The sequence below is a fragment of the Streptomyces sp. NPDC030222 genome (assembly GCF_055573115.1).
Window position 1 is genome coordinate 48,579 of sequence record NZ_JBVICA010000001.1, and the last position, 57,671, is coordinate 106,249.

General features: G+C 71.1%; 39 protein-coding genes, 1 pseudogene and 1 riboswitch (1 of these 41 only partly in view). Of the genes and pseudogenes, 17 read left to right on the forward strand and 23 right to left on the reverse strand.

Translation table 11 applies throughout. The features are described from left to right. Window positions 1–96: 96 nt before the first annotated feature. From ACZ4Z5_RS00205 to ACZ4Z5_RS00255, 11 genes are all read right to left on the reverse strand, one after another. Complete coding sequence (locus ACZ4Z5_RS00205; RefSeq protein WP_468254173.1) at window positions 97–1,260, reverse strand: cysteine desulfurase family protein; 1,164 nt, start codon at window positions 1,258–1,260, stop codon at window positions 97–99. A 467-nt stretch (window positions 1,261–1,727) separates the two neighbouring features. Next, on the reverse strand, window positions 1,728–2,591 hold the full coding sequence (locus ACZ4Z5_RS00210) for a thioesterase family protein (protein ID WP_468254177.1): 864 nt from the start codon (window positions 2,589–2,591) through the stop codon (window positions 1,728–1,730). Window positions 2,592–2,638: 47 nt separating this feature from the next. Further along, complete coding sequence (locus ACZ4Z5_RS00215; protein WP_468254181.1) at window positions 2,639–3,295, reverse strand: trimeric intracellular cation channel family protein; 657 nt, start codon at window positions 3,293–3,295, stop codon at window positions 2,639–2,641. An 18-nt stretch (window positions 3,296–3,313) separates the two neighbouring features. Further along, window positions 3,314–4,663 (reverse strand): ABC transporter ATP-binding protein, encoded by a 1,350-nt coding sequence (locus tag ACZ4Z5_RS00220; protein ID WP_468254185.1) that lies wholly within the window; start codon window positions 4,661–4,663, stop codon window positions 3,314–3,316. After that, window positions 4,660–5,757, reverse strand: coding sequence for an ABC transporter ATP-binding protein (locus ACZ4Z5_RS00225; RefSeq protein WP_468254189.1), 1,098 nt, complete (start codon window positions 5,755–5,757; stop codon window positions 4,660–4,662). The genes ACZ4Z5_RS00220 and ACZ4Z5_RS00225 overlap by 4 nt, the downstream gene beginning before the upstream one ends. Next, a complete protein-coding gene (locus tag ACZ4Z5_RS00230) occupies window positions 5,754–6,752 on the reverse strand; it encodes an ABC transporter permease (protein ID WP_468254192.1) in 999 nt (332 codons plus the stop codon). The genes ACZ4Z5_RS00225 and ACZ4Z5_RS00230 overlap by 4 nt, the downstream gene beginning before the upstream one ends. A gap of 114 nt (window positions 6,753–6,866) precedes the next feature. After that, entirely contained in the window at window positions 6,867–8,633 is a 1,767-nt protein-coding gene (locus ACZ4Z5_RS00235; protein ID WP_468254195.1) for an ABC transporter substrate-binding protein, read from the reverse strand. 116 nt (window positions 8,634–8,749) lie between these two features. Continuing rightward, entirely contained in the window at window positions 8,750–9,748 is a 999-nt protein-coding gene (locus ACZ4Z5_RS00240; RefSeq protein ID WP_468254198.1) for an ABC transporter permease, read from the reverse strand. Between the two features lie 664 nt (window positions 9,749–10,412). Further along, window positions 10,413–11,204, reverse strand: a complete 792-nt coding sequence (locus tag ACZ4Z5_RS00245) for an enhanced serine sensitivity protein SseB C-terminal domain-containing protein (RefSeq protein ID WP_468254201.1) — start codon at window positions 11,202–11,204, stop codon at window positions 10,413–10,415. Window positions 11,205–11,355: 151 nt separating this feature from the next. Next, the gene (locus ACZ4Z5_RS00250) at window positions 11,356–12,153 is read right to left on the reverse strand and encodes an enhanced serine sensitivity protein SseB (protein WP_468254205.1); all 798 of its coding nucleotides are present in this window, start codon (window positions 12,151–12,153) and stop codon (window positions 11,356–11,358) included. Between the two features lie 267 nt (window positions 12,154–12,420). Beyond that, a complete protein-coding gene (locus tag ACZ4Z5_RS00255; protein WP_468254209.1) occupies window positions 12,421–13,113 on the reverse strand; it encodes an AAA family ATPase in 693 nt (230 codons plus the stop codon). 183 nt (window positions 13,114–13,296) lie between these two features. Then, a riboswitch (glycine riboswitch) is annotated at window positions 13,297–13,392 on the forward strand. A gap of 140 nt (window positions 13,393–13,532) precedes the next feature. Between ACZ4Z5_RS00255 and gcvT the strand changes: the two genes are divergently transcribed. The 4 genes from gcvT (at window position 13,533) to ACZ4Z5_RS00275 (ending at window position 18,179) form a co-directional block, all read left to right on the forward strand. Beyond that, entirely contained in the window at window positions 13,533–14,657 is a 1,125-nt protein-coding gene (gene gcvT / locus ACZ4Z5_RS00260) for a glycine cleavage system aminomethyltransferase GcvT (RefSeq protein WP_468254212.1), read from the forward strand. Between the two features lie 289 nt (window positions 14,658–14,946). Then, a complete protein-coding gene (gcvH, locus tag ACZ4Z5_RS00265) occupies window positions 14,947–15,321 on the forward strand; it encodes a glycine cleavage system protein GcvH (RefSeq protein ID WP_468254216.1) in 375 nt (124 codons plus the stop codon). 37 nt (window positions 15,322–15,358) lie between these two features. After that, complete coding sequence (gene glyA / locus ACZ4Z5_RS00270; RefSeq protein ID WP_468254220.1) at window positions 15,359–16,621, forward strand: serine hydroxymethyltransferase; 1,263 nt, start codon at window positions 15,359–15,361, stop codon at window positions 16,619–16,621. Window positions 16,622–16,796: 175 nt separating this feature from the next. Further along, complete coding sequence (locus ACZ4Z5_RS00275) at window positions 16,797–18,179, forward strand: L-serine ammonia-lyase (protein WP_468254224.1); 1,383 nt, start codon at window positions 16,797–16,799, stop codon at window positions 18,177–18,179. Window positions 18,180–18,281: 102 nt separating this feature from the next. On the opposite strand, the gene ACZ4Z5_RS00280 is transcribed toward ACZ4Z5_RS00275, so the two are convergent. From ACZ4Z5_RS00280 to ACZ4Z5_RS00305, 6 genes are all read right to left on the reverse strand, one after another. Beyond that, window positions 18,282–18,497 carry an EF-hand domain-containing protein gene (locus tag ACZ4Z5_RS00280; RefSeq protein WP_468255484.1) on the reverse strand — a complete coding sequence of 72 codons (216 nt, stop codon included), beginning with the start codon at window positions 18,495–18,497 and terminating at the stop codon, window positions 18,282–18,284. Window positions 18,498–18,714: 217 nt separating this feature from the next. After that, entirely contained in the window at window positions 18,715–19,908 is a 1,194-nt protein-coding gene (locus tag ACZ4Z5_RS00285; protein ID WP_468254228.1) for a YncE family protein, read from the reverse strand. A 352-nt stretch (window positions 19,909–20,260) separates the two neighbouring features. Continuing rightward, a complete protein-coding gene (locus ACZ4Z5_RS00290; protein ID WP_468254232.1) occupies window positions 20,261–20,764 on the reverse strand; it encodes an ATP-binding protein in 504 nt (167 codons plus the stop codon). A 265-nt stretch (window positions 20,765–21,029) separates the two neighbouring features. Further along, on the reverse strand, window positions 21,030–21,797 hold the full coding sequence (locus ACZ4Z5_RS00295; RefSeq protein WP_468254235.1) for an enoyl-CoA hydratase/isomerase family protein: 768 nt from the start codon (window positions 21,795–21,797) through the stop codon (window positions 21,030–21,032). A 119-nt stretch (window positions 21,798–21,916) separates the two neighbouring features. Further along, window positions 21,917–23,158: a L,D-transpeptidase gene (locus ACZ4Z5_RS00300; protein WP_468254238.1), complete on the reverse strand. Its 1,242-nt coding sequence runs from the start codon at window positions 23,156–23,158 to the stop codon at window positions 21,917–21,919. A 211-nt stretch (window positions 23,159–23,369) separates the two neighbouring features. Further along, window positions 23,370–24,578 carry a L,D-transpeptidase gene (locus tag ACZ4Z5_RS00305; protein WP_468254241.1) on the reverse strand — a complete coding sequence of 403 codons (1,209 nt, stop codon included), beginning with the start codon at window positions 24,576–24,578 and terminating at the stop codon, window positions 23,370–23,372. 156 nt (window positions 24,579–24,734) lie between these two features. On the opposite strand from ACZ4Z5_RS00305, the gene glgX reads away from it, so the two are divergent. From glgX to ACZ4Z5_RS00325, 4 genes are all read left to right on the forward strand, one after another. Continuing rightward, the gene (glgX, locus tag ACZ4Z5_RS00310; protein ID WP_468254244.1) at window positions 24,735–27,047 is read left to right on the forward strand and encodes a glycogen debranching protein GlgX; all 2,313 of its coding nucleotides are present in this window, start codon (window positions 24,735–24,737) and stop codon (window positions 27,045–27,047) included. A gap of 91 nt (window positions 27,048–27,138) precedes the next feature. Continuing rightward, window positions 27,139–29,016, forward strand: a complete 1,878-nt coding sequence (locus ACZ4Z5_RS00315; RefSeq protein WP_468254249.1) for an ABC transporter ATP-binding protein — start codon at window positions 27,139–27,141, stop codon at window positions 29,014–29,016. Further along, entirely contained in the window at window positions 29,013–30,866 is a 1,854-nt protein-coding gene (locus ACZ4Z5_RS00320; RefSeq protein WP_468254253.1) for an ABC transporter ATP-binding protein, read from the forward strand. The genes ACZ4Z5_RS00315 and ACZ4Z5_RS00320 overlap by 4 nt, the downstream gene beginning before the upstream one ends. Window positions 30,867–31,843: 977 nt before the next feature. Further along, a complete protein-coding gene (locus tag ACZ4Z5_RS00325) occupies window positions 31,844–33,877 on the forward strand; it encodes a M4 family metallopeptidase (RefSeq protein ID WP_468254257.1) in 2,034 nt (677 codons plus the stop codon). Between the two features lie 95 nt (window positions 33,878–33,972). Here the strand turns inward: ACZ4Z5_RS00325 and glgP are convergent, their stop codons facing one another. Further along, window positions 33,973–36,612, reverse strand: coding sequence for an alpha-glucan family phosphorylase (gene glgP, locus ACZ4Z5_RS00330; RefSeq protein WP_468254261.1), 2,640 nt, complete (start codon window positions 36,610–36,612; stop codon window positions 33,973–33,975). 497 nt (window positions 36,613–37,109) lie between these two features. Here glgP and ACZ4Z5_RS00335 point away from each other — a divergent pair, with 497 nt between their 5' ends. From ACZ4Z5_RS00335 to glgB, 4 genes are all read left to right on the forward strand, one after another. Next, complete coding sequence (locus ACZ4Z5_RS00335) at window positions 37,110–39,098, forward strand: alpha-1,4-glucan--maltose-1-phosphate maltosyltransferase (protein ID WP_468254264.1); 1,989 nt, start codon at window positions 37,110–37,112, stop codon at window positions 39,096–39,098. Next, window positions 39,095–40,858 carry a maltose alpha-D-glucosyltransferase gene (gene treS, locus ACZ4Z5_RS00340; RefSeq protein WP_468254269.1) on the forward strand — a complete coding sequence of 588 codons (1,764 nt, stop codon included), beginning with the start codon at window positions 39,095–39,097 and terminating at the stop codon, window positions 40,856–40,858. The genes ACZ4Z5_RS00335 and treS overlap by 4 nt, the downstream gene beginning before the upstream one ends. Before the next feature lie 246 nt (window positions 40,859–41,104). Next, on the forward strand, window positions 41,105–42,550 hold the full coding sequence (locus ACZ4Z5_RS00345) for a maltokinase N-terminal cap-like domain-containing protein (protein WP_468254276.1): 1,446 nt from the start codon (window positions 41,105–41,107) through the stop codon (window positions 42,548–42,550). Window positions 42,551–42,912: 362 nt separating this feature from the next. Next, a complete protein-coding gene (glgB, locus tag ACZ4Z5_RS00350) occupies window positions 42,913–45,231 on the forward strand; it encodes a 1,4-alpha-glucan branching enzyme (protein ID WP_468255487.1) in 2,319 nt (772 codons plus the stop codon). Window positions 45,232–45,524: 293 nt separating this feature from the next. Here the strand turns inward: glgB and ACZ4Z5_RS00355 are convergent, their stop codons facing one another. Continuing rightward, entirely contained in the window at window positions 45,525–46,058 is a 534-nt protein-coding gene (locus ACZ4Z5_RS00355) for an Lrp/AsnC family transcriptional regulator (RefSeq protein ID WP_468254280.1), read from the reverse strand. An 86-nt stretch (window positions 46,059–46,144) separates the two neighbouring features. On the opposite strand from ACZ4Z5_RS00355, the gene ACZ4Z5_RS00360 reads away from it, so the two are divergent. Together ACZ4Z5_RS00360 and ACZ4Z5_RS00365 are read left to right on the forward strand one after the other, a co-directional pair. Further along, window positions 46,145–47,077 carry an NAD-dependent epimerase/dehydratase family protein gene (locus tag ACZ4Z5_RS00360; protein ID WP_468254286.1) on the forward strand — a complete coding sequence of 311 codons (933 nt, stop codon included), beginning with the start codon at window positions 46,145–46,147 and terminating at the stop codon, window positions 47,075–47,077. Between the two features lies 1 nt (window position 47,078). Further along, a pseudogene (locus ACZ4Z5_RS00365) lies at window positions 47,079–47,954 on the forward strand (aldo/keto reductase); the annotation flags it as partial. Window positions 47,955–48,384: 430 nt separating this feature from the next. On the opposite strand, the gene ACZ4Z5_RS00370 reads toward ACZ4Z5_RS00365, so the two are convergent. The 3 genes from ACZ4Z5_RS00370 to ACZ4Z5_RS00380 all read right to left on the reverse strand — a co-directional run bounded on the left by ACZ4Z5_RS00370 (window position 48,385) and on the right by ACZ4Z5_RS00380 (window position 51,695). Continuing rightward, window positions 48,385–49,572, reverse strand: coding sequence for a YncE family protein (locus ACZ4Z5_RS00370; protein WP_468254292.1), 1,188 nt, complete (start codon window positions 49,570–49,572; stop codon window positions 48,385–48,387). 223 nt (window positions 49,573–49,795) lie between these two features. Further along, window positions 49,796–50,116, reverse strand: a complete 321-nt coding sequence (locus ACZ4Z5_RS00375) for a GYD domain-containing protein (RefSeq protein WP_468254298.1) — start codon at window positions 50,114–50,116, stop codon at window positions 49,796–49,798. 223 nt (window positions 50,117–50,339) lie between these two features. Then, a complete protein-coding gene (locus tag ACZ4Z5_RS00380; protein ID WP_468254304.1) occupies window positions 50,340–51,695 on the reverse strand; it encodes a cation:dicarboxylate symporter family transporter in 1,356 nt (451 codons plus the stop codon). Window positions 51,696–51,843: 148 nt separating this feature from the next. Here ACZ4Z5_RS00380 and ACZ4Z5_RS00385 point away from each other — a divergent pair, with 148 nt between their 5' ends. Continuing rightward, on the forward strand, window positions 51,844–53,514 hold the full coding sequence (locus tag ACZ4Z5_RS00385; protein WP_468254310.1) for a sensor histidine kinase: 1,671 nt from the start codon (window positions 51,844–51,846) through the stop codon (window positions 53,512–53,514). After that, the gene (locus ACZ4Z5_RS00390) at window positions 53,511–54,278 is read left to right on the forward strand and encodes a response regulator (RefSeq protein WP_468254318.1); all 768 of its coding nucleotides are present in this window, start codon (window positions 53,511–53,513) and stop codon (window positions 54,276–54,278) included. The genes ACZ4Z5_RS00385 and ACZ4Z5_RS00390 overlap by 4 nt, the downstream gene beginning before the upstream one ends. A 190-nt stretch (window positions 54,279–54,468) precedes the next feature. On the opposite strand, the gene ACZ4Z5_RS00395 is transcribed toward ACZ4Z5_RS00390, so the two are convergent. Continuing rightward, window positions 54,469–55,494, reverse strand: coding sequence for a 6-phosphofructokinase (locus ACZ4Z5_RS00395; RefSeq protein ID WP_468254323.1), 1,026 nt, complete (start codon window positions 55,492–55,494; stop codon window positions 54,469–54,471). A gap of 209 nt (window positions 55,495–55,703) precedes the next feature. Here ACZ4Z5_RS00395 and pta point away from each other — a divergent pair, with 209 nt between their 5' ends. Continuing rightward, window positions 55,704–57,671, forward strand: the 5' portion of a protein-coding gene (gene pta, locus ACZ4Z5_RS00400) for a phosphate acetyltransferase (protein ID WP_468254328.1). It continues 114 nt past the right edge of the window; only the first 1,968 of its 2,082 coding nucleotides appear in the window; the start codon lies at window positions 55,704–55,706; its stop codon lies off the right edge, out of view.

Here is a 57,671-nt window from a genome sequence, read left to right on the forward strand (position 1 = left end):
CCCTCCCCCCCCCCCCCCCCTCCCCCCCCCACCCCCCCCCCCCCCCCCCCCACCCCCCCCCCCCCCCCCCCCCCCCCCCCCCCCCCCCGCCCCGGGTCAGGTGAGGCCCGCCGTGCGGGCACGCTCCACCGCCGGGCCGATCGCGGCGGCGACCGCCGCCACGTCCTGCTCGGTGGAGGTGTGGCCGAGCGAGAAGCGCAGGGTGCCGCGCGCGAGTTCGGGGTCCGTACCGGTGGCGAGCAGCACATGGCTGGGCTGCGCGACGCCCGCGGTGCAGGCCGAGCCGGTGGAGCACTCGATCCCCTGGGCGTCGAGCAGCAGCAGCAGCGAATCGCCCTCGCAGCCGGGGAAGGCGAAGTGCGCGTTGGCGGGAAGCCGGTCGGCGGGGTCACCGCCGAGCACCGCGTCCGGTACCGCGGCACGCACTGCCGCGACCAGTTCGTCGCGCAGTCCGCCGATCTCCCGGGCGAAGTCCTCGCGGCGTTCCGCGGCGAGCCGCCCCGCCACCGCGAAGGCCGCGATGGCGGGCACGTCGAGGGTGCCGGACCGGACGTGGCGCTCCTGGCCGCCGCCGTGCAGCACCGGCACGGGGCTGTACTCACGGCCCAGGAGCAGCGCGCCGATACCGTACGGGCCACCGATCTTGTGGCCGCTGACCGTCATGGCGGCGAGCCCGGAGGCGGCGAAGTCCACATCGAGCTGGCCCACGGCCTGGACGGCGTCGGCGTGCAGCGGAACGCCGAACCCGGCTGCCACGTCGGCGAGCTGACGGACCGGCATGACCGTGCCGATCTCGTTGTTCGCCCACATCACGGTGACGAGCGCGACGTCGTCGGGGTCGCGGCTCAGTGCCTGGCGCAGTGCCTCCGGGTGCACCCGTCCGTAGGAGTCCACGGGGAGGTACTCCACCGTGGCGCCCTCGTGGTCGCCGAGCCAGTGCACGGCGTCCAGGACCGCGTGGTGCTCGACCGGACTGGCCAGGATCCGGGTACGGCGCGGGTCGGCGTCACGGCGGGCCCAGTAGAGGCCCTTGACGGCGAGGTTGTCGGCTTCGGTGCCGCCCGCGGTGAACACGACTTCACTGGGCCGTGCGCCGAGTGCCTCCGCGAGCGTCTCGCGGGCCTCCTCGACGGTGCGCCGCGCCCGCCGCCCGGCGGCGTGGAGCGAGGACGCGTTGCCGGTGACGGCCAGGTGGGCGGTCATCGCCTCGACCGCCTCGGGAAGCATCGGAGTGGTCGCGGCGTGGTCGAGGTATGCCATGGTGGCCCCGATTCTACGAGCCCCGGGGGGCGACGTTCCCGCTGCCCGCCGTGTACGGCGGCGTACGGGGAGGGTCCGGGCCGGGGCGTACGGGCGGGTGTTCGCGCAGGGGCCACGGACGCCGGCGGCACGAACCCGCACCGGCCGCCACCCGACGGTCGGTGCTCTCCGCCCGGGCCGGGGTCCCGGCAACCCCGGCCCGGGTGAGGAGCACCGACCGTCGGGCGAGGTGCATCGCGCGGCAGGGCCTGCACACCGACGTCGGATGAGGAACACACCGTCGGGCGTGGTGCACGCCGTCGGGCGTGGTGCACACCGTCGGGCACGGACGCCGACATCGGGCGTGTCGGCCACCAGACGCGGACGCGGCCGCCAGGCGTGCACCCAACCGCCAGGCGTGCACCCGACCGCCAGGCGTGCACCCGACCGCCAGGCGTGCACCCGGCCGTCAGATGTGCACCCGGCCGTCAGATGTGGAGCGCTCGGGCCAGCTGGCGGGACTGTGCGACCAGGCGGTCCGCGCTGTCCCAGACCTCGGCGTCCTCCTCCAGGAAGCCGCCGGCGAGGTTGCGGGTGGTGATGGAGACTCGGAGCGGTCCCGGCGCGGGGCGGCAACGGATGTGCGTGGTCAGTTCGACCGTCGGGGTCCACCCCTTGATGCCCAGTTCGAAGGCGGTGGGGGGCAGTGCGTCCACGGTGAGCAGCAGGGAGAGCGGGTCGGCGTCGCGGCCGTCCGCCAGGCCGAACCAGGCGCGCATCTCGCCCTTGCCCGAGGGCGCCCCGAGCACCCAGCCCACGCACGCCGGATCCAGCTTGAGCATCAGCCGCTCGGTGATCGCCGAGCTTCCGGGGATCTGCGGAGTGGGGCCGTCGGCCGGGCCCAGGCACTGGTCCAGCGGAGGGATGGCCGGCGGCCGCGCGGTCGTCCGGACGTCGTCGGGCAGCGCGTCCAGGTCGCCGTACGAGGCGAGCACCCGGATGCGCTCCACTTCGGCGCCGTTCTCGTCGTACTGGAACAGCGAGGCCTGGCCGGTCGAGAGGGTGCGCCCGGTGCGGACCACGTGTGTCCGGATGACCGCCGGCCCCGGGACCGACGGCGTCAGATAGTGCGCCGAGACGCTGAACGGGTCCCGGTGCGGCAGCGCCTCACCGAGCGCCCGGCCGAGCAGGGCGAGCAGGTAGCCGCCGTTGACGGCTTGGATGATCGTCCATCCTGCGGAGAGTTCGGCGTCGTAGACGCCCGGTTCCTGCGCCCGGGGGGTCACCGCCGTGTCGCGGTCGAACTCGCTGTCGCCGATGGTTGCGGATACGGATGCCGGTGCCAGTGCCATGCTTCGCACGGTACAACAAGAAATTACTGAGCGGTAGCTTTTCTGGTTCAGGCTTCTTCGGCCGCCGCGGAACGGCGGTTCCAGGCGCGCGGGGCCCGCCAGTGGAACTTCATGGCCGCCAGCCGGATGAGGAAGGCCGTGACCACGGCCAGGCCGCTGGTCGCCGCGTTGAGCACGCCGAAGCGGATACACAGGACGACGATGGTGGACCCCACGATCGCGGGCACCGCGTACAGGTCGCGGTCCCAGCGCAGCAGGGACGGGACCTCGTTGGCCAGGACGTCCCGCAGCACACCGCCGCCGACGGCGGTCGCCAGCCCCAGCACGGCCGAAGAGGTAAGCCCCAGGCCGTATTCGTACGCCTTGGTGGTGCCCGTGACGCAGAACAGGCCCAGGCCGGCCGCGTCGAAGACGTAGACGGCGCCCTGGATGCGCTCGACCTCGGGGTGCAGGAAGAACACCAGGGCGGCCGCGACCAGCGGCATGAGGAAGTAGCCGAGATCGGTGAAGGCGGCCGGAACCGCCCCGATCACCAGGTCGCGGAAGAGCCCTCCGCCCAGCGCGGTCGCCTCTGCGAGCACTGCGATGCCGAAGACGTCGAAGTTCTTGCGTACGGCGAGCAGGGCGCCGGAGATCGCGAAGACGAAGATTCCGGCGAGGTCGAGCACATGCTGGACGGAGGGCGTGAACAGTTCGTGGAGCACCGGCCAATTGTGCCGGTTCTACTCCTTGTGGGTGCTCTTGGCCCCCCCGTCGGTGCCACCGGCCGCCTCCGCGGGGGCCGTGGACGCCTCGGCCGCACCGGACTCCGTGGCCTCCTCCGTCGCACCGGGGCCCTCGAACGCCTCGGACTCCTCGGACGTCCCGGACGCTTCCGACTCCTCCGTCGTCCCGGACTCCGCGGCCTCCTCAGAAACCGAGGCCTCCTGGGACGCCGAGGCTTCCGCCTCCGCCTCAGCCGCCTTGGGCGTCACGTCGACGATCTCGATCGCCTCGCGCGCCGACGGCAGTGCCACCTCGTCCGGCGCCTGGTCGGCGGCGTTCTCCGGGTGGTGGCAAGCCACCTGGTGCCCTGTCTTCAGCGCCAGCAGCGGCGGGTCCTGCGTCTTGCAGATCTCCGTCGCCTTCCAGCAGCGCGTGTGGAAGCGGCAGCCGCTCGGCGGCGAGATCGGCGACGGCACATCGCCCTTGAGCAGGATCCGCTCGCTCTTCACACCCCGCCGCTTCGGGTCCGGGACCGGCACCGCCGACAGCAGCGCCTTGGTGTACGGGTGCATCGGCGAGGTGTACAGCGAGGAGCGGTCCGCCAGCTCGACGATCTTGCCGAGGTACATCACCGCGATCCGGTCCGAGACGTGCCGGATGACCGACAGGTCGTGCGCGATGATCACGTACGTGAGGCCCAGCTCCTCCTGGAGGTCGTCCAGGAGGTTGACGACCTGGGCCTGGATCGACACGTCCAGCGCCGACACCGGCTCGTCCGCGACCACCAGCTTCGGCTTCAGCGCGAGCGCCCGGGCGATACCGATGCGCTGGCGCTGGCCGCCGGAGAACTCGTGCGGGTAGCGGTTGTAGTGCTCGGGGTTCAGACCCACGAGTCCGAGCAGCCGCTGCACCTCCTTCTTCACTCCGCCCTCGGGCGTGACGCCCTGGAGCTTGAAGGGGGCCGAGACGATCGAGCCGACGGTGTGCCGCGGGTTCAGCGAACCGTAGGGGTCCTGGAAGATCATCTGCACATCGCGGCGCATCGGACGCATGCCCGCGACACCGAGGTGCGTGATGTCCTTGCCCTCGAACTCGATCTTCCCGCCGGTGGGTTCGAGCAGCCGGGTGATGAGCCGGCCCATGGTCGACTTGCCGCAGCCCGACTCGCCCACGACGCCCAGGGTCTCCCCCGGACGCACGTCGAACGAGATGCCGTCGACCGCCTTGACCGCGCCGACCTGCCGCTGCAGCAGCCCCTTCTTGATCGGGAAGTGTTTGACCAGGCCCTCGACCTTGAGAAGCGGCTCGGGCGACGCCGTGGCCTGCGCGGGGACTACGGAGGCATCCGCCTTCTTCGATTCACTCACAGCTTCGGCGCAATCTCTTCGGTCCAGATCCGGGCACGTTCCTCCTGCGTCATGTGGCACGCGGAGAAGTGGCCGCTGTCGGCTTCGCGCAGTTCGGGGCGCTCGGTACGGGTGATGCCGTCCTTGGGCACGTCCGCGTAGGGGCAGCGCGGGTTGAAGGCGCAGCCGCTGGGGACGTTGATGAGGCTGGGCGGCGAGCCCTTGACGGGGATGAGCCGATCGGTCTGGTCGCGGTCGATGCGCGGCATCGAGCCGAGGAGGCCCCAGGTGTAGGGGTGCTGCGGCTGGTAGAAGACCTGTTCCGCGGGGCCGCGCTCGACGCAGCGGCCGCCGTACATCACCAGGATGTCGTCGGCGAGTTCGGCGACGACGCCCAGGTCGTGGGTGATCACGATGACGGCGGAACCGAACTCCTTCTGGAGGTCGCGGATGAGGTCGAGGATCTGCGCCTGGACGGTCACGTCGAGGGCGGTCGTCGGCTCGTCGGCGATCAGCAGCTCGGGGTTGTTCACCAGCGCCATCGCGATCATCGCGCGCTGGCGCATGCCGCCGGAGAACTCGTGCGGGTAGTTGTCGACCCGCTTGCCCGGCTCGGGGATGCCCACCCGGTCGAGGAGTTCGATCGCGCGCCGGCGAGCCGTCTTCTTGTCGACGTCGTTGTGGACCCGGTAGGCCTCCACGATCTGGTGGCCGACCGTGTAGTACGGGTGCATCGCGGACAGCGGGTCCTGGAAGATCATCGCCATGTCGCGTCCGCGCAACCGGCGCACCTTGTCCTGGTCGGCCGACAGCAGTTCCGTACCGTTGAGCCAGATCTCACCGGATATCCGTGCCCGCTGGCGGCCGTACTGGCCGACCGTGTGCAGACCCATGATGCCCAGCGAGGTGACCGACTTGCCGGAGCCGGACTCGCCGACGATGCCGAGGGTCTTGCCCTTCTCCAGCCGGAAGGTGAGCCCGTCCACGGACTTGACCAGTCCGTCGTCGGTCGGGAAGTGGATCCTGAGGTCGCGCACGTCGAGGAAGGCGTCCGACGGCGGTGCGCCGACGGTCTCCGGTTCGCCCACGACGGCTGTGTTCTTGAGCTCGGTCATGCCAGCCTCACTCGGGGGTCGATCACGGCGTACAAGAGGTCCACGACGAGGTTGGCGATCACCACCGCCGAAGCGGTGATCAGGGTGACGCCGACGATGATGGGCAGGTCCCGGTCGCTGACGGACTTGATCGCGAGATGGCCCAGACCATGCAGGGAGAACGTGGTCTCGGTCAGGATCGCGCCGCCCACGAGGGCACCGAGGTCCATGCCGAGAATGGTCAGGATCGGCGTCATGGTGGAACGCATCGCGTGCTTGCCGAGGACGACCGGTTCACGCAGGCCCTTGGCACGCGCGGTACGGATGTAGTCCTCACCGAGCACTTCGAGCAGGGTGGCCCGGGTCAGCCGGGCGTACATGGCGGCGTAGAGGAACGCGAGGGTGACCCAGGGCAGGATCAGCCCGCCGAACCAGCCTCCGAAGCTCTCCGTGATGGGCACGTACTCGGCGTTCGTCCAGCCCAGTTGGGTCCGGAAGACCAGCAGGGCCAGCATGCCGGTGAAGTAGATCGGCAGCGAGACGCCGGCGAGGGCGGTGATCATCGCGACCCGGTCGACCGCGGTGCCCCGCTTGAGCGCCGACAGCACACCGGTGGAGATGCCGACGAGCAGCCACAGCACCACCGCTCCGATGATCATCGACAGGGTCACCGGGAAGGCGCCCACGAGCATCGGCCATACTTCCTGCTCGCTGCGGAACGAGTAGCCGAAGCACGGCGCGCTGCAGTGAATGGTCTCGCCACCGCCGGTGTAGTCGCGGCCGGCGACGACACCCGTGACGAAGTGCCAGAACTGCACCAGGATCGGCTCGTCCAGGCCCAGCTTCTGGCGAATGCCCTCGATCGAGGCCGGGTCCGCCTGCTTGCCGACGAACATCGCGGCAGGGTCACTGCCGGTCAGTGTGGGAATGAGGAAGAAGATGCCGAACGTCACCAGCGTGACGACCATCAGCATCACAACGACGGCGGTCAGCCGCCTGATGAGGTATGCAAGCATGCAGTCGGCCCGGCGGCGGCCGGGGCACCCTCAGAGGGTTCCCCGGCCGCCGCGCACGGCCATCACCTGCCCTTCGAGCCTAGCGGCGGGTGCGCCGGTGGAGCGGTCGGACGGTCACTTGACGCCGAGCGAGGCGTAGTCGTAGCGGCCGTTGTAGGCGTCGGCCGTGTAGACGTTGGTCAGCCGGGAGCTGCGCCAGATGATGTTCTTCTCGTGGGTGAAGGGCAGGTAGACCGCGGCCTCCGAGACCTTCGTGTTGATCTGCTTGTAGAGCTCGCCGGCCTTGGTCGGGTCGGTCTCCTGCAGCGCCTGGTCGAACAGACCGTTGACGGTCTTGTCGTTCAGCTCCGAGAAGTTGTTGTTGCCGCTCTGCAGGATGAAGCGACCGTCGACCAGCGGCTGCAGGAAGCCCTGACCGGTCGGGAAGTCGGCGCCCCAGCCCATGATGATGATGCCGTAGCCCTTTTCCTTGACGACCTTGGGCGAGCCGATGATGCCGGAGGTCTGGGCACCGTCGAACTGGTCGATCTGGGCGGTGATACCGACCTTGGCGAGCGCCTGCTGCAGGGACTCGGCCGTGGCGATCTCGATCGGCTTGTTGTTGCGGACCGCGATGGTCGTCTTGAAGCCGTTCGGCTGGCCGCACTTGGTCAGTGCTTCCTTGGCCTTCGCGACGTCCGGCGTGCCGGCGAGCTTGCCGTACGGGTCGGCCTTCGGGTCGGCGCCCTTGATGGCCGGCGGCAGCATGTTGGTGGCGATGTCACCACCGGCCTGCGGGCCGCCACGGGCGGTCTGCAGGGACTTGGAGTCGGCCGCGTAGATGAGCGCCTTGCGGCACTCGACGTTGTCGAGCGGCTTGACCGTCTGCGGGAACACCGCGTAGCGGATGAAGCCGGTCTGCGGGTTGTCCGCGTTGGCCTTGTGCTGCTGGAGCACCTTGGCGCGGGCGGCCTGGCCGATACCGGTGGCGTTGAGGTCGAGGTCGTACTCGCCCTCGATCAGCCGGTTGTCCATGTCGTCGGCGTTGGTGGTCAGCTTGACGGTGATCTTGTCCGGCAGTGCCTTGCGGACGGTGTCCGTCTTCGCGTCCCACTTCTCGTTGCGGACGAGGGTGATGGACTTGTTCGGCGTGTACTCCTGCCACTTGTACGGGCCGTTGGAGAACGGCTTCAGGCCGTACTTCGCCTTGGTGTCCGTGTCCTGGCGGACCGGGGTGGCGGAGGGCATCGCCAGCATCTGCAGGAAATCGCCGTTGGGCGTCGGCAGCTTGAAGACGATGGTCTTGTCGTCCGGGGTCTCGATGGCCTTCAGGCCGAGCTTGTCCGCGGAGGTGTCCTTGTACGGGCCCTTGTACTCGCCCTTGGGGTCGAGCACCTGCTGGAGGTAGATCGGACCGCCGGAGATGACGTCCTGCGCCCAGATGCGCTCGATGCCGTACTTGATGTCCTTGGAGGTGATCGGCTTGCCGTCCTCCCAGGCCAGACCGTCCTTCAGCTTGAAGGTGTAGGTCTTCCCGTCGGCCGAGACCTGGCCGGTGTCGGTGGCCATGTCCGGGACCAGCTCGGTGCTCGCCGCACCCGGCTCGGCCTTGAAGGTGACCAGCTGACGCGTGTAGTAGCGGGCGAAGTCCCACATGAAGCCGTAGTAGCCGCGCTGCGGGTCCCACGAGTCGGCGTCCTGCGAGCCGATGAACTTCAGCTCGCCGCCCTTCTTGTCGGAGGCGTTGGCGATCTTGTTGACTGCGGCGTTGAAGCCGGGGGCGCCGTCCTTGCCACCGTCACTGTCCTTGCCACCGCCACAGGCCGCGGTGCCGAGCAGGGCAGCGACGACAAGCGCGGAGCCCGCGGCCAGTCTGCGCCTCGATGAGCTGTTGAGTGTCACGTTCTCGCAACCTCCGTGGTGATGGTGGCCCGGACGACGGACCACACGTATGTGGGGGCCTCCTGACTGATCGGCAGGGGCGGGTCTTGCTGGTCTGCGGGCGGCTCAGGCGGAGATCAGCGAGCGCCCTTCGGGTCGAGCGCGTCCCGCACGCCGTCGCCGAAGAGGTTGAAGGCCAGCACCGTGACGAAGATGGCCAGACCCGGGATCACCATGAACAGCGGGTCGGACTCGTACGTGGTCACGGCCTTCGAGAGCATCTGGCCCCACGAGGCGGTGGGCGGCTTCACGCCCGCACCCAGGAAGCTGAGCGCGGCCTCGGTGAGGATGTTCGTGGGGATCATCAGGGTGGCGTAGACGGTGATGGGCGCCACCAGGTTGGGCAGCAGCTCCCGGCGGAGGATGTAGAGCCGGCCGGCGCCGAGGCTGCGGGCCGCCTCCACGTACTCCCGCTCCCGCAGCGAGAGGGTCTGGCCTCGCACGATCCGGCCGACGTAGGGCCAGCCGAAGAAGCCGATGACGACCACCAGGGCGCCGATCCGGACACCCGAACCCTCGATGCCGAAGAGCTCGTTGGGGAGGACGGACACCAGGGCGATGGTGAAGAGCAGCTGCGGGAAGGCCAGCATGACGTCCATGACCCGGCTGATCGCCGCGTCGACCCAGCCGCCGAAGTAACCGGCGATGATGCCGATGACGGTGCCGAGCACCACCGCGACAACGGCGGCGAGGAAGGCGACCAGCAGCGAGATACGGGCGCCGTAGATGATGCGGCTGAACACGTCACGGCCGTTGACGGGCTCGACCCCCAGCAGGAATTCCGAACTGATGCCGCCCCAGGATCCGATCGGCGTACCGAAGAGGGGGTCGATCTGGTCTTCGTGGAACTGGTTCGGCGGGTGGCCGAAGGCACTCACGATGGCCGGCGCGAAGATCGCGACGCCGATCAGGAAAAGGACGACGAAACCACCGGTCAGCGCAATCCTGTCGCGCTTGAGGCGCACCCAGGCGATCTTCCAGGGGGAGCGGCCCTCGATCGCCTTCTGGGGGACGTCCGCGGCGACATCGGCTGCCGCGGTCCCGGCCGCGGTCGTGTCGTGCAGTGGTGCCGTCATCGTGGTGGGGACCCCTCTCGGCCGTCTGTGGTCGGCCAGCGCCCGCCGCTGTAGCGGCATCGTTCCATCAGTTGGTGCAGGGTGATGCATACCTACGGGGCCTGCGGGCAGGGCCCGCGAACAGGCCTGACTCGGACCGAAGGTGCGTGTTTCCGGGGAGTCTTCAACGCTCTCGCGATCACCCGCCAGACCTGTCGGGGAATGTTTGCGCAACCGTGATGCAGTACGTGACCTTCCGTTATACGGACGTCGATTGATACTGAGCGGTAGTGCGACCGCTATTCACTCAGAACGGACATGACGCTCAACTCGCGTTATTGCCCCAGGAATTCGGATGAGTGTCGGTCTCGTGGCCTACGGGTGTTTCCTGTACTACGGGTGGTGTGCGCGCTTTTTGGGGGTGATTCCCCCTCCTCAGGGGGGTTCCGGGTTTCCGGTGTTTTCTGCGCTTCCGGGGCTTCCGTCGCTTCCGGGGCTTCCGGGGCTTCCGGTGTTCGCCTGGTCTACCGGTGTCTCCCGTACTCCGGGTGCCGACCGCATGCCGGGTGACCGACCGCACGCCGGGTGACCGAGCGCATGCCGGGCACGCGGGACCGACCCCGCGCACGTCTGCCGGCCTGCCCGCAGGCCGGGCAGGCCGGGCGCCCCGGACTACTCCGGCGCGTCAGTACCCGAGAGGAGCCGCCGGGGGGTAGCCGTAGCCGGGCGCGGGCGGGGCCGCGGGTGCCGCGTGGGCCTCGCGGGCATAGAAGGGGCGGGCGTTGGCGCGCAGCCACATGCCCACGGGGTCGTACTCGTCGGAGAGGGCGACCGTGGAGACGGGCAGTCCGTCGGGGACCGCCACGAGGGACTGGCGCATCATGACGCGGACCGATTCGACCGCTGCCGACGCGTTGTCGTACAGGTCGAGGCCGATCGCCAGATAGGGCGCACCGAGGGCCGGCTGCACCCAGGCGCGGCGCAGGGAGCGGACGGCCGGGGTGCGGTGGGCGTTCTGTGTCAGCAGCGCGTAGAACTGCGGGAGTTCGATGGCCGGCTCGGACAACCTGAGCGGTCCCGCGGGCATCCGGTCGAGGCCGGTGGCGATCCGGCGCAGATCGGGCCACGGAATGCCGACGCCGCCGCCCTGGGCGTGCGGATTGAGCCAGATACCCGAACGGTCGGGATAGAGGGCCTGGGCGATGTCGAGGCCCGGGACGACCTCGTGGGCGCGGTTCCAGCCGCTGGCGGCGAACTCCTCGGCGGAGGTCACGCACGGGGCGTAGCGCAGGCCGTCGACCTCCATGCTGCCGTACTGGGCGTCGGGCGAGCCGGCGAGGCCCTGCCAGAGCAGCATCCAGACCCGGCCCTCGGCGAGGGACCACAACAGGTTCTCGTACGCGTCGTAGCGCCCGGGCGTCACCTGGCGCAGCATGTGCTCGACCTGCCCGACCGCAGCGGTGCCTGACGCGCTCACCTGGGTCCCGCCCCTCTTCGATCCACCCGTTTGCGCACCAGCTTAGGGGGTGGCGCCGGATCCGGCCGATGCGAGCCGGCCCCGGGAAGGGTCCCGGAGCCGCCGCCCCCTCCCAAGCGGCACGGCGGCCGGCGGCAGCCGTGCCCGGCGGTCACCCGGGCAGCCGGTGTTCCCGCTGATAGAAGGGGCGGACCCGCTCGCGGAGGTAGTCGCCGACGGGGTCCTGGGCGACGTCCAGGAGGACCAGATTGACCGGCCAGGGAACCGGGATCAGGCCAAGGACCCGGCCCAGGGCGTCGAGCGGGACCTCCCGGTCGGCGGCGTGCACGGAGAGCATCTCCACACCGATGAAGAGCGTCGGCGCCTGCCCCTCGATGCTCGCCAGCGCGCGGCGGGCCGAGAGGACCACCCCGGTCGCCTCGAACTCGGCGGAGGCGGCGGACAGGAAGTCGACGGGGTCGTCCTGCCAGTCCGGCTCGAACAGCCGCACGCGTCCTCCGGCGGCGGAGCCCTCCAGGGGGGTGCGGCCGGCCCGGCACAGTTCGGCGACGGCGGGCGGCGGCAGCGGGACCCCGACCACGCCCTCGGGGTTCACGGCGATGCCGAGCTGCGGGGGCAGACCCCGGGCGAACTCGACAGCGGGCGCGACGGCGTACGGCATGCCCTCGCCCGCGCACTGCAGGAACTGCTGCTCCGAGCTGTAGACGGGGACGTACGCCTCGCCGTTGATGTCCATGGTGGGCAGATCGAGGTTCGGGCTGTCGGGGCTGCCGCCCTTGGGGAGGGGCACCCAGACGTGGCTGCGCCCCAGCACCTCGACGATGCGGGCGCCGGCCGAGGGGTTGCCGACGGATGCGGCGAGCACCTGCTCCAGCTCATTGGCGGGCCATGCGCCGCCCTGCCCGTACGCATGCGCGTGCGTCTGCCCCGGAACGCCAGGATTCTCCACGGCTCCCCTCCGTCACCCTTGCCTGTGCGGTCGACCCTATTACGCGGGAAGGACGGACCCGGGACGCGGGATGTCCGGACCTCGACCCGCGCGCCGGCCACCGGCCCCGCCGACCCCGCGCGCACCCGGTACGGTTCGCCGCGCCCAGGCGCTACCCGTCCCCGGCACACCGACGTCCGCCACGGCGCCGCACCTCCCCCGGTACGCGCCTCAGGGACCCGTACCTCGCGGACCACACGCGGCTGCGCCTCCGCGTGCCGCCGCCCCCTATGCCTCTGCGAACGCGATCCGGTGGACCGCGGTCGCGGCGTCCCGGTCGAGGAGCACCGCGGACGTACAGCCGCCCGGGAGCACTCCGCGTTCGGCGTCGCGCACCAGCCGGGCGACCGCTCGGCGGTGCCGGCCGAAGGCGTAGCCGGTGACGCCGCGGCCCCGCTCGCGCTGGCCGTCGAGCGCGGTCTCCGGCGGCACGTCGAGGAGGACGAGCCGGAGCGCCCGGCCGCGGCGCCGGGCCTCCCGGCCCAGCCAGCGGCGCACCCACGCCTGGGTGCCGCAGTCGTGGACGACCACGCTGTCGCCGGAGCGCAGGGCGCCCCGCAGTCCGGCGTAGTGGGCGATCCTGACGAGGGGGCGGTAGACGCCGTACGGGAGGAAGCGGGGCAACCGCTGTTCCCAGCGCTCCCGCACGTCCTGGGAGTCGATACGGCGTGCGCCGTAGCCGTCGGGCACGGCCCGCCGGATGAGGGTGGACTTGCCGCTGCCCGGCAGTCCGGAGACGACGACCACGTCGCCTGCGGGGAAATGGAGTCCGGCGGCGCCGAGCCCGGCGCGTCCGCGCAGGTCGCGGACGGTGCGGGTGGCACGTCCTGATGCCCGCCGTGCCGTGGCGGGCACGGGCAGGGCCGGCTGGGCCGGTACCGCGGCGGCGTATCCGCCCGGTCTTTGCGTGTGCGATGTCATCGAGCCTCCCCCGAGGTCGGGTCTCCCGACTATGCCCATGAAGTGTAAAGAATCAGTAATGCCAGACAAGCAGATTTGCCGGTGCGGCGCGCGTACGCCCCGGTAGGGATTGTTTCCGGCCCTGGGGCTCCGTTTCCCCGTCCCGCGTGCAATGATGTCCGCGCCAACTGCATATCGGCCGTTTGAATCCGCGCGGGAGAGTCCCGGCCACCTGGTGCCGGGCGCCGAAGGAGCAAGTTCCTCCCTTGAATCTCTCAGGCCCCGTACCGCCCGGATGAGGCAGATCTGAAAAGCGAGCCGCTGCGCGGCTCCACCCAAGGTGCAAGTCGTGGTCCGTTCCGGGCTCTCGGCGAACCTCTCAGGTTCCGATGACAGATGGGGAGGACCGTCCTCGTCGGCACGCCCTGGGAGTCATATCCATGAGCACCACCCCTCGTCTGACCGCACTCGACGCCCTGCATCGTGCGCTGGGCGCGACCATGACCGATTTCGCGGGCTGGGACATGCCGCTGCGCTACGCCAGTGAGCGGGACGAGCACCACGCGGTCCGCACCAAGGCCGGCCTGTTCGACCTGTCGCACATGGGCGAGATCACCGTGACGGGTGCCGGTGCCGCGGACCTGCTGGACTTCGCGCTGGTCGGCAACATCGGCGGGGTCGGCGTCGGCCGCGCCCGCTACACCATGATCTGCCAGGAGGACGGCGGGATCCTCGACGACCTGATCGTCTACCGCCTCGGCGAGACGGAGTACATGGTCGTCGCCAACGCCTCCAACGCCCAGGTGGTGCTGGACGCGCTGACCGCCCGCGCGGAGGGCTTCGACGCGGAGGTCCGGGACGACCGCGACGCCTACGCGCTGATCGCGGTCCAGGGCCCCGAGTCCCCGGGCATCCTGAAGTCCGTCACGGACGCCGACCTCGACGGTCTGAAGTACTACGCGGGCCTGCCCGGCACGGTCGCCGGCGTCCCGGCGCTGATCGCCCGTACCGGCTACACCGGCGAGGACGGCTTCGAGCTCTTCGTGGCTCCCGAGCACGCGGAGAAGCTGTGGAAGGCGCTGACGGAGGCCGGCGAGGGCGTCGGTCTGGTCCCCTGCGGCCTGTCCTGCCGCGACACGCTGCGCCTGGAGGCGGGCATGCCGCTGTACGGGCACGAGCTGACGACCGCGCTGACCCCGTTCGACGCGGGCCTCGGCCGGGTCGTGAAGTTCGAGAAGACCACCAACGAGGGCCGTTTCGTCGGCCGTGAGGCCCTGGAGGCGGCGGCCGAGCGCGCCGCCGCGAACCCTCCGCGCAAGCTGGTCGGCCTGGTAGCCGAGGGCCGCCGGGTTCCGCGCGCCGGTTTCCAGGTCGTCGCGGGCGGCGAGGTCATCGGTGAGGTCACCTCGGGCGCTCCGTCCCCGACCCTCGGCAAGCCGATCGCGATGGCGTACGTCGACGCCGCGCACGCCGCCCCGGGCACGGAGGGCGTCGGCGTGGACATCCGCGGCACGCACGAGCCGTACGAGGTCGTGGCGCTGCCGTTCTACAAGCGCCAGAAGTGACGACGGCGCCCCGGGCGTCGAGCAGTGTCAATTGTCCGTGAGCACCGGTCGGTGCAGTGTCCATCAGTGTCCGTGAGCACCGATCGGTGACGATCGGTACCGACAGGTGACGGTGGCGTCCGCCGCCCCCGACGGGACGGGCCGAGGGCGGTCCGGCACCGGACGTAACCGGCGCCGGGGACAATCCGCGCCGGGAGCGCCCCGGACGTGACCCAGGGCACGCCTCCCGTCCCACATCCCAAGACCCAAAGTTCACCACCACTTCCCCGCGTACAGGAGAATTCAGGTCATGAGCAACCCCCAGCAGCTGCGCTACAGCAAGGAGCACGAGTGGCTGTCGCCCGCCGAGGACGGCGTGGCGACGGTCGGCATCACCGAGCACGCGGCGAACGCCCTCGGCGATGTGGTGTACGTCCAGCTCCCCGAGGTCGGTGACACGGTCAGCGCCGGTGAGACCTGCGGTGAGCTGGAGTCGACGAAGTCCGTGAGCGATCTGTACTCCCCCGTCACGGGTGAGGTCGTCGAGGCCAACCAGGACGTGGTGGACGACCCGTCCCTGGTGAACTCGGCGCCGTTCGAGGGCGGCTGGCTGTTCAAGGTCCGCGTCTCCGAGGAGCCGCAGGACCTGCTCTCCGCCGACGAGTACACCGACTTCGCCGGCTGAGCGTCTCGCTCAGCTCCTCTGACGGAACGGGACTGTGATGTCGCTTCTGAACTCTTCCCTGCACGAGCTTGACCCGGACGTCGCCGCCGCTGTCGACGCCGAACTCCACCGTCAGCAGTCGACCCTGGAGATGATCGCGTCGGAGAACTTCGCTCCGGTCGCCGTCATGGAGGCCCAGGGCTCGGTGCTGACCAACAAGTACGCCGAGGGCTACCCCGGCCGCCGCTACTACGGCGGATGCGAGCACGTCGACGTCGTCGAGCAGATCGCCATCGACCGGATCAAGGCGCTGTTCGGCGCCGAGCACGCCAACGTTCAGCCGCACTCCGGTGCGCAGGCCAACGCCGCGGCGATGTTCGCGCTGCTCAAGCCGGGCGACACGATCATGGGCCTGAACCTCGCCCACGGCGGTCACCTGACCCACGGCATGAAGATCAACTTCTCCGGCAAGCTCTACAACGTGGTCGCCTACCACGTGGACGACGCCACCGGCCAGGTCGACATGGCCGAGGTCGAGCGGCTCGCCAAGGAGTCCCGTCCCAAGCTGATCGTGGCCGGCTGGTCGGCGTACCCGCGGCAGCTGGACTTCGCCGCGTTCCGCCGGATCGCCGACGAGGTCGGCGCGTACCTGATGGTCGACATGGCCCACTTCGCGGGCCTGGTCGCCGCGGGTCTGCACCCGAACCCGGTGCCGCACGCCCACGTCGTGACCACCACCACGCACAAGACCCTGGGCGGTCCGCGCGGCGGTGTGATCCTCTGCACCGCCGAGCTCGCCAAGAAGATCAACTCCGCGGTCTTCCCCGGCCAGCAGGGCGGTCCGCTGGAGCACGTGATCGCCGCCAAGGCGGTCTCCTTCAAGGTCGCCGCCTCGGAGGAGTTCAAGGAGCGCCAGCAGCGCACCCTGGAGGGCGCGAAGATCATCGCCGAGCGCCTGGTCCGCGACGACGTGAAGGCGGCCGGCGTCTCGGTGCTGTCCGGCGGCACCGACGTGCACCTGGTCCTGGTCGACCTGCGCCACTCCGAGCTGGACGGCCAGCAGGCCGAGGACCGGCTCCACGAGATCGGCATCACGGTCAACCGGAACGCCGTCCCGAACGACCCGCGGCCGCCGATGGTCACCTCCGGCCTCCGGATCGGTACACCGGCCCTGGCCACGCGCGGTTTCCAGGCGGACGACTTCCGTGAGGTCGCCGACGTCATCGCCGAGGCGCTGAAGCCGTCCTTCCAGGCCGAGCCGCTCAAGGCCCGGGTCACCGCCCTCGCCGCGAAGCACCCGCTTTACCCTGGTCTGAAGTAGTTACGAACGAGTTCCCTCGTTCGTAACCGCGTGACCCCCGGGGCACCGCGCACACTGGACACATAACGGACAGTGCGTGCGGTGCCCCGCACCTTGCCCCCACCTGCACGACCCCTCGCTTTCTCTGCTCCACCCCGGCAGACAACGGCGTCTCCACACCCCTAGGAGTTCCCTCGTGGCCATATCGGTCTTCGACCTGTTCTCGATCGGCATCGGCCCGTCCAGCTCCCACACGGTCGGCCCCATGCGCGCCGCCCGGATGTTCGCCGCGCGCCTGAAGAACGACGGCTTCCTCGCCCACACCGCGTCCGTACGCGCGGAGCTGTTCGGCTCGCTCGGTGCCACCGGCCACGGCCACGGCACGCCCAAGGCGGTCCTGCTGGGCCTGGAGGGCAGCTCGCCGCGCACCGTCGACGTGGAGACGGCCGACGACCAGGTGGAGCGGATCAAGGCGGAGAAGCGCCTCAGCCTGCTGGGCGTGCACGAGATCGGCTTCGACTTCGACGAGGACCTGGTCCTGCACCGCCGCAAGGCGCTGCCCTACCACGCCAACGGCATGACGATCGCGGCGCGTGACGCCGCCGGCACCGTGCTGCTGGAGAAGACCTACTACTCGGTCGGCGGCGGTTTCGTCGTGGACGAGGACGCGGTCGGCGAGGACCGCATCAAGCTCGACGACACCGTGCTCCGGTACCCGTTCCGCACCGGGGACGAGTTGCTGCGGCTGGCCCGGGAGACCGGTCTGTCCATCTCCTCGCTGATGCTGGAGAACGAGAAGGCCTGGCGGACCGAGGACGAGATCAGGGCCGGGCTGCTGGAGATCTGGCGTGTGATGCAGGCCTGCGTGTCCCGTGGCATGTCCCGCGAGGGCATCCTGCCCGGCGGCCTGAGGGTCCGCCGCCGCGCCGCCGTCACCGCCCGCCAGCTGCGCGCCGAGGGCAACCCCGACCTGCACGCCATGGAGTGGGTGACCCTCTACGCGATGGCGGTCAACGAGGAGAACGCCGCCGGCGGCCGCGTCGTCACCGCGCCCACCAACGGCGCGGCGGGCATCATCCCCGCGGTCCTGCACTACTACCTGAACTTCGTCGCCCAGGGATCCCCCGAGAGCGAGCGGGAGGACGGCATCGTCCGCTTCCTGCTGGCCGCGGGCGCGATCGGCATGCTCTTCAAGGAGAACGCCTCCATCTCCGGCGCCGAGGTCGGCTGCCAGGGCGAGGTCGGCTCCGCCTGCTCGATGGCGGCCGGCGCCCTCGCCGAGGTGCTCGGCGGCAGCCCGGAGCAGGTCGAGAACGCAGCCGAGATCGGCATGGAGCACAACCTCGGCCTGACCTGCGACCCGGTCGGCGGCCTGGTGCAGATCCCGTGCATCGAGCGCAACGGCATGGCCGCCGTGAAGGCCGTGACCGCCGCCAAGATGGCCATGCGCGGCGACGGCAGCCACAAGGTCTCCCTGGACAAGGTCATCAAGACCATGAAGGACACCGGCGCGGACATGTCGGTTAAGTACAAGGAGACCGCCCGCGGCGGCCTCGCCGTCAACATCATCGAGTGCTGAGCACCGCGAACGAGGCGCGGGGCCGGTGCCGGCCCAGCACGAAGGACGGGGACCCGTGGCCGTCGGCCGCGGGTCCCCGTCCTTCGTCGTTCCGGAGCGGGCTCAGCTCTTGTTGAGCGAGCCCCAGAACTCGTCGAAGGACAGCAGGCCGTCGCCGTTCTCGTCGCGCTGGCCGATCAGCGCCTGGGCCACGGTCTCAGTGACGTGGAAGTCGCCGAGCTGCGCCATGGCGCTCTTGTACTCGGCCGGCGTGATCAGGCCGTCGCCGTCCGCGTCGAACCGCTCGAACGCCTTGCGCGCCTCGTCGATGTCCGCCACTGATGCCACCCCTTCTTGGTGCCTTTAGGAAGGGCCCCAGATTAACGGGCCGGGGGCGGGGTCCGGACAGCGGCCGGGTCATGCCGCAGGCGTCGGCCGGTCCGGCGGGGCCCCGGCCGGACACGCCGATTTCCGTGCGTGCCGGGCGGGCGGACGGGGTGGCGGCCGACGGGCCGTCACGCCGTCCGCGGCACGTCAGCGGCACGTCAGCGGCACGTCAGCGGAAGACGCCGGTGTGCCCCAGGGAGTAGCGGCCGGGCTGGGGATAGACGGCCAGGCCGTGCGGTCCGCTGCCGACCGGGATACGGGCCAGCTGCTTGCCCGTGGCGGTGTCGATGGCATACACCTCGGCGTCGTACCGGCCGGACAGCCAGAGCACCTTGCCGTCCGCGGAGACGCCACCCATGTCGGGGCTGCCGCCCTCGGGCAGCCACCACTTCTTCGTCACCCGGTTCTGTGCGAAGTCGAACACGGAGACGGAGCCCTCGCCGCGGTTGGGGACGAACATCTCCCGGGAGTCACGGCTGATGTAGAGGCCGTGCGCGCCCTTTCCGGTGGGCAGCAGCTTCGGGGTGGTGAACCGCTCGCCGTCCAACGCCCAGACACCGTGGGCCATCATGTCGGCGACGTAGAACGTCTTCCCGTCCGGGGACACCTTCACGTCCTGCGGCATCGCGCCCTGGAACGGGAGCCGCTGCTTGGCGACGACCTTCATCTGCTCGGTGTCCACCTTGAGCAGTTCGCCGGAGAACTCGCAGGACACGATGAAGTAGCGGCCGTCGGCCGAGAAGTCCGCGTGGTTGACGCCGTAACAGGAGACCGGCTCGGCGTGGATCCGTTCCATGCTGTGCGGGTCACGGAACACCAGCTCGCGGTCGAGGGAGGCCATGACCACGGCGTACTTGCCGTTCGGGGTGAAGTAGAGGTTGTACGGATCGTGGACCTCGACCGGTGCGCCGGCCCTGCCGGTGGCGGGGTCGATGGGGGTGAGGGTGTGTCCTCGGTTGTTGTTGACCCAGAGGGTCCTCATGTCCCAGGAGGGGACGACGTGCTGGGGCTGGACGCCCACCGGGATGGTCTCGACGACCCGGTACGTGTCCGGGTCGATCACCGACACGGTGTCGGAGTTGGTGTTGGGCACGTACACCCGGGACGGGAAGGCCCTCACCACGGGCGAGAGCATCCCGGGGCGGGTTGCCGCGTAGATGTCCTGCGGGTCGAGCACCGGAGGCATTCCGGACAGTCCGGCCGGCGCCGCCGGTGCCCACTTCTCACCGGCGGGCGATGCCGGCGGCGGCTGGGGGCCGCGGCGCTCTGCGCTCGGGGCACCGCCGTCCCCGCAGCCCGCGAGGGCGGCGGCGAGACAGGCAGCCACCAGCAGTACGGCGGTCCGTTGCGTCAACGAAAGCACGCGACCATTTAACGGGGTGACGGTGCGAAAGGTGCAGATCTATCCAATTAGGACATGATACGAGTCGCATGCACCCGGCCCCCGGACGCCCCAGTGACCAATGGAATACCCGCCAGGTTCAATAAGTATTCATTATTTCGCAGGCAGGTGGGCCATCTCACCTGCGATTCAGACCCCACCGGTTTGGCTTACCCGGTAATCGTCTGTCATAGTCACGTGGACAACGACCCCCATCGACCCGGGCCAGGTCGTCCCGCAGCCGTGGACACACCCCATCGATCCCGCGGCGCACCCCAGGAGAGCCCCCGCAACGCCACACCCCAGGCACCGGGGGCTCCTGCACATCCGGAGCTCAGCGGTCCGCCACGCGCATCTCGAACCAGGTGGTCTTGCCGCGCGGCAGCAGGTCCACGCCCCACCGGTCGGACAGCTTGTCGACGAGGAACAGACCGCGGCCGCTGGTGTCCATCTCCTGTACGGGCATCAGACAGGGCAGACCGCGCGAGGGGTCGCGCACCTCGATACGGATCCAGCCCCGGCGGCGCAGCATCCGCAGCCCGAAGACCCGGGCGCCGGTGTGCCGCACGGCGTTCCCGACGAGCTCGGAGACCAGCAGCACGGCATGCTCGGAGATCTGCGGGGAGAGCCCCCAGTGCCCCAGCACCACGCACTGCGTCAGCCGGCGCGCATCGGCGGCCGATTCGGGGCGGGACGGGAGCCGCACCTCACCCTCGGCCGGATTCCCGAGCGACTCCAGGGTCCGCAGCGCCCGTTCGTCCTCGACCGCCGGCGACCATCGCGCAACGGTCGCCCCGGTTCGCTGCCGCGGCTGCTCGATACCCTCCAGGCCCGCCATGGCCCCCATGATGGCCGCCCCGGCCGCGGCCCGTGAGACTTCCGGCGGAATCCCTCCCCCCGGGCCACCCCCTCCCCTGCCGCCCAATGGCATATGACAGGGGCAGGAGGCAGCCGGTTCGGCCCGACTGACCTGCGATGACGTCCCGCTTACGGTTGATCACTACGCGTCCGCGGGCAAGGACTCCTTAAGGTTCTCTTAAGGCTGCGCTAATGCGCCCACAAGGCGGGCGTGCAGAGCGGGAGGGCGTCCGACACGGCAGCTCTCAGACGAACTTGGCCTTACCCGGCCCCTCCTCGACGAAGCTGCGCATCCCGCGCTCACGGTCCTCTGTCGCGAAGAGCCCGGCGAACCAGTTGCGTTCGACGGCGAGACCGGAGTCGATGTCCGTCTCCAGACCGACGTCGATGCTCTCCTTTGCGGCGCGCAGCGCGAGGGCGGGGCCCTGCGCCAGCTTCGCGGCCCAGGCGTGCGCCTGCTCGTACACCTCGTCGGCCGGCACGACACGGTCCACCAGGCCCAGTGTCAGCGCCTCGTCCGCCTTCACCATGCGGCCGGTGAAGATGAGGTCCTTGGCCCGGGAGGGGCCGATCAGCCTCGAAAGCCGCTGGGTGCCGCCGGCCCCCGGGATCAGACCGAGGAGGATCTCCGGCTGGCCGAGCTTGGCGTTGTCGGCCGCGATCCGGTAGTCGGCGCACAGCGCCAGCTCGCAGCCGCCGCCCAGGGCGTATCCGGTGACCGCGGCGACCACGGGCTTGGGGATGCGCGCGACGGCGGTGAACGCGTCCTGGAGGCCCCGGGACCGCTTGACCATCGCGGCGTGGTCCATCACCTGCATTTCCTTGATGTCCGCGCCGGCGGCGAACACCTTCTCCCCGCCGTAGAGAATCACGGCGCGCACGTCGTCGCGGTCCGTCGCCTCCTGCGCGAGCTCGCGCAGCCGGTCCTGGGTGGCGATGTCCAGCGCGTTCATCGGGGGGCGGTCGAGGCGGATCGTGCCGACGCCTTCGGCGACTTCGAGGTTCACAGTCATGGGGGCAGGTTAGTACCGGGCGGTACGGGGGCGTCCCCCGGAGGGCACGGCACGCGCACGGGCCCGGCGCCGTGGGTCACGGCACCGGGCCCGCGTCGGAACTCCGGGGGGAAGGAGCGTTACTTCGTCCACTCCGCCCAGGACATGTTCCAGCCGTTGAGGCCGTTGTCGGGCTGGATCTGCTTGTCGTTGGAGTTCTTCACCACGACCACGTCACCGATGATCGAGCTGTCGAAGAACCAGGCCGCCGGCATGTCCTTGTCGTAGGCGCCGCGCACGTCGCGCAGGCCGACACAGCCGTGGCTGACGTTGGCGGAGCCGAAGGTGCCCGCCGAGGCCCAGTAGTTGCCGTGCACGAAGGTGCCGGAGGTGGACAGACGCATCGCGTGCGGCACGTCCTTGATGTCGTACTCGCCGCCGAAGCCCACGGTGGCGCCGTTCATCCGGGTCACCTTGTACTTCTCGCTGATGACCATCTGGCCGTTGTAGGTCGTCGTGGCCGGGGCGCCCGCGGTGATCGGGATGGTCTTGACGACCTTGCCGTCCCGCTCGACGGTCATGGTCTTGGCACTGGCGTCGACCGTGCTGACCTGGCTGCGGCCGATGGTGAAGTTCAGCGTCTTGTTCTGCTTGCCGTACACCCCGGGCCGGCCCTCGACGCCGTCGAGGTTGATCTTCACCGTGACCTTGGTGCCCGCGGCCCAGTACTTCTCGGGCCGGAAGTCCAGGCGGTCGTTGCCGAACCAGTGGCCCTCGACGGGCACGGCCGGCACGGCCGTCACCTTGATGGCCCGCTCGACGGCCTCGGGGTTGGTGATGCCACGGGTGAAGTTGATGGAGACCGGCATGCCGACGCCGACGGTCGAGCCGTCCTCCGGCGTGTAGTGGCCGACGAAGGTGTTCTGCGGAACGAGCGTGGTGAAGGAGGTGTCCTTGGCGGACTCGCGGCCCTCGGAGTCCTTGGCGACCGCGTGGACCTTGTACTTGGTCGCGGAGCCGAGGTGCTGGGACGGCTCCCAGGTGGCGCCGTCCTTGGAGATGGCGCCCTCGATCGTGTTGCCCTTGCTGTCCTCGACCTTGACGGCGGTGAGCTTGCCGTCCTTGGCGCCGACCTTCAGCGCGCCCATCGTGGCGACATCGGTCGCCCCGTCCTTCGGCTCGATGCTGACGACAGCGACCGACGCCTTGTTGTCGCCGGCCTGGCCGGAGCCCGCGGCAGCCTTGTCGCCGCCGGCGTCACCGCCGCCCCCACAGGCCGACACCAGCAGAAGCGCCGCACCCACCATGACGGCCGAAAACGTCCGGCCCGCGCGCCTGCGCCGGCCACCGACCGATGCCCCCGATATCGGCTGCCCGTTCACTTTGGCTATCTCCCCTCGCACGGCCTGGCCCCGCCACGGCCCGCACCCCCGGTGCGCACTCCTCTCGCGCACTTGGCGATAGATAATCACATGGCGAGGAGTGCTTTGGTCCCGCGAATGTCACCGTTCAGTCCCAACTTGTCCAGGACGGGCACGGGTCATGCGGAACGGCCGGGCGTCGCAGGGGAGAACCCCGGACAACACGCAGGAATCAGGACAGTTCCGAGCCCGCCTTCCACGCGCGCCAGTCCATGTTCCAGCCACCGAGCCCGTTGTCCGGTGCCACCTGTTTGTCCTTGGACTTGACGACCTCGACGACGTCCCCGACCAGGGTGCGGTCGAAGAACCAGCCCGCCGGGGTGTCCTCGTCGCCGCCTTGCTCGTCCCGCAGGCCCACACAGCCGTGGCTGACGTTGGACCGCCCGAACACCTTGGGATCGGCCCAGTAGTTCCCGTGCAGGAAGGTCCCCGAGGAGGTGAGCCGGATGGCGTGCGGCACGTCCGGGATGTCGTACTCTCCCCCGAAGCCCACGGTCCGGCCGTTCATCCGGGTCACCTCGAACATCTCGGTGACCACCATCTTGCCGTTGTAGGTGGTGGTCTTGGGCGCGCCCGCCGTGACGGGCAGCTTGGCCAGCAGTTCACCGTCGCGGAACACCTCCATGGTGTGCGCCTCGGCGTCCACCCGGGAGACCTGGGAGCGGCCGACGGTGAACGTGAACTTCTTCTGCTGGATGCCGTACACGCCGGGCGAGGCCTGGACGTCCCGCAGCCCGATGTCGACGGTCACCTTGGTGCCGGGCCGCCAGTAGTCGCGGGGCCGGAAGTCCAGCCGGGTGTCGTCGAACCAGTGGCCCACCACCTCGATCCGGGGCCGGGCGGTGACCGTGATGGCCCGTTCGACGGCCGCCCGGTTACGGACGGGCTGGTTGAAGGTGAAGGAGATGATCATTCCGGTGCCGACGGTGGAGCGGTTCTCCGGTTTGAAGTAGCCGATGAAGCGCTCGTCCGGGACGAACGTGGTGAAGGTGGTGTGCCGGGCCTGCCGCCGTCCGTGGGCGTCGAGGGCGACCACGTCCACGGTGTACTTGGCGGCGAGCTGGAGCTGCCCCTTGTCGGGAAGCCAGCTCAGCCCGTCCGCCGAGATCCTCCCCTTCACCTCCTTGGGGAGGGCGTCCTCGGCCTTCATCACCTTGACGCTCTCCAGCCGCCCGGCGGGAATCCGCACCTCGACCCGCTGGTCCGCCATCACACCCTTGGCGCCGTCCGCCGGGGTGACCTGAATGGTCTCGGCGGGTGACCGCGGCTTGCTCCCGATCACCACGGTCCCGCCCGTGCATCCGGCCAGCCCGGCCACCAGTCCCGCCCATGCCATGACGGCGGCGATGCCCGCCCCGGCCCGTTTCGCTACGAATCTCACGAAGGGCCCAACGACCGCGCCCCTCCGGGAGAAACGTGAGTACGACCGCTCTTCCGGGCAGAACTGCTGGGAGGACCACGCACGGGGAGCCGCGGCCGGGACGCCGTACGCCCCCGGATCACCCCGTGGTTCTGACGAGCCGCGGGAGGCCGACCGGTGTCGAGCGCAGCCGAGCAGCACCAGGCAGTACAGGAGGCGATGCCGGGCGCACAGCCCGGGCAGGACGGAGCGCCCTGTCGCGCCGCCGCCGGACGGAACTCCGGGCCGGAACCGGAACCTCGCCGTCCGAAGGTGTGGCCGGGCGCGCCGACCCCGCTCGGGGCGCGTTTCCGGGTCGGCCCCGACGGGGTCGCCGGCACCAACTTCGCCCTGTGGGCGGGCGGTGCCGAGGCGGTGGAGCTGTGCCTCTTCGAACCGGACGGCTCGGAGACCCGCTGCCCCCTCACCGAGCTGACCCATGAGATCTGGCACGGCTTCCTGCCGGGCGTGGGGCCGGGGCAGCGCTACGGCTACCGGGTGCACGGCCGCTGGGACCCGTGGACCGGCGCCCGCTGGAACCCGGCGAAGCTGCTCCTCGATCCGTACGCGCGGGCGGTGGACGGGGAGTTCGGGGTACGCGGGACCGGCCCGCGGGCCGAGTACGCCGCGCTGCCGGCGGAGGTCTACGGTCATGTGCGCGACTGGCCGCAGCAGGGCGTCGCGGACACCGTGCGCGACGACCGGGACTCCGCGCCGTACGTACCCAAGGGCGTGGTCGTCCATGACGACGACGACTGGGCCGACGACCGGCGGCCGAAGACGCCCTGGGCCGACTCGGTCATCTACGAACTCCACGTCCGCGGCTTCACCATGCGCCATCCCGGCGTCCCGGAGGAGCTGCGCGGCACCTACGCGGGGCTGGCCCACCCGGCCGCGGTCGACCACCTGGTCCGCCTCGGGGTGACCGCGGTGGAACTGCTGCCCGTCCACCAGTTCGCCCATGAGGACCATCTGCTGCGCCGGGGCATGCGGAACCACTGGGGCTACAACTCGATCGGCTACTTCGCCCCGCACGCCGGATACTCGGCCAGCGGCACCGGCGGCCAGCAGGTCGGCGAGTTCAAGCGGATGGTCCGGGCCCTGCACGCCGCCGGCATCGAGGTCGTCCTCGACGTCGTCTACAACCACACGGCCGAGGCGGGCGAGCTGGGGCCGACGCTGTCGCTGCGCGGCATCGACAACCGCGGCTACTACCGGCTCCAGCCGGACGCCCGCCGCTACTCCGACTACACCGGCTGCGGCAACACGCTGCACGTGGTGCAGCCCCAGGTACTGCGTCTGATCACCGACTCGCTGCGCTACTGGGTCACCGAGATGGGCGTCGACGGGTTCCGCTTCGACCTGGCCGCCGCACTGGCCCGCTCCATGCACGACGTCGACATGCTGTCGCCCTTCCTCGCCGTGATCGCCCAGGACCCGGTGCTGCGCCGGGTGAAGCTCATCGCCGAGCCCTGGGACGTGGGCAACGGCGGCTACCAGGTCGGCGCGTTCCCCCCGTTGTGGGCCGAGTGGAACGACCGCTACCGCGACGCGGTGCGGGATTTCTGGCGTGGCGCGCTGCCCGACGTCCGGGACCTCGGCTACCGGCTCTCCGGGTCCAGCGACCTCTACTCCTGGGGCGGTCGCCGCCCGTACGCGTCCATCAACTTCGTCACCGCGCACGACGGCTTCACCCTCCGCGACCTGGTGAGCTACGAGCACAAGCACAACGAGGCCAACGGCGAGGGCAACCGCGACGGCACCAACGACAACCGCGCCTGGAACTGCGGCACGGAGGGCGAGACCGACGATCCGCGGATCAACGCGCTGCGCCGCCGTCAGCTGCGCAATCTGCTGAGCACCCTGCTGCTGTCCACGGGCGTGCCGATGCTCGTCGCCGGCGACGAGATGGGCCGCACCCAGGACGGCAACAACAACGCCTACTGCCAGGACGGTCCGACCGGCTGGGTCGACTGGTCCCTGCTCGACTCCCCCGCATGGCGCAGCCTGTACGAGCTGACCTCGCGGCTGATCGCGCTGCGCCACAGCCATCCCGTACTGCGCAGGCGCGCGTTCTTCTCCGGGCGGCCGCAGGCCCCCGACGGACTGCGCGACCTCGCCTGGTTCACCCCGCACGGCACGGAGATGACCCAGCAGAACTGGTACGACCCGGCGCCCACGCTCGCCCTCTACCTCTCGGGCCGGGACATCCCCGGCCGGGACGCCCGCGGAGAGAAGATCACCGACGACAGCTTCCTGGTCGTCCTCCACGCGGGCGACCGTCCGGTGGGCTTCGTCCTGCCCGGCCCGCCCTGGGCGGAGGTGTACGAACTGGTCCTGGACACCTCCCGGGAGGACCAGTCGGCCGCGCCGGGGGTGGACCACCGGGCGGGCGGCACGATGACGGTGCCCGCGCGGTCGGTGCTGCTGCTTCGGGTGAAGCCGGGGTAGGGGGCGTCCGAGTCCCGGGCCCATGGGAGGAGACCGGGTGGACCCATAATCCATTGGGCCGCGTCAGTGGTGAACCGTACGCTCACTGCTGATGTCCGATTCACACAGCGCCCCCGAGACCCGCTCCTCCGTCCGTTCGCTGCTGCGCCTGTGGCCCTACGTACGCCCGGTGCGGAGACGACTGTTCCTCGCCGCGTTCATCGCCACCGCGGCCTCCCTGCTGAGCCTCGTCATCCCGCTCGTGCTCAAGTGGATCGTCGACGGGCCGGTGGCCCACGCGGATCCGGGCGGGGTGTGGCTCGGAGCGTTCGCGCTGCTGCTGCTCGGCCTCGCCGAGGCGCTGCTCTTCGGGTACCGGAGGTGGCTGGTCGCCCGGCCGCTGTCGCGGGTCGAGGCGGACATGCGGGCCGATCTGTACCGGCACCTCCAGCGGCTGCCGGTGGCGTTCCACGACCGCTGGGCGTCCGGACAGCTGCTGTCCCGAGGCACGACCGATCTGATGCTGCTGCGGATGTTCCTCGCCTTCCCGCTGACGTTCCTGCTGGTCAACGGCGTCACGATCGTCGCCGGATGTGCGCTGCTGATCGTCCAGGAGTGGACGCTCGGACTGGTGCTGCTCGCGCCCGTCGTCCCGCTGGTCGTCATGTGCTCGCACTTCGAGACGAAGTACGCGCTGGTGGCACGCCGGGCGCAGGACCAGGTCGGTGACCTCACCACGGTCGTCGAGGAGAGCGTGCTGGGCATCCGGATCATCAAGGGGTTCGGCCGGCACCGCAGTCAGGCGGCGGCGTTCCGGGAGCTGACCGGGCAGCTGCGCGGGACCGAACTGGCCAAGGCACGGCTGCTGGCGGGCGTCTGGGGGCTGATCACGACCGTGCCGGAGCTGGCCATCGGCGCCGCGCTGGTGCTGGGGACCGTCCAGGTCGCGGACGGCGGGCTGTCGGCGGGCACGCTCGTGGCGTTCCTGTCCACGGCACTGGCACTGCGCTGGCCGGTCGAGTCGATCGGCTTCCTGCTGGCGATGTGCCAGGAGTCCGCGACGGCGACGGAACGGTACTTCGAAGTGATGGACGAGCAGGCGGAGTCCGCGGACGCCGCGGGTGTTCCGGGTGCCGCCCCGGCAGCAGAGTCCGCGGACGCCACGGCTGCTCTGGACGCCACCCCCACCGCGGTGTCCGGGGCCGCGGCGCCGACCGACGGGGCTTCCGGTTCCGCTCCCGGAACGACGGGCGGGCTGCGCTTCGAGGGCGTCACGTTCCGCTACCCGGACGCGCCGCCCGGGTCGGCGCCCGTACTGGACCGCGTCGACCTGCACGTCGAACCGGGCGAGACCATGGCCCTCGTGGGTGCGACCGGCAGCGGCAAGACCACGCTCACCGCGCTCGTACCCCGGATGTACGAGTTGACCGCGGGGCGGATCAGCCTCGACGGACGGGACATCAGCGCGATGCCCCGCGAGGAGCTCCGGTCCCTGGTGTCGGTGGCGTTCGAGGAACCGACCCTGTTCTCGGCGAGCGTCGGCGAGAACGTGCTGATGGGCGCCGACGGGGACGCCGGCCCGGAACGGCTCGGCCGGGCCCTGGACATCGCGCAGGCACGTTTCGTCGACACCCTGCCGCAGGGCGCCGACACCCAGGTCGGTGAGCAGGGCCTCAGTCTGTCGGGCGGTCAGCGGCAGCGGCTCGCCCTGGCCCGGGCCGTCGTCGGACAGCCGCGCTTCCTGGTGCTCGACGACCCGCTGTCCGCCCTGGACGTGCACACCGAAGCCCTCGTCGAGGCCGCGCTGCGCCGCGTCCTGGAGGACACCACCGCGCTGGTCGTGGCCCACCGGCCGTCGACGGTGATGCTCGCCGACCGGGTGGCGCTGCTGTCCGGCGGCCGGATCGCCGCCGTGGGCACCCATCAGGAACTGCTGCGGGAGAACGTCGAGTACGCCTGGCTGATGTCCGGCGCGGAGGGAGAACGATGACGGCCACCGTCGACACCCCGCAGGACGTCACCGGGCCGGACGGGAACGGCTCCGGCAACGACCCCTTCGACCGGGACGCCCTGCCCGCCGCACCCGGCGCCACGAAGGCGCTGCTGAGGTCGCTGCTCAGGCCGCAGCGCGGACGCGTGGTCCTGACCGCGCTGCTCCTGCTGCTCCAGCAGGCCGCCGTCCAGGCGGGCCCGCTGCTGGTCGCGTACGCCATCGACCGGGGCGTTCCGGCGTTCCGCGCGCACGACTACGGGCCGCTGGTCGCGGTCGCCGTGGGATACGCGGTGTGCGCCATGGCGTCCGGCGTGCTGCAGTACGCGTTCATCATGCTGTCGGCCCGGGTCAACCAGGACGCGCTGCTGGATCTGCGGGGGCGCATCTTCCGGCACGCCCAGGCGCTCAGCATCGACTTCCACGAGCGCTACACCTCGGGCAGGCTGATCTCGCGGTCCACATCGGACGTGGAGTCGCTGCGGGAGCTGCTCAACGAGGGCCTGCAGGAGCTCGTCAACGTCGTGCTGGCGTTCGTCTACATCTCCGCGATGCTGCTCTACCTCGACCTCGGCATCGGCGGTCTCGCGCTGCTGTCCTTCCTGCCGCTCTACTGGCTGGTGCGGGTGTACCGGCGGCGGGCCGCGGTCGTGTACGCCGAGCGGTCCACCGCGATCGCGGCCGTGATCGTGAAGTTCGTCGAGACGATGAACGGGATCCGCCCGGTGCGGGCGTTCCGCCGGGAGGACGTCAACGACGCGGCGTTCGCCGGGCTGAACCGCCGTCACGAGCGCTCGAACGGCGACGCGCTGCTGGAGATGGCCCGCTATGTGGTCGGCTCCCGGGTGGTCGCCAACACGGCCGTGGCCGCGATGGTGCTGTGGGGCGCCCACAGGGTGGCGTCGGGCTCGCTGGAGCTTGGTGTGCTGGCGGCGGCCGTGCTGTACCTGCGGCGGCTGTACGACCCCATCGACCGGCTGGGTATGTTCCTCAACTCGTACCAGTCGGCCGCCGCGTCGCTGGAGAAGATCGCGGGCCTGCTGGCGCAGACCCCGTCGGTGCCCGGGCCGGCGGACCCGAAGCCGCTGCCCGCCCGGCCCGGCGACGACCGGCCCGGCCGGGAGGTGGTGTTCGAAGGGGTGGGCTTCGGCTACCGCACGGGCGGCGAGGTACTGCCGCGGTTCGACCTGACGATCCCGGCCGGGCGGACGGTCGCCGTCGTGGGTTCGACGGGAGCGGGCAAGTCGACGCTCGCGAAGCTCCTTGCGCGCTTCTACGACCCGTCGGCAGGCCGGGTGCTGCTCGACGGCGTGGACCTCCGGGACCTGTCGCCGGCCGAGCTGCGCCGGGGCGTGGTGATGGTGACGCAGGAGGCGTTCCTGTTCTCCGGGACCGTCGCCGAGAACATCGCGATCGGCCGACCGGACGCCACCCGCGAGGAGATCGAGCAGGCGGCGAAGGCGATCGGAGCGCACGACTTCATCGCGGCGCTCCCGGAGGGCTACGACACCGACGTCCGTAAGCGCGGCGGCCGGATCTCGGCGGGCCAGCGGCAGCTGGTCGCGTTCGCGAGGGCGCTGCTCGCCGACCCGGCGGTGCTCATCCTCGACGAGGCGACGAGCTCGCTGGACATCCCCGGGGAGCGCGCCGTGCAGGCCGCGATGCTCACGGTGCTGAAGGGCCGCACGGCCGTCGTCATCGCGCACCGCCTGTCCACGGTGGAGATCGCCGACCGCGTCCTGGTCATGGAGCGGGGGCGGATCGTCGAGGACGGCTCCCCCGCCGAACTCGTCGACGGCACGGGCAGGTTCGCGGAACTCCACCGGGCGTGGCGGGAGAGCCTGGCGTGACGGCGGGGCGAGCCGGGGTCCGCGACCAGGGGGTGTCCGGTGGATCAGGGTCGGATAGCCCGGGCCTTTGGTGCCGTGGATTGCAGGGCGGAGGATGAGGGTCCCGCCGGCAGGGGGGCACGGGGAGGCAGGGGGAGGCAGGGGGAGAGTCCATGTGGAGCATCGGCGACCGACGACAACTCCGCAAGCCGCGGTGCCGGACGGGCCGGTCCCAGCCGTGATCCACCGGCCACCCCCTGGGTCGGCGATGCGGGGTCCGCCGACCGCGGCGCCCGGTGACGGGGCTCGGACGTGCACACCGCGGCAAGAGGGGCGAGGGCGCCGAAGCCGAGGGGGCCCTGCGGGGGCTGACTCCGCCGTGGTCCGTCGGCGAGCGGCGGCTGGTGCTCATGCGACTCGGGGGCATTTTCCGGAGGCGTTTTCCGGCCATGGCGACGGTGCGCCGGGAACCCCGGCCGGATCTCGTGGGCTTCCGCGGTGCCGCCGGAGCACGGTCGCGAGGCGGTCCGTACCCGGCCCGAGGAGGGTCCGTGGCCCGTCCGGGAGGGAGGGCGGGACGGTTCGGCGGCGGGCGCCGCGGCGGTCCGGGCAGCACGCGCGTGCATGACGGCCGGCCCGCGAGCGGACCGTCGGCGCGGATCGCGGGCCGGTCGCGGCGGCACGGCGTGCCGCACGAGGCCCGCGTCCGGGACGCGTCCGTCCCCGGCGGTGCACAACTCGGCCCGCCCGCAGGGAGACTTGTGCGCATCCTTCGACGGCGCCCGATCACATGTGTCTTACGCCCCGGTGAACCGTCCGTATAGCGAACCCGACTCTTCGGGCAACGGACGATTTCCGGCCAACCTTTTGACGCGCTCCTGACATTAGGTCAATCCCGATGGCACGCTTCTGAGCGTTCTGCGCACTCGCACTGCCTGTTCTGCCACGGACGGCCCACCCAGCCGACCGTTCTCGACTTCTTGCAGAAGGAGCCTGCGTTGAGACCCACCCCCCATCGGCGTGCCACCGCCATCGGTGCGTTCGTCGCCGCCGCAGCCATGCTCAGCGTCGGAGTCCAGGCCGGAGCCGCCACCGCCGAAACCCCGCGTGCCGCAGCCGCCGGAGCCGCGCTCGGCAAGGTCGACACCGGAGCGCTGCCGGCCAGTCTCAGCCCCGCCCAGCGTGCCGCGCTGATACGCACAGCCGAGTCCTCCGCGGCGGAGACCGCCCGGGAGCTCGGCCTCGACGCCAAGGAGAAGCTGGTCGTCCGCGATGTCGTCCAGGACCGCGACGGCACCACGCACACCCGCTACGAGCGCACCTACGACGGGCTCCCGGTCCTCGGTGGAGACCTCGTCGTCGCCGAGTCCAAGGCCGGCGTGACGGAAGGCGTGAGCAAGGCGTCCCGCGCCGGACTGAAGGGGCTTCCCGGCTCGTTCACCACCGCCAAGGTGACGACCGCCACCGCCGAGAAGCAGGCACTCGGTGCCGCCGCGGCCGAGGGCTCCAAGAAGACCAAGGCCGACCGCGCCCCGCGCAAGGTCGTCTGGATGGCCCAGGGCAAGCCGACCCTGGCCTACGAGACCGTCGTCGGCGGCATCCAGCACGACGGCACCCCGAACGAGCTGCACGTCGTCACCGACGCGACGACCGGCGCCAAGCTCTACGAGTGGCAGGCCATCGAGACCGGCACCGGCAACACCCAGTACAGCGGCACGGTGACGCTCGGCTCCGCGCAGTCCGGATCCACGTACAACCTCACGGACACCGGCCGCGGCAACCACAAGACGTACAACCTCAACCGCGGCACCTCCGGCACCGGAACGCTGTTCTCCGGACCCGACGACGTCTGGGGCAACGGCCAGGCGTCGAACGCGGAGACCGCGGGCGCGGACGCCCACTTCGGCGCGGGCGTCACCTGGGACTACTACAAGAACGTGCACGGCCGCAGCGGTATCCGCGGCGACGGCGTCGGCGCGTACTCCCGGGTCCACTACGGCAACGCGTACATCAACGCGTTCTGGTCCGACAGCTGCTTCTGCATGACGTACGGCGACGGCGCGGGCAACGCCAAGCCGCTGACGTCCATCGACGTGGCCGCGCACGAGATGACGCACGGCGTCACCTCCAACACCGCCAAGCTGGTCTACAGCGGCGAGTCCGGCGGCCTCAACGAGGCGACCTCGGACATCTTCGCCGCCGCGGTCGAGTTCTACGCCGCCAACGCCCAGGACAAGGGCGACTACCTGGTCGGCGAGAAGATCGACATCAACGGCGACGGCACCCCGCTGCGCTACATGGACAAGCCGAGCAAGGACGGCTCGTCCAAGGACGCCTGGTACTCGGGCCTCGGCGGGATCGACGTCCACTACTCCTCGGGCCCGGCGAACCACTGGTTCTACCTGCTCTCCGAGGGCAGCGGCGCCAAGACCATCAACGGCGTGAACTACGACTCGCCGACCTCCGACGGTCTGCCGGTCACCGGTATCGGCCGCGACAAGGCCGCGCTGATCTGGTACAAGGCACTGACCACCAAGTTCAACTCGACGACCAACTACGCGGGCGCCCGCACCGGCACCGTCGCGGTCGCCGGTGAGCTCTACGGCACGTCGAGCGCCGAGTACAAGGCGGTCCAGGACGCGTGGGCGGCCATCAACGTCGGCACCCGCCCCGGCGGCCCCGGCGGCGGCACCTCGTACGAGAACACCACCGACGTGTCCATCCCGGACTACGGCGCAGCGGTCACCTCGTCGATCACCGTGGACAAGACGGGCAACGCGCCCAGCAACCTCCAGGTGGCCGTGGACATCATCCACACCTGGCGCGGTGACCTGGTCGTGGACCTCGTCGCCCCCGACGGCTCGGTCTACAACCTGAAGCCGTTCAGCGGCTCGGACTCGGCGGACAACGTCCAGACGACGTACACCGTCAACGCGTCCTCCGAGGTCGCGGCCGGCGTCTGGAAGCTGCGAGTCCAGGACAAGGCCCGCCTCGACACCGGCTACATCAACAGCTGGAAGCTCACCTTCTGATTCCAGACTCCGCACCCACGAGCTGGTCCGAAGGTGTTGGTGCCCGGAGCCCCGGAGGGGTTCCGGGCACCGCCCATTTCACGGCGGCGTCCCGCTCACCTCATGAGCACCCCCGCGCCCTCCCCCGTGGCCTCGGGCGGTACCGCGATCAGGCCGAGGTCGGTGCCGGAGGCGAGGAGGGGGTGGGACGGCAGGACGCGGACGCTGTAGCCGAAGGGGCCCGTACGGTCCAGGGAGAGGGTGCCCTCGTAGGTCCAGCGGCCCTCCAGGTCCGGGCTGCCCACGGGCTTGAGCGGGAAGACCCGGGCGTCCTCGATGGTGTCGTCCGCGTCGACGCGACCGGCCACGGCCTGGACGTCGACGTCGTCGGGCCGGAGCTCCCCGAGCGCGACCCGGACCCGCAGGGCGACCGTCGAGCCCAGTTCGGCGGTGCAGCCCACGGCGGGTTCGGCGACGGTCTCGCCGTGGCTCACCGCGACCTGCGGCCAGGCGGCCCGGACCCCGGCCTTCCAGTCGGCCAGTTCACAGGCGGTGTCGGCGTCCAGCGCCCGGTGGGCCAGGGCGGCCGGGGCGTACAGCTGCTCCACGTAGTCACGGACCATACGGCCGGCCAGGACCTTGGGACCGAGGCCCGCGAGGGTGCGGCGGACCATCTCGATCCAGCGGCCAGGCAGTCCGGCCGCGTCCTGGTCGTAGAAGCGCGGCGCGACGTGCCGTTCGACGAGGTCGTACAGGGCGGCGGCCTCGATGTCGTCGCGCCGGTCGGGATCGGCCGCGGAGGAGCCGTCGGCGGTGGGGATCGCCCAGCCGAAGTCCGGTTCGTACCACTCGTCCCACCAGCCGTCGAGGACCGAGAGGTTCAGGCAGCCGTTGAGGGCGGCCTTCATCCCGCTGGTCCCGCACGCCTCCAGGGGACGCAGCGGATTGTTCAGCCATACGTCACAGCCGGGGTAGAGCTTCTGCGCCATCGCCATGCCGTAGTCCGGGAGGAAGACCAGCCGGTGCCGCACCCGCGGATCGTCGGCGAACCGGACGAGCTCCTGCACCAGCCGCTTGCCGCCGTCGTCGGCGGGATGGGCCTTGCCCGCGACCACGATCTGCACCGGCCGCTCGGGGTGCAGCAGCAGCCCGGTCAGCCGCTCGCGGTCGCGCAGCATCAGGGTCAGGCGCTTGTAGGAGGGGACCCGGCGGGCGAAGCCGATGGTGAGCACGTCGGGGTCGAGCACGGAGTCGATCCAGCCGAGTTCCGCGGCACCGGCGCCGCGCTGCCGCCACGAGGCACGCAGCCGGGACCGCACCTCGGTGACGAGCTGTTCCCGCAGGACGCGGCGCAGCTCCCAGATCTCGCTGTCGGGGATGTCGGCGACGGAGTCCCAGCGCTGCCGCCCGCCCAGGCTGAGGGCGTCCTCGGCGCGGCCGGCCCCCAGCTTGCGGGCGCCCAGCCGGAACACCTCGGGGGCCACCCAGGTAGGGGCGTGCACCCCGTTGGTCACGGAGGTGATCGGCACCTCGGCGGGGTCGAATCCGGGCCACAGACCGGCGAACATCTCCCGGCTGACCCCGCCGTGCAGCGTGGAGACGCCGTTGGCCCGCTGGGCGAGGCGCAGGCCCATCGCGGCCATGTTGAACAGGCCGGGTTCGCCGCCGAGGCCGGTCTCGGTGCCGAGCTGCAGGATCCGTTCGACGGGGACGCCGGGCAGTTCGCCGCCGGGCCCGAAGTGGCGGGCGACGAGATCGCGGTCGAAGCGGTCGATGCCGGCCGGTACGGGCGTATGGGTGGTGAACACCGTGCCGGCGCGCACGGATTCCAGGGCGGCGTCGAAGCCCAGCCCGGTCGCGGCGAGTTCCCTGATGCGTTCCAGGCCCAGGAATCCGGCGTGGCCCTCGTTGGTGTGGAAGACCTCGGGCCCGGGATGTCCGGTGAGCCGGCAGTACGTGCGCACGGCGCGGACGCCGCCGATGCCCAGCAGCATCTCCTGGAGCAGCCGGTGTTCGCTGCCGCCTCCGTAGAGGCGGTCGGTGACGTTGCGTTCGCCGGGCCCGTTCTCCTCGACGTCGGAGTCGAGGAGCAGCAGGGGCACCCTGCCGACCTGCGCCTGCCAGACACGGGCCTGGAGCGTACGGCCCCCGGGGAGGGCGAGGCCCACCCGCGCCGGACTGCCGTCGTCCTCGCGGAGCAGGGTGAGGGGCAGTTCGTTGGGGTCGAGGACCGGATAGTGCTCCTGCTGCCAGCCCTCGCGGGAGAGGGTCTGCCGGAAGTACCCGTGCCGGTAGAGCAGGCCTACTCCGATCAGCGGAACGCCCAGGTCGCTGGCGGCCTTGAGGTGGTCGCCGGCGAGGATGCCGAGGCCGCCGGAGTACTGCGGCAGGGCGGCGGTGATGCCGAACTCGGGCGAGAAGTACGCGACGGCCGACGGCAGCGCGGTCCCGGCGGACTCCTGGGTCTGGTACCACCTGCGGCCGCGGACGTAGTCGTCGAGGTCGTCGACTGCGGCGGCGAGCCGACGCAGGAAGCGGCGGTCCTGGGCCAGTTCGGCGAGGCGGGACGCGGGGACGGATCCGAGCAGCCGGACGGGGTCGCAGTCGGCCCGGCGCCAGCCCTCGGGGTCGACGGACTGGAACAGTTCGCGGGTCTCGTGGTGCCAGGACCAGCGCAGGTTGCGGGCGAGGTCGCTGAGCGGGCGGAGGGGATCGGGGAGGACGGGGCGGACGGTGAACCGACGAATGGCCTTCACGTGTTCCACCTTCGCAGGGGGCGTGCGGATCCGGGCGGACGCACGGCGATGGAGGCCCGCCCTTCACTCGACGGTAGCCCGGCGCGGTCGTCCCCACCACGGCGCGGCGAACGGGGGCAACGCGCCCCGGCGTACCCTCCGGAGGACGTCCGGGGGATCTCCCGAAGGCGCTTGCAGGACGGTCGGGCGCACCGTCAACTCGGCATGGGTGAACGTCCGTTCACGAATTCGGGGGGTCATCCCTTCGGGTTCCGTTCCGATCGCGGCACTTACGCGTCAGTAGTCGGCAATCCGCCGGAATACCCGCCGGGGCGCGTGGAAGGCTCATCCGGTAACAGCGCCCCTCTATTCGAGTGAACGCGGACAGGAGCGGCCATGCCCGCAGCCGGTCAGCCGTCAACGGAGCAGCTACAAAGGACGAACTCCCGCAATGTTCTGCGCTCTGCCACGCCCTCGTCCATGTCCGTCCCCGAGTTATCCCTCACCCAGGTGATCCCATGATCGGTCGCATTCCCGTCCTTGACGTCCGCCCTGCCGTCGAGTGCGGCAAGAGGCCCGCGAAAGCCGTTGTCGGCGAGACCTTCATGGTCACCGCCACGGTGTTCAGAGAGGGCCACGAAGCCGTGGCCGCCAATGTCGTCCTGCGCGATCCGGCCGGCCGGCCGGGACCGTGGACCCCGATGCGCGAACTCGCCCCCGGCACCGACCGGTGGGGGGTCGAGGTGACACCGGCCACCGAGGGCCGCTGGACCTACAAGGTGGAGGCCTGGGCCGACCCCCTCGGCACCTGGCGGCACGACGCCGGCATCAAGATCCCCGCGGACATCGACACGGCGCTCGTCCTGGAGGAGGGCGCGGGCCTGTACGAGCGGGCCGCCGCGGGGGTGCCGAAGAAGGACGGCCGCGAGCACGTACTGGCCGTCGCGGACGTGCTGCGCGACGCGTCACGGCCGGCCGCCGACCGGCTGGCGGCCGCTCTCACCGGCGCGGCCGCGGCGGTCCTGGCCCGCCATCCGCTGCGCGAACTGGTCACGTCCTCCCGCCCCTTGCCGCTACAGGTGGAGCGGCAGCGGGCGCTGTTCGGCTCCTGGTACGAGTTCTTCCCCCGCTCCGAGGGCGCGGTGGTGACCGGGGACGCCCCGCCGGTGCCGGGAACGTTCGGGTCGGCCTCGGAGCGGCTTCCGGCCATCGCGGCGATGGGCTTCGACGTGGTGTACCTCCCGCCCGTCCACCCCATCGGCACCACCCACCGCAAGGGCCCCAACAACGCGCTGTCCGCAGGGCCGTACGACGTGGGCGTGCCGTGGGCGATCGGCTCGCCGGCCGGCGGGCACGACGCCGTGCACCCGGACCTCGGCACGATCGACGACTTCGACCGGTTCGTCGCGCGGGCCCGGGAACTGCGCCTGGAGATCGCCCTGGACTTCGCGCTCCAGTGCTCCCCCGACCACCCCTGGGTGCAGAAGCATCCGGAGTGGTTCCGGCACCGCCCGGACGGCACCATCGCGTACGCGGAGAACCCACCGAAGAAGTACCAGGACATCGTCCCCGTGGCCTTCGACCAGGACATGCGCGGTCTGGTCGAGGAGACGGTGCGGGTGCTGCGTTTCTGGATGGAGCACGGCGTCCGCATTTTCCGTGTCGACAATCCGCACACCAAGCCGGTGGTTTTCTGGGAGAAGGTGCTCGGCGAGATCAATGCGGCCGATCCGGACGTGATCTTCCTGGCCGAGGCATTCACCCGTCCGGCGATGATGCGCACGCTCGCCGCGATCGGATTCCAGCAGTCGTACACGTACTTCACCTGGCGTACCGGCAAGCAGGAACTGACGGACTATCTCACCGAGCTGTCGCAGGAGACGGCCGACCGCATGCGTCCGAATCTCTTCGTGAACACCCCGGACATCCTGCACGCCTGTCTGCAGCACGGCGGCCGGCCGGCCTTCGAGCTCCGCGCGGTGCTCGCCGGGACGCTCTCCCCCACCTGGGGCATGTACTCCGGCTACGAACTGTGCGAGAACACCCCCGTGCGGGAGGGCAGCGAGGAGTACCTGGACTCGGAGAAGTACCAGCTGCGGCCGCGGGACTGGGAGGCGGCCGAGCGCGAGGGCCGCTCCATCGCCCCGCTGATCACCACGCTGAACCGGATCCGGCGCCGCAACCCGGCGCTCCAGCAGCTGCGCAACCTGCGTTTCCACCACGCGGACAACGACCAGGTGCTCGTCTACTCCAAGCGGCACGGGTCGAACACCGTCGTCGTGGTCGTCAACCTCGACCCGCACCACACCCAGGAGGCGACGGTCTCGTTGGACATGCCGGAACTCGGCCTCGAATGGCACGAGACCGCTCCGGTGCGCGATGAGCTCACCGGCGAGACCTATCACTGGGGCAGGGACAACTATGTGCGCCTCGAGCCGGGCATCACGCCTGCGCACATCCTCACCCTGCGACCGTCCTCACCGATCGGAGGGTCACCCACAACATGATCGTCAATGAGCCCGTTCACGACACGTTCGAGGACACGCCCGCCAAGGACCGCGATCCCGAGTGGTTCAAGCGGGCCGTCTTCTACGAAGTGCTCGTCCGGTCATTCCAGGACAGCAACGGCGACGGAGTCGGCGACCTCAAGGGCCTGACGGCCAAGCTGGACTATCTGCAGTGGCTGGGCATCGACTGCCTGTGGCTGCCGCCGTTCTTCAAGTCGCCGCTGCGCGACGGCGGTTACGACGTGTCGGACTACACGGCCGTACTGCCGGAGTTCGGCGACCTCGCCGACTTCGTGGAGTTCGTCGACGCCGCGCACCAGCGCGGCATGCGCGTGATCATCGACTTCGTCATGAACCACACCAGCGACCAGCACCCGTGGTTCCAGGAGTCGCGGAAGGATCCGCACGGGCCGTACGGCGACTACTACGTCTGGGCGGACAACGACAAGCAGTACCAGGACGCCCGGATCATCTTCATCGACACCGAGACGTCCAACTGGACGTTCGACCCGGTACGCCAGCAGTACTACTGGCACCGGTTCTTCTCCCACCAGCCGGACCTGAACTACGAGAACCCGGCCGTCCAGGAGGAGATCCTCGCCGCCCTGCGGTTCTGGCTGGACCTCGGCATCGACGGATTCCGGCTGGACGCCGTGCCGTACCTCTACCAGGAGGAGGGCACCAACTGCGAGAACCTCCCGGCGACGCACTCCTTCCTGAAGCGGGTGCGGGCCGAGATCGACGCGCACTACCCGGACACCGTGCTGCTCGCCGAGGCCAACCAGTGGCCCGAGGACGTCGTCGACTACTTCGGCGACTACGCCAAGGGCGGCGACGAGTGCCACATGGCCTTCCACTTCCCGGTGATGCCGCGCATCTTCATGGCGGTCCGCCGGGAGAGCCGCTACCCCGTCTCCGAGGTGCTGGCCAAGACCCCGGCCATCCCCTCGGGCTGCCAGTGGGGCATCTTCCTCCGCAACCACGACGAGCTGACCCTCGAGATGGTGACGGACGAGGAACGCGACTACATGTACGCGGAGTACGCCAAGGACCCGCGGATGCGCGCCAACATCGGCATCCGGCGGCGGCTGGCCCCCCTGCTGGACAACGACCGCAACCAGATCGAACTGTTCACGGCGCTGCTGCTCTCCCTGCCCGGTTCGCCGATCCTCTACTACGGCGACGAGATCGGCATGGGCGACAACATCTGGCTGGGCGACCGGGACGGCGTGCGCACCCCCATGCAGTGGACGCCCGACCGCAACGCGGGCTTCTCGTCCTGCGATCCCGGCCGGCTGTACCTGCCGACCATCATGGACCCGGTCTACGGCTACCAGGTCGCCAATGTCGAAGCGGCGATGTCCTCGCCGTCGTCGATGCTGCACTGGACCCGGCGGATGATCGAGATCCGCAAGCAGAACCGGGCGTTCGGCCTGGGCTCCTACACCGAACTCCCTTCGTCCAACCCGGCGGTGCTCGCCTTCCTGCGCGAGGCTCCGTCCACCGAGCCGGGCGGTGAGGACGACCTCGTCCTGTGCGTGAACAACTTCTCGCGCTTCGCGCAGCCCACCGAACTCGATCTGCGGGTGTTCAACGGGCGGCACCCGGTGGAGCTCATCGGCGGGGTGCGGTTCCCGGCCATCGGTGAATGGCCGTATCTGCTCACCCTGGCGGGACACGGCTTCTACTGGTTCCGCCTGCGGAAGGAATCCCCGGCGGCGCCGAAGAACACTTCCACGAAGAAGCGTTCCGACGCCTGACCGGCTGGTTCTGACGCTTCATCACATGGGTCCCGGGGCGGACGTTTCCACCGCGACGCCCTGGGCACTCATGACGGATACCGTCCACGGATGGGCCAACCGGCTGTATGTGTACGGATCATCTCGACCCGACACTTCCGCGCCATTGACGCGGGGTCTCCCATGCATCGCCCGGACAGCTATATTTGCCGCAATCCGGGACACTCAGCGCATCCTGTGGTGTGCCCGGGGAAAGGACGCGTTGCCATGCCAAAGGCTGCATCCACCCGGATCACCACCCCACGCACCACCTCCCCGCTGCTGCTCTCCCTCGCTCCGCTGCTCCGCGAATGGCTGCCCCGCCAGCGCTGGTTCGCCGGAAAGGGAACGCCGATCACCGGCTTCGCGCTGGTCTCGGCGACCGAGCTGCTGCCGGTCGGCACGGTCGGTCCGGGTGCCACGGGCGGTCTGCTGCACCTGCTGGTCCGCGCCCGGCAGTCACCGGCCCACGAGGCGGCCGGGCCGGGCGCGGACGACTGCTACCAACTCCTGCTCGGGGTACGCCGGACACTCCCGTCACGCCTCGCGCCGGCACTCGTCGGACGGCCGCAGGACGGCCCGCTCGCCGGGAGGGCGGTGTACGACGCCTTCCAGGACCCCCGCCTCGCGGAGGTCCTCCTGGAGCGGCTGCGCACCCCCGGCGCGCTCGGATCGCTGCGCTTCGGCCGGGCCCCCTCGGCGGTGATCCCGGCGGGCCTCGCCCCCCGGGCCCTCGGCGCCGAACAGTCGAACTCCTCCCTGGTGTACGGCGATACGTTCATCCTGAAGGTGTTCCGACGCATCCATCCGGGCGTCAACCCCGACCTGGAACTTCCCCTCGCACTCGCGGGTGAACGCTGCACCCGCGTGCCGGCTCCGGTCGCCTGGTTCGAGACCACCGCCGTCGAGGACCTCAGCGAGCCGGCCACCCTCGGGGTGCTCCAGCCCTACCTGCGCGGTTCGGAGGACGGCTGGCAGCTCGCCCTGCGCTCCCTGGCCGGGGGAACGGACTTCGCCGCCGAAGCGCGCGCCCTGGGCCGGGCCACCGCCGAGGTGCACACCGCCCTCGCCTCCGCCCTGCCCTCCGTCACCCTCGACCGGCCGCAGACCCGGCTGCTCGCCGCCGCCATGACCGAGCGGCTGGAGGCGGCGGCCCGCGCCGTACCCGCCCTCGCACCCCATGTGCCCGGGCTGCGCGCCGCCTTCGACGCCGTCGCCGAACCGGTCCACGACGGCCGCACCTGGGCCGCCCAGCGGATCCACGGGGACCTGCACCTCGGCCAGACGCTGCGCACCTCCGGGGCCACCGTCCACGGCGAGGACTGCGGAGGGGGCCGCTGGTCGGTCATCGACTTCGAGGGCGAACCGGCCAGCCCGCTCGCCGAACGGCGCCGCCCCCAGCCCACCGTGCGGGACATCGCCGGGATGCTCCGGTCCTTCGACTACGCGGCCCGCACCCACCGGCCGTGGAACCCCGACTGGGCCGCCCGCTGCCGGGACGCCTACTGCACCGGCTACGCGGAGGAGGCGGGCGCCGACCCACGGGACGAACCCGCCCTGCTGCGCGCCTTCGAGACCGACAAGGCCGTGTACGAGGTGCTCTACGAAGCCCGCCACCGTCCCGACTGGCTGCCGGTGCCCATGGCCGCCGTCCAACGGCTGGCCCGGGCCTGACGCTCCGCCCACCGGAGCCGCGGCGCCCGGGCCCGCCCACGACCCCGTGCGCCGAACGTCCGCGACCCCGGGACCCCGTACCCGCCCGTCCCGGCACGCTCGTCCAGGCCGCCCGCTCGTCCCACGCCCCTGTGCCTTCCCCCGTCCGCAGCCTTCCGCACGACTCCCCCGGTCCGCGGAATCCGTGTCGTCCGTCTCCCGAGGAGGCAGTACCTGTGACCCCGCGAACGCCCACCCCTCCTTCGTCCCCCCTGCCCGCGTCACCCGCCGCGGCCGCGCCGGATCCGTCGTCCCCCGTGGATCCGTCGTCCCCGGTGGATCCGTCGTTCCCCGCAGATCCGACGGTGTCCGCAGATCCGGCGGTGTCCGCCCCCGAACCGCCGGACACGCAGGACGTATCCCCCGAGCCGACGGCCGGGACCGCGGCGCCCGCGAAGCCCGCGGCGTCGAGGGAACGAGCGGACAGGCCGCCGCGTGCGCGGCGCCCCGCGGGCGGCAAGGGCGACGCCCGGACCGCCCCGCCGCTCCCGGACGGGGACCGGGAGCGGCTGCTCGCCGGCACCCATCACGACCCGCACGGGCTGCTCGGGGCCCACCCGGTGCGCGGCGGCGTGGTGTTCCGGACCCTGCGGCCCTTCGCGCGGTCCGTGACCGTCGTCGGGAAGGGGCTCAGGGCGGCGCTCCACGACGACGGCGACGGCTTCTTCTCCGGACTGCTGCCGCTGCCGTCCGTCCCGGACTACCGGCTGGTCATCGCGTACGACGGCACGACCGTGGAGACCGAGGACCCGTACAGCTTCCTGCCCGCCCTCGGGGAGTTCGATCTGCACCTGATCGGGGAGGGCCGCCACGAGCAGCTGTGGAAGGTGCTCGGCGCCCACCCCATGACGCATCAGGGCGTCACCGGAACCCGCTTCACCGTCTGGGCGCCGAACGCCCGGGGCGTACGCCTGACCGGCGAGTTCTGCTACTGGGACGGCACGGCCCACCCCATGCGGTCCCTGGGCTCGTCCGGCGTCTGGGAGTTGTTCGTGCCCGGCCTCGGCGAGGGCACGCTGTACAAGTTCGACATCACCCGCCCCGACGGCAGCCACACGCTGCGCGCCGACCCGCTGGCCCGCCGCACCCAGGTCCCGCCGGACACCGCCTCGATCGTGACCGAGTCGCGGTACGCGTGGCAGGACGAGGAGTGGATGGCGCGGCGCGGTGCACGACCGGTGCACGAGGCGCCCTTCTCGGTGTACGAGGTGCACCTCCCGTCGTGGCGGCCCGGGCTGGACTACCGGCAGCTCGCCGAGCAGCTGCCGGCCTATGTGAAGGACATGGGCTTCACGCACGTGGAGTTCCTGCCGGTGGCCGAGCACCCCTTCGGCCCGTCGTGGGGATACCAGATCACCGGCTTCTACGCCCCAACCGCCCGGCTGGGCGGTCCCGACGACTTCCGCCACCTGGTGGACTCGCTGCACCGGGCGGGCATCGGGGTGATCCTCGACTGGGTGCCCGCGCACTTCCCGAAGGACGACTGGGCACTGGCCCGGTTCGACGGACGGCCGCTGTACGAGCACGAGGACCCGCGCCGGGCCGAGCACCCCGACTGGGGCACCCTGGAGTTCGACTACGGCCGCAAGGAGGTGCGCAACTTCCTGGTCGCCAACGCCGTGTACTGGTGCGAGGAGTTCCACGTCGACGGTCTGCGGGTGGACGCCGTCGCGTCGATGCTGTACCTCGACTACTCGCGCGAGTACGGCCAGTGGAGCCCCAATGAGTTCGGCGGCCGGGAGAACCTCGACGCGGTGTCCTTCCTCCAGGAGATGAACGCCACCGTCTACCGGCGCTGTCCGGGCGTGGTGACCGTCGCCGAGGAGTCCACCGCCTGGGAGGGGGTCACCCGCCCCACCGACCACGGCGGCCTCGGCTTCGGCCTGAAGTGGAACATGGGCTGGATGCACGACTCGCTCGTGTACATGTCCAAGGAACCGGTGCACCGCAAGTACCACCACAACGAGATGACCTTCTCGATGGTGTACGCGTACAGCGAGAACTACGTGCTGCCCATCTCGCACGACGAGGTGGTGCACGGCAAGCAGTCCCTGGTGTCGAAGATGCCCGGCGACTGGTGGCAGCGGCGCGCCGGCCACCGGGCCTATCTGGGCTTCATGTGGTCCCACCCCGGCAAGCAGCTGCTCTTCATGGGGCAGGAGTTCGCCCAGGGCGCCGAGTGGTCGAGCGAGCACGGCCCGGAGTGGTGGCTGCTGGACGACGCGTACCACTCGGCGGGCGACCACCGGGGCGTTCAGGAGCTCGTCCGGGACCTCAACCGGCTCTACGCCGCCACACCGGCCCTGTGGGAGCGCGACACCGTCCCCGAGGGCTTCGCCTGGGTCGACGGCGGCGCGGCCGACGACAACGTCTTCTCCTTCCTGCGTTTCGACGCCGAGGGGACGCCGCTGCTGGCCGTCGCCAACTTCTCCCCGGTGGTCCGGTCCGACTACCGCCTCGGCGTCCCCGAGCACGTTCCCGCCTGGACGGAGGTCCTCAACACGGACGCGGCCCGCTACGGCGGCAGCGGCCTCGGCAATCCGGAGCCGGTGAAGCCGGAGTCCACCCCCGCCCACGGTCGCCCGGTCAGCCTCCAGCTGACGCTGCCTCCGCTCGCGACGGTCTGGCTGCGGCCCGCCTGACGGCCGCCGCGCCACCGCCGAGGGACCCGTTCACAGCCCGTCGGCGGGGCGCGGCACCCGCCCGGTCCCCCCGGCCGGGCGCTCAGGCGAGCTTGTTCACCGCGGTCGTGGTCGCCTTCTTGAAGGCCGTCACCGGAGCATGGCCCGGATCACCCGTCTGCGCGCACTGGACGAGGGCGACGGTACGGCCGTCACGGCCGACGCCGATGAGGTGGACCCGGGCTCGGAGTCCGGGACCGCGGTGTGACGCAAGGGCTCCGGCTCCCCTCGGCCGGGCGGGGGCTCCGGCCCCCTCAGCCGGCCCTGCGGGGCTCGGCGGGAAGCAGGGTCTTGTGCGGGACGGGCGAGGAGAGCACGACCGAGGTGGTCGTGCGGCCGAACGCCGAGATCCGGTCCAGCATCTCCTCCAGATGACCGGTGTCGACGACGGCGAGCTTGAGGATCCAGCAGTCCTCGCCGACTACGTGGTGGGCCTCGAGGATCTCCGGCCGGGCGATGAGGCCGGCCGTCTGCGGATGGCGCAGGGTGTAGCCGGCGTGCGGGTCGACGCGCACGAACGCCTGGATGCCGTAGCCGAGCCGGGCGGGTGACACCTGGGCGGCGTACCCGGTGACGGCCCCGCCGCTCTCCAGCCGGCGCACGCGTTCGCCGACCGCGGCCGGGCTCAGGCTGACGCGGCGGCCCAGCTCGCTGAGCGTGATGCGGCCTTCCGTCTGGAGCAGGTGCAGCAGCTGCCGGTCCACGGCGTCGAACGAGGACGCCGTCGAATCGTTGGCGGCGGCGCGCGGTTGCCGTGGTTCTTTCGGTGGACCGGCCGGTATTCCCATGACTCCCCCTTCAGTGTGCGATCCGACACCGTAACACTGGTGTGAGCGGTGGGAATTGCCGCCGGAATGGAAGGACTTCAGGGGAAATGCGGCGGGACATTTGCGTGATCGGCGGAAACCGGTATTTCGGAAAGCGACTCATCTCCCGGCTGCTGGATTCCGGGGCAAGGGTGACCGTCGTCAACCGGGGTTCCGCCACGCCGCCGGAGGGCGTCCGTCACGTGGTCGCCGACCGTGACGACGAGGCGGCACTGGCGGCCGCGCTGGACGCGGAACCGGGCGGCGGCCGGTTCGACGCAGTGATCGACCAGGTCTGCTACACACCGGTCCAGGCGGACACCGCGCGCAGGGTGTTCGGCGACCGCGCGGGGCGCTACGTCATGACGTCCACGATCGAGGTGTACGACACGGTGGAGGGAGCCGGCCGGCCGCTGACCGAGGAAGCCTTCGACGCCTCGGACGCCACAGCGGAGCCCGGACTTCCGTGGCGGGAACCGGAGTTCGCGGGCGTCCGTTACGCCGAGGGGAAGCGCCAGGCGGAGGCGGTGTTCGCCGCCGTGCCCGCGTTCCCCTACGTGGCGGTGCGGACCGCGCACGTCCTGGGCGGCGCGGACGACTTCACCGGGCGGCTGGACCACTACGCAGAACGGATCCGTACGGGACGTCCGGTCGTGGTGCCGGCGGCGGGCCACCCGTCGACGTACATCCACGTGGAGGAGATCGCCGACTTCCTGTTCTGGGCCGCCGGCGAGGACTTCACGGGCCCGGTGAACGCCTGCTCGCACGGCCTGGTGCACACCGAGGACATCTGCGCGCTGTTCGCGGAGCGGCTCCCGGGCGGCAGGACCGTCTTCGAGACCACCGCGGACGGCGGGGATCTGTCGCCGTTCGCGTTCGACCGCTATTACGCGATGGACAACACCCGGGCAGAGAGCCTCGGGTTCGCGTTCCGGGACGCCCGGGAGTGGCTGCCGGGCGTTGTCGCCGAGGCGGCCGCCCGTCACGGAGAGGCGGGCTGACATGCATCACCGCACCTTGGGCGACGTCCCTGTCGGGGCGATCGGATACGGCGCGATGCCGCTGTCCATCGAGGGACGGCCGGACGAGGCCCGCGCCGTCGCCACCGTGCACGCGGCACTCGACGCGGGCGTCACCCTGATCGACACGGCCGACTCGTACTACGCGCCGGGAGGCGAGCCCGGCCACAACGAACTGCTGCTCGCCAGGGCGCTCGCGGCGTACGGCGGCGACCGCGACACGGTGCTCGTGGCCACCAAGGGCGGCCGGGGGCGCACCGACGACGGCGGCTGGTCCGTCGACGGCCGCCCGGAGCACCTGCGGCGGGCCTGCGAGGAGTCGCTGCGGCGGCTCGGCGTCGAGGCGATCGGGCTGTACCAGCTGCACAAACCCGACCCGGCCGTGCCGTACGCGGAGTCGCTCGGTGCGCTGCGGGACCTGCTCGACGCGGGGAAGGTGCGGCTGGCCGGCGTCTCCAACGCGGACGCCGGACAGATCCGGCAGGCGCGGGAGATCCTCGGGGACCGGCTGGTGTCGGTGCAGAACCGGTACTCCCCTGCCGTCCGCGACGGCGCAGCGGAGTTGCGGCTGTGCGCGGAGCTGGGGCTGGCCTTCCTGCCGTGGAGCCCGCTCGGCGGCATCTCCCGGAGTTCGCTGGACGGGACGTCGGGGCAGCCGGCGGACCCGGTGCTCGCGGCGTTCCGCACAGTCGCGCGGGAACGGGGCGTGAGCCCGCAGCAGGTGTGCCTGGCCTGGCTGCTGGCCGCCGCGCCGACGGTGGTCCCGATCCCCGGCGGCAGCCGGCCGGAGAGCGTACGGGACTCGGCCGCGGCGGCGGACCTCGCGCTGAGCGCGGAGGAACTGGCCCTGCTCGGCGGGTACGGCCCCGACGGGCTCGGCGGCCGGACGCCGACCGCCGCGACCGTCCCCGGCCGGTCGATGCCGGTCGACTACGTCGCGGTGTGGACCCGTGGCCCGGACGGCGGCACCCGTCCGCCGGACCCGACGGACCCGCCGACCGACCCCGACCGTACCGGGGACGGCACCTGGGACCGTGCGGAGACGTACCGCTGCTTCGCCACCGACCCCGTCGCGGGCTACGAGCACTACGCCGAGGCGGCGGGGCTCACGTCGTCGACGGGTGCGCTCGGGGACCTGGTGGACGGGAGGGTCCGCGTGGAGGTGTCGAGCGCCATCGGCAACGGCCCCAGCACCCTCGGCGTCGGCGACCGGTCCGTCGTCCGCATCCCCTTCGACTGAGGGGAACGACGGCCGGCGCGGGCGTCCCCGCCCGCGCCGGTCCGGTCGTTCAGCGGGTGAGCCCGCCGATCGCGCTCTCGGTGACCTTCCCGGCCCGCTCGCGCTGCGGGAAGTCCCCGACCTTCACCCGGGCGACCTCCTTGGCCGTGGTGTAGTCGACGACCGACACCTCGTCGCGGTCGGACAGGGTGATGAAACAGTGCCGCCCGTCGGGCGCGGTGACGGCCCAGTACGGCAGGGCGCCCTCCGGGTAGTGCACGAAGCCGTCGGTGGTGAGGCCCGGCCGGGACACGACGGCCGTGTAGTCGTCGATCGTTCCGGCCATACAGAGCTTGTCGCCCGCGGCGTTCATCGCCATGCCGTGGTGGGCGGAGTTCTGCGGGTAGTCGTCGGGCTTCAGGGCGGCTCCGGCCTTGCTGAACGGCATCTCCACGGTCCGTACGGTCCGCCCGCTCACCAGGTCGTACTCGATGAAGCCGTTGAGGTAGGAGAGCTGCGCGTACATCGTCTTCTCGTCCGGTGTGACGACGGACGGCCTGATGCCCATGTCGAACGTGTACGTGCGGAGCACCTTCAGGGTGCGGGCGTCGGCGACGGTGACCTGCTTGGCGCCCTTGAGGCCGTTCAGGGCCTTGGGGAACGAGGTGATGCCGATCGACATGTTGTAGATGCGCTCGCCGTTTGCGGAGTACATGTTCTCGTGCGGATAGGTGCCCGTCGGGAACTCACCGGTGATCCGGCCGGTCGCCGTGTCGAGCGCCTGCGCCTTGCCGGCCGTGATCGCCGAGACGACGAAGGTCCGGCCGTCCGGGGAGAGCGCGGCGTGGTCGGCCTTGAGCCCGGCGAGGTGGGTGCGCCACACCTGGCGCCCGCTTTCGATGTCGTACGCGGCGGCGTCGCCGAGATTGCCGCGGGAGACGTAGAGGGTCCGCCCGTCGGGCGACACGTACGCGTCGTCGACGAACTTGTCCCCGCCCGCCTGCCGGCGCACGATCTCGTACGCGAGCCGTTCGAACGGGTTCATGCCGGAAAGGATCGCGTCGAGGTCGGGGACCACGTCCAGGGAGCCGAGGTTCTCATAGGTGCGCGAGTCGATGAAGCTGACCGTGCCCTCGACGCTGTTGCCGACGAGCACGACGTCGCGCAGGTCCTCGCTGCGCTGCGCCGCCGACGAGGCGGTCGCGGAGCCGAGGGTGAGCGCGAGAGCGAGGGCGAGCACTGCCGGGAAACGTGCCACGAGGTGTCCCTTCTCATGGGCATGCCACAGGTCACGCTCACCATGGCACGTTCCTGTTACCGGCGGTACACCTGCGGCGACAGCAACTCGGGATCCATGGCCCGGTGCCACCCGCGGCGGCGACCCGGCCCGCCCCGCCCCGTCCGGTTCACTCCGTCCCCTTCACTCCAAACCGTGCGCTCCGCCCCGCGCCCGCCGCGGCCGGCCCCCGGAGGGTCCGGGATCAGGCGCCGGGTGCGCGGAACTCGACCGACTTCCTGATCGCCGCGTCGATCTCCTCGGCGCTCAGCAGCGGCACCGCCTTGGACGCCACGGCCCCGGTGGCCCTTACCGCCATGGAGCTGGCGACCATCGACACGGCGTCGGGCATGTCGACGACGACGTAGAGGTCGTTGTCGCCGAAAGCGAAGTACATCCACTCGACCGTCCCGCCGCACGACGCGACCTCGCGCTCGACGGCCTCCCGCCGGCCCGACCCGCCCTCGGCGAGTACGCCCTTCGTTCCCTCTGCGGTGTAGCTGGCCTGGACCAGGTACTTCGGCATGTCCTTCTCCCGTTCTCCGGCTGCCCGCTGCTGCGGTTCCGCTCCCACCTTTGGTCACGGGACGGGGTCCGGCCATCCGGGGACGGCCGAGTGGGGGCGGGCCCGGTCGAGTGGGGGCGGGCCCGGTCGAGTGGCGCCCGGCCGAAAGGGGGGCCAGCCGGTGCGGACGGGCCGGGCCCCGGGCGCGGTGCGCGCCCGGGGCCCGGTGCGACCGGATGGCGGTTCAGGCCGAGGCCGGCTCCTTCGCGGCCTCCTCGCGCTGGTGCGGGACCTCCGCGGGGGCGCCGTGGCCGTCGTCGACGAGGGTCGTCTCGTCGAACGGGATCTCACCGGCCAGCACCCGGGCGGCCCGGTCCTTGTCGATCTCCTTGGTCCAGGTGCCCACCAGGACCGTGGCCACCGCGTTGCCCGCGAAGTTCGTCAGGGCGCGCGCCTCGCTCATGAAGCGGTCGATGCCGACGATCAGACCGACGCCGTCGACCAGATCGGGGCGGTGCGACTGCAGTCCGCCGGCCAGCGTCGCCAGGCCCGCACCCGTGACGCCCGCCGCGCCCTTCGAGGCGATGATCATGAAGACGAGGAGGGAGATCTGCTCGGCCAGCGAGAGCGGGTTGCCCGTCGCCTCGGCGACGAACAGCGACGCCATGGTCAGGTAGATCGCGGTGCCGTCGAGGTTGAAGGAGTAGCCGGTCGGCACGGTGATCCCGACGACGGGCTTGCTGACGCCCAGGTGTTCCATCTTCGCGATCAGCCGCGGCAGCGCCGACTCCGACGAGGAGGTCGACAGGATCAGCAGGAACTCCCGGCCCAGGTACTTCAGCAGCGTGAGGATGTTGATCCCGGCGATCACCCGGAGCAGCAGCCCCAGCACCACGAAGACGAACAGCGCGCAGGTGACGTAGAAGCCGATCATGATCACGGCGAGCGACTTCAGCGCGTCGATGCCGGTGGAACCCACCACGGCGGCGATCGCACCGAAGGCACCGATCGGGGCCGCCCACATGATCATGCCGAGGATACGGAAGACCAGTCGCTGGATGTGGCCGATGCCCCGCAGGATCGGCTCGCCCGACGGGCCCATCGCCTGGAGCGCGAATCCGGCGAGCAGCGCGACCAGCAGCGTCTGCAGCACCTCGCCCTCGGTGAAGGCGGACACCAGCGTCTTGGGGATGATCCCGAGCAGGAAGTCGGTCGTGGTCTCGCTCGAGCCCTCCGCCTGCTTGGCGCCGGCCTCGGCGGCCGCCTCCGTGAGGTGCAGTCCGGAACCCGGCTCCAGCAGGTTGCCGACGACCAGGCCGATCGCCAGCGCCACGGTGGACATGGCGAGGAAGTAGCCGAGCGCCAGCCCGCCGACCGCGCCCACCTTGGCGGCCTTCCGGACCGAGCCGACGCCCAGCACGATGGTGCAGAAGATGACGGGGGAGATCATCATCTTGATCAGGTTCACGAACCCGGTGCCGATCGGCTTGAGTTCGACGGCGACGCCGGGGGCTGCGAAGCCCACGACGACGCCGAGTACCACCGCGGCGATCACGGCGAGATAGAGATGGTGGGTACGGTCCCGTCGAGCGGCCACCACGGGTACCTCCTCGTCAGCGTTCCTGGTCCCTCGTCCCGAGGGGCCGCCCTCGTCCCGGAGGGTCCCGGCGACTATCCATCACGCCTGTGACGCCGGTCACGCTTACGTACATTTCGTTCACGCGTGACGGGCCGTGCAGACTGGCGGCATGCGCATACCCCGCCCCCGCAGCCTGGCCGGCCAGCTCTTCGCGATGCAGGTCGTGCTGGTCGCCGCGATCGTGGCGGGGTGCGCGGTCTTCGCTTACCTCACCGACCGCTCCCAGGCCGAGGAGACCGCGCGCCGTCAGGCCGCGGCGACGGCCACCACCGTGGCCGCCTCGCCCTGGGTCGCCCAGGCAGTACGGTCCGCGGACCCGACGGCCGTGCTCCAGCCGTACGCGGAGGAGGTGCGGCGGGACTCGGGCGTCAACTTCGTGGTGATCATGAAGCCGGACGGCACCCGCTACACCCACCCCGAGCCCGGCCAGATCGGCAGGACGTACCTCGGGCACACCGACGAGGCGCTCCGCGGGCGTACGTTCTCCGAGACGCACCTCGGGGTGCTCGGACGCTCGGTCCGCGTCGTGACGCCGGTGCTCGACACGGACGGCCGGGTCATCGCCCTGGTCAGCTCGGGCATCACCATCGACCGGATCAGCGCGCAGGTGAGCGAACAGGTCACCGCGCTGCTGATCGCCGCCGCGGCCGCGCTCGGCCTCGGCGGCCTCGGCACGTACGTGATCAACGCGCGCCTGCGGCGGCACACCCACGGCATGAACGCGGCCGAGCTGAGCCGCATACACGACTACCACCAGGCCACCCTGCACGCGGTGCGGGAGGGCCTGGTCATGCTCGACGGGCAGCGCCGCATCGCCCTCATGAACGACGGCGCACGCGAACTCCTCGGCTTGGACGAGGACGTCGTGGGCCGCTCGGTCGCCGGACTCGGGCTGCCCCCCGCGCTCGTCGGTGCGCTGCTGGCGAGTGAGCCGCGGGTCGACGAGCTCCATGTCACCGCCGACCGGATCGTGGTCGTCAACACCCGGCCGGTGGCGGGCGGCGGGCAGCGCGGCACCGTCGTGACCCTGCGCGACCACACCGAACTCCAGGCGCTGACCGGCGAACTGGACTCCGAGCGGGGCTTCACCCAGGCCCTGCGGGCGCAGGCCCACGAGGCGGCGAACCGGCTGCACACCGTCGTCTCGCTCATCGAACTCGGCAGGGTGGAGCAGGCCGTCGAGTTCGCCACCGCAGAACTGGAACTGGCGCAGGAACTGACGGACCAGGTCGTGGGCGCGGTCGGCGAACCGGTCCTCGCCGCACTGCTCCTGGGCAAGACCGCCCAGGCCAACGAGCGCGGCGTGGAACTGGTCCTGGCGGAGGCCGTCGGCATCGACGACGGTCTGCTGCCCGCCGGGCTCCCGGCACGCGACCTGGTGACCGTCCTGGCCAATCTGATCGACAACGCGGTCGACGCGGCCCAGGGCGGGCAGGGCGCCCGGGTGACCGTGACGGTCCGCGCCGTGCGGGAGGCCGCGCGGGACGGGGAGGAGGCGGGCGCCGGCGAGTTGCTGATGCGCGTCACCGACACCGGCCCGGGCATCGCAGCCGAGGACCTCGGCCGGGTCTTCGACCTCGGCTGGTCCACCAAGGGCGTCGGCCGCGGCCAGGGCCTCGCCCTGGTGCGTCAGGCGGCCGGCCGGCACGGCGGCACCGCGTCCGTGGCCCCCGGCCCCGCCGGGGGCGCAGAATTCACGGTCCGTATCCCCTTGGCCGCCGTCCCGGCGAAGGATCCCGGCACCACCCCCGCCACCGCCTCCGTGGAGGAACCCGTATGAGCGAGCACGGAAGACCGGCGGGCGAGCCCGCGAGACCGGTGGGCGACCACGGACCCCGGACCGGAGCGGGCGGCGGCGCGGCCGCCGGTCCGATCCGTGTACTGGTCGTCGAGGACGACCCGGTCGCCGCGGACGCGCACCGGTTGTACGTCGACCGGGTGCCCGGCTTCACGGTCGCCGGAGTGGCGCACACCCGGGCCGCGGCGGTGCGGGCGCTGGAGCGGACCGCGGTCGATCTGCTGCTGCTCGACCTCTACCTGCCCGACGGCCACGGACTCCAGCTCGTACGGTCGCTGCGCGCGGCCGGGCACGCCGTGGACGTCATCGCCGTCACCTCGGCCCGCGACCTGGCCGTCGTACGGGAAGGGGTGTCCCTCGGAGTCGTGCAGTACGTGCTGAAGCCGTTCACGTTCACCACCCTGCGGGACCGGCTCGTACGGTACGCCGAGTTCCGTGCGGCGGTCGGCGAGGCGAGCGGACAGGACGAGGTGGACCGGGCGCTCGCCGCACTGCGCGCACCGCAGCCCGCGGCACTGCCGAAGGGGCTGAGCGCGCCGACCCTGGAGGCGGTCACCCGTACGCTGCGCGGCGCCGGTGCAGGGGTGACGGCCACCGAGACGGCCGTCGCGGTGGGCATCTCCCGCATCACGGCGCGACGCTACCTGGAACACCTCGTGGAGACGGGCCGCGCCGAGCGCAGTCCGCAGTACGGGCAGATCGGCCGCCCGGAACTCCAGTACCGCTGGCTCGCCGCCCGGCACTGAGCCCGCCGTCCGGAGCCCGGCGGCCCCGCGGTTGCCGACCGGCCGGGAACACGGCCCGACGAACGCGGGGCGGCGTTCCGTAGGACGTTCCTACGATGTGCCACCTTGTGCGGACGGACCGTGGTCGGCCACCAGCGCTTCTGGGAGCTGGCCGTCGACCACACGGAGTGACCCGGCCGGCCCCGTGGCGTCAGAAGACGGACTCGGCCTCGTCCATCCGGTCCTCGGGCACCGTCTTCAGCCTGGTGATGGCCGAGGCGAGCGGGACCATGACGATGTCGGTGCCGCGCAGGGCCGTCATCATGCCGAAGTCGCCGCGGTGCACGGCCTCCACCGCGTGCCAGCCGAAGCGGGTGGCGAGCACCCGGTCGTAGGCGGTGGGGACACCGCCGCGCTGGACGTGGCCGAGGATCACCGGGCGGGCCTCCTTGCCCAGGCGGTGCTCCAGTTCCACGGCGAGACGGGTGCCGATGCCGGCGAAGCGCTCGTGCCCGAACTGGTCGATCTCGCCCTTCTGGTAGTCCATCGTGCCGTGCGCCGGATGGGCGCCCTCGGCGACGCACACGACGGCGAACCGCTTGCCGCGGTCGAAGCGCTCCTCGACCATCTTGACCAGGTCGGCGGGGTCGAAGGGCCGCTCGGGCAGGCAGATCCCGTGGGCGCCGCCGGCCATGCCGGACTCCAGGGCGATCCAGCCGGCGTGCCGGCCCATGACCTCGACGACCATCACGCGCTGGTGGGACTCGGCGGTGGTCTTGAGGCGGTCCATGGCCTCGGTGGCGACGGTGACGGCGGTGTCGAACCCGAAGGTACGGTCGGTGGCGGAGATGTCGTTGTCGATGGTCTTCGGTACGCCGACCACCGGCATGCCGGCGTCCGCGAGCATCCGGGCGGCGGTCAGGGTGCCCTCGCCGCCGATCGGGACGAGGGCGTCGAGCCGGTACCGGCGGGCCAACTCGCCGCGTTTCTCGGCGGCTTCCTGGAGCCGGGACCGCTCCAGCCGGGAGGACCCGAGGATCGTGCCGCCCCGGGCGAGGATGCCGCTGACGTTGTTGAGGTCGAGGGGTCGGAAGTGGCCGTCGAGGAGCCCCCTGAATCCGTCCTCGAAGCCGAGGACTTCATCGCCGTGACCGACCACGGCCCGGTGCACGATCGACCGGATGACTGCGTTCAGGCCGGGGCAGTCACCGCCCGCGGTCAGGATTCCGATGCGCATCGTCCTGCGTCTCCTGCTCCTGGACGTACATAAGCCCGTCAGTTCGATTCTCACACGTCCCCTCCCGCCGGGGCGGCCCGACTCCCCGGGCGGCTAGTCCAGAGCCGGAGGTATTGTCAAGAGGACACGACCATTCATCAGCGTTTTCGGCACTTTCGGCGCGGCGGCTCGTCGCTCAGGGCTCGCCGCCCGGGAAGGGGAGGGCGCGCGTGACGCGCAGCGTGTACGTGACCGGGATCGACCGGGGAGACGGGCGCCAGGTCGTCGAGCTGGGAGTCATGGAGCTCCTGACCCGCCAGGTCGACCGGGTCGGTGTGTTCCGTCCACTGATGCACGACGGACCCGACCGGATGTTCGAACTGTTGCGGGCGCGCTACCGGCTCACCCAGGACCCCTGGTCCATGCACGGCATGGACTACCCGCAGGCGTCCGCCCTCCAGGCCGAGCAGGGCACGGACGAGCTGGTCTCCCGGCTCGTGGACAGCTTCCACGCGGTGGCGCGCGACTACGAGGTGGTACTGGTCCTCGGCACCGACTTCTCCGACACCCAGCTCCCCGACGAGCTGGCGCTCAACGCCCGGCTCGCGAACGAATTCGGCGCGTCGGTGATCCCGGTCGTCGGCGGCAAGGGGCAGCCCGCGGAGTCGGTACGGGCCGAGGCGCGCAACGCGCACCGGGCCTACGCCGGGCTGGGCTGCGACGTCCTCGCCATGGTGGTCAACCGCGCGGTGCCGGAGGAGCGCGCGGAGATCGCCGAGCGGCTGAGGGCCCGGCTGCCGGTGCCCTGCTACGTCCTCCCCGACGAGCCCGCCCTCGCCGCCCCGACCGTCGCCCAGATCACCCACGCACTCGGCGGAACGATCCTGCTCGGCGACGACGCCGGCCTCGCCAGGGACGCCCTGGACTTCGTCTTCGGCGGCGCGATGCTGCCGAACCTGCTCAGGGCGCTGACGCCGGGCTGCATGGTCGTCACCCCCGGCGACCGGGCCGACATCGTCATCGGCGCCCTGGCCTCGCACAGCGCCGGCACTCCCCCGATCGCGGGCCTGCTGCTGACCCTGGACGAGCGCCCGCCGGACGAGATCCTGACGCTCGCCGCCCGTCTTGCGCCCGGCACCCCCGTCATCTCGGTGCCGGGCCGCTCGTTCCCCACGGCCACCGAACTCTTCGGCCTGGAAGGCCGGTTGAACGCGGCCACGCCACGCAAGGCCGAGACGGCGATCGGCCTCTTCGAGCGGCACGTCGACACCGCCGAACTGCTGGACCGGATGTCGGTGGCCCGCAGCGGGCGCGTCACCCCCATGATGTTCGAGCACGAGCTGCTGGAGCAGGCCCGCGCCGACCGCCGCAGGGTGGTCCTCCCCGAGGGCGCCGAGGAGCGGGTGCTGCGCGCGGCCGACGTACTGCTGCGTCGTGACGTGTGCGACCTGACCCTGCTCGGCGACGCCGACACGATCCGCCGGAAGGCCGCGGACCTCGGCGTCGACCTCTCCGGTGCGCACCTGGTCGACCCGCGGACCTCGGAGCTGCGCGCGGAGTTCGCCGAGCGGTACGCGGAACTGCGCGCCCACAAGGGCGTTTCCCTCGACCAGGCGTTCGACGTGGTGTCGGACGTCAACTACTTCGGCACGCTGATGGTCCAGGAGGGCCTGGCCGACGGCATGGTGTCGGGTGCGGTGCACTCCACGGCCGCGACGATCCGCCCCGCCTTCGAGATCATCAAGACGAATCCCGACGCGGCCATCGTCTCCTCGGTGTTCTTCATGTGCCTGTCGGACAAGGTGCTGGTCTACGGGGACTGCGCGGTCAACCCCGATCCCGACGCGGAGCAACTGGCGGACATCGCCGTGCAGTCGGCGGCGACCGCGGCCCGGTTCGGGGTCGAGCCGCGGATCGCGATGCTCTCGTACTCGACCGGCACCTCCGGTTCGGGCGTGGACGTCGACAAGGTCCGCGAGGCGACCAAACTGGTGCGCGAGCGCCGGCCCGACCTGATGGTCGAGGGTCCCATCCAGTACGACGCCGCGGTCGAGCCGTCCGTCGCGGCGACCAAGCTGCCCGGCTCCGCGGTGGCGGGCCAGGCCAGCGTGCTGGTCTTCCCCGACCTCAACACCGGCAACAACACGTACAAGGCGGTGCAGCGCTCGGCCGGGGCGATCGCCGTCGGCCCCGTTCTG

What these genes read in the sequence shown, in the direction of transcription:
- ACZ4Z5_RS00205 (WP_468254173.1), bottom strand. Translation starts at nt 1,260, where the DNA reads ATGGCATACCTCGACCACGCCGCGACCACTCCGATGCTTCCCGAGGCG.
- ACZ4Z5_RS00210 (WP_468254177.1), bottom strand. Translation starts at nt 2,591, where the DNA reads ATGGCACTGGCACCGGCATCCGTATCCGCAACCATCGGCGACAGCGAG.
- ACZ4Z5_RS00225 (WP_468254189.1), bottom strand. Translation starts at nt 5,757, where the DNA reads ATGACCGAGCTCAAGAACACAGCCGTCGTGGGCGAACCGGAGACCGTC.
- ACZ4Z5_RS00230 (WP_468254192.1), bottom strand. Translation starts at nt 6,752, where the DNA reads ATGCTTGCATACCTCATCAGGCGGCTGACCGCCGTCGTTGTGATGCTG.
- ACZ4Z5_RS00240 (WP_468254198.1), bottom strand. Translation starts at nt 9,748, where the DNA reads ATGACGGCACCACTGCACGACACGACCGCGGCCGGGACCGCGGCAGCC.
- ACZ4Z5_RS00255 (WP_468254209.1), bottom strand. Translation starts at nt 13,113, where the DNA reads ATGACATCGCACACGCAAAGACCGGGCGGATACGCCGCCGCGGTACCG.
- gcvT (WP_468254212.1), top strand. Translation starts at nt 13,533, where the DNA reads ATGAGCACCACCCCTCGTCTGACCGCACTCGACGCCCTGCATCGTGCG.
- gcvH (WP_468254216.1), top strand. Translation starts at nt 14,947, where the DNA reads ATGAGCAACCCCCAGCAGCTGCGCTACAGCAAGGAGCACGAGTGGCTG.
- glyA (WP_468254220.1), top strand. Translation starts at nt 15,359, where the DNA reads ATGTCGCTTCTGAACTCTTCCCTGCACGAGCTTGACCCGGACGTCGCC.
- ACZ4Z5_RS00290 (WP_468254232.1), bottom strand. Translation starts at nt 20,764, where the DNA reads ATGGCGGGCCTGGAGGGTATCGAGCAGCCGCGGCAGCGAACCGGGGCG.
- ACZ4Z5_RS00295 (WP_468254235.1), bottom strand. Translation starts at nt 21,797, where the DNA reads ATGACTGTGAACCTCGAAGTCGCCGAAGGCGTCGGCACGATCCGCCTC.
- ACZ4Z5_RS00315 (WP_468254249.1), top strand. Translation starts at nt 27,139, where the DNA reads ATGTCCGATTCACACAGCGCCCCCGAGACCCGCTCCTCCGTCCGTTCG.
- ACZ4Z5_RS00320 (WP_468254253.1), top strand. Translation starts at nt 29,013, where the DNA reads ATGACGGCCACCGTCGACACCCCGCAGGACGTCACCGGGCCGGACGGG.
- ACZ4Z5_RS00335 (WP_468254264.1), top strand. Translation starts at nt 37,110, where the DNA reads ATGATCGGTCGCATTCCCGTCCTTGACGTCCGCCCTGCCGTCGAGTGC.
- treS (WP_468254269.1), top strand. Translation starts at nt 39,095, where the DNA reads ATGATCGTCAATGAGCCCGTTCACGACACGTTCGAGGACACGCCCGCC.
- ACZ4Z5_RS00345 (WP_468254276.1), top strand. Translation starts at nt 41,105, where the DNA reads ATGCCAAAGGCTGCATCCACCCGGATCACCACCCCACGCACCACCTCC.
- ACZ4Z5_RS00355 (WP_468254280.1), bottom strand. Translation starts at nt 46,058, where the DNA reads ATGGGAATACCGGCCGGTCCACCGAAAGAACCACGGCAACCGCGCGCC.
- ACZ4Z5_RS00360 (WP_468254286.1), top strand. Translation starts at nt 46,145, where the DNA reads ATGCGGCGGGACATTTGCGTGATCGGCGGAAACCGGTATTTCGGAAAG.
- ACZ4Z5_RS00375 (WP_468254298.1), bottom strand. Translation starts at nt 50,116, where the DNA reads ATGCCGAAGTACCTGGTCCAGGCCAGCTACACCGCAGAGGGAACGAAG.
- ACZ4Z5_RS00385 (WP_468254310.1), top strand. Translation starts at nt 51,844, where the DNA reads ATGCGCATACCCCGCCCCCGCAGCCTGGCCGGCCAGCTCTTCGCGATG.
- ACZ4Z5_RS00390 (WP_468254318.1), top strand. Translation starts at nt 53,511, where the DNA reads ATGAGCGAGCACGGAAGACCGGCGGGCGAGCCCGCGAGACCGGTGGGC.
- ACZ4Z5_RS00395 (WP_468254323.1), bottom strand. Translation starts at nt 55,494, where the DNA reads ATGCGCATCGGAATCCTGACCGCGGGCGGTGACTGCCCCGGCCTGAAC.